Raw genomic sequence first — 48,312 nt, forward strand, 5'->3', positions numbered from 1 at the left:
ACCGACGATGTCACGGCCCAAATGCGCTGTCGGCGATGCTGTTTGGCGAACCCTGTCGCCATATGCGCAATTCCCTGCTCATTACATCCCTGCATCACCTTCAGATGCCCGGCATCCTGCTCCAGCGCCTGGCCGATTCCGAGCACATTACCGTGACCAAAGATGGTCGCCACGCCCTCCACGAAGGGCGTTTCATGCCCATCAACGCAGACATATTGTTGATTGAGGAATTTGACCAGCGCCTGGGCCATGGTCATACGTTCGGTTTGCATAGCTCCTCCTGTCAGCCCAGCGTCGGCATGGAGAACGCCGCGCCCGTGTCCTGCTGCATTTCCGGCCAGCGTGCGGTAACGGTTTTCATTCGGGTGTAGAAACGCACGCCGTCGTTGCCGTGAACGTTAAGCGCACCAAAGATAGAGCGTTTCCAGCCGCCAAAGCTGTGGAACGCCATCGGCACCGGGATCGGGACGTTTACCCCAACCATCCCGGCCTGAACCTCTTCGCAGAAACGACGCGCGCAGCCGCCGTCACGGGTGAAGATAGCCGTGCCATTACCATATTCATGACGGTTAATCAGTTCCACCGCACTGGCGTAATCTGCTACCCGCACCACAGAAAGTACCGGTCCAAAAATCTCTTCTTTATAGATGGTCATCTCTGGCGTGACCTTGTCGAACAACGTCGGCCCGACAAAGTAGCCCTGCTCATGACCTTTGACGCTAAAGCCACGACCGTCAACGCGCAAACGGGCACCCTGAGATTCACCGCTATCAATATAGCCGAGTACTTTACTGCGGTGCACCGAGGAGATCAGCGGTCCCATTTCATTTTCCGGCGTCTGGTCAAGGCCCGGCCCGACGCGCAGCGCCGCAATCTGTTGTTCCAGTCGGGCACAGAGTTCATCTGCCGTTTTATCGCCGACGGCCAAGACGACGGAAAGCGCCATGCAGCGTTCCCCTGCCGCGCCATAAGCTGCGCCCATAATGGCGCTGGTGGCCATCTCCATGTCGGCATCCGGCATTAAAATACAGTGGTTTTTTGCCCCACCGAGCGCCTGACAGCGTTTACCGTGAGCCGATGCAGTTTGATAAATGTATTCGGCTATGGGGGTTGAACCGACAAAGCTTACGGCCTGAACCCGCGGGTCGGTCAGCAGCACGTCTACCGACGCTTTATCGCCCTGAACCACGTTGAACACACCGTCCGGCAGCCCCGCCTGTTGCAGCAGTTTTGCCAGTTCGAGCACCAGAGAAGGATCTTTTTCCGACGGCTTCAGCACAAAGGTGTTGCCGGTCGCCAGCGCGATGGGGAACATCCACATCGGCACCATCGCCGGGAAGTTAAACGGCGTGATCCCTACGCACACACCGAGCGGTTGCATCAGCGAGTGGCTATCGACGCCCGTTCCCACGTTGGCTGAGTGCTCACCTTTTTGCAGGTGAGGAATGCCACAGGCAAACTCCACCACTTCCAGACCTCGGGTGATTTCGCCGACGGCATCAGAGAACACTTTGCCATGCTCTTCGCTGATTAAGCGGGCAAGTCGCGTCATGTTCTCTTCCAGCAAAGCCTTAAAGCGGAACATCACTCGCGCACGCTTTAGCGGAGAATAGCGCGCCCATGCAGGAAAGGCTTCATGCGCCGCCGCAACGGCCTGCTCGGTTTCCTGTACCGTACTCATCACCACCTGGCGGATTTGTTCGCCGGTGGCTGGGTTGAAGATTGCCTGCACACGCTGGCCTGAACCGGTGACACATTCGCCGTGAATAAAATTCGCTACCGTCTCCATCCTTAACCTCTCGCTGTTGATACGTGACTGTTACCTGAACACTGTTCTCTGTGTACTATATATGAAACAAATATTCCATTTTAAGTTGAAATAAAACAAATATTGATTAATGTGATCAAGGATGGATTTTTATGTTAACGAGCAGCATTGCCAGAATAATCTGGCTATCCGTGTATTTCACGCGAAGAGAGGATTGAAGCTTTTGTTTCATTTTTAACAGCAATTGAATCATCAACATTTAAAAGACGCGGCTTTGCGTTTAGAATCATAAAACGATGTAACAGGAGGTAAAATGACGACAGCAACCAGCCTGAACGAGCTGCAGCAGCAAATCCGCGATCGCTACGATAGCCTGAGCAAGAGGCTGCAGCAGGTGTCCCGCTATGTGCTGGATAATACCAATAGCGTGGCCTTCGATACGGTTGCCGTCATTGCCGAGCGTGCCGGAGTACCGCCATCGACGCTGATCCGCTTTGCTAATGCCTTTGACTTCTCCGGTTTCAACGAAATGAAACAGCTGTTTCGTATGAACCTGGTGGAAGAGACCGCCAGCTACAGCGACCGCGCACGACTGTTTCGTGAAATGGAAAGTGAAGCGGTGCCGGAAACCCCGCTGGACATCCTGCAGGAATTTGCCCGTTCGAATGCGCAGGCCTTACAGCAGCTGGCGGCCCGCGCTGAACCCGAAATGCTGGTACGTGCAGTACAACTGTTGGCAGATGCCGACACGATTTACATCGCCGGTTTGCGCCGCTCATTTAGCGTAGCCGCCTATCTTACTTATGCCCTGAGCCATCTTGAGTGCCGCCCTATTCTGCTCGACGGGATGGGGGGAATGCTGCGCGAACAGATAAACCGCATTAAAGCGAACGATATCGTAGTGTCGATTAGCTTCTCGCCTTACGCAGAAGAGACCGTCATGGTCAGTGAAACGGCAGCGAATGCCGGTGCTCGCCAAATTGTGATTACCGACAGCCAGATCAGCCCGCTGGCAACGTTCAGCGATCTCTGCTTTGTGGTGAAAGAGGCGCAGGTCGACGCCTTTCGATCGCAGTCTGCCACGCTGTGTCTGGTGCAATCGTTAGTGGTAGCGCTGGCATACAAATTAGGTGATGGCAGCAACGAAAAAAGCCGTTCTGCTGGGTAAGTATGGCAACCAGGCCATTGAAAGGACGAACCCATCGCGACGAATGCCGGATAGCATGTTGTCCAATAAACAGGTATCTGGCACGCCGCGAGCGCAATCATCTTACGCGCAGATCTAATCCTTGCAATGCTTGCAAAGAGCGTTCGGCATAGCGTAATAGGCCAGTGCCTTATCTCTTCCATCGTTCAACATGATCCGAGTCAGACTGCGGTTCTCTCACAGGGCCGCAGAATGCGAGACCGCGCCGCTGGGTAACCAGAGCCGTTAAGCGCCTTATCCGCACGAGAAAACGACATATTCCTATATATTATAAGATTTATAATGCAAACAAATATTATTTTTCAATATGTTGCCAATGTTTGATTTTTTATGAATTTTATTTCCATGACAAACTATCCTACACTTGTTTTTACGCATATATATAGCAGGAATATCCCATGAACGAACCGCCTGGACACCATCGTTCGTTGTGCAGAAAACAGATCAGCAATATGCTTTTTCATACTTTCGGGTGATAACAATTTCGATCAGGCATTTTTTCATCATTTAAGGAGAGAAACAGGATACCAGAATTGCAACGCATGTTGCCTTGCTGGTAGTAAACGAAGCAATTGATTGATGGTGTAGAGTAAAATGAATCAAATACGAGAATCATTAAACAATGTTATATTCCCGGATAACATGCCTGACTCCTGGCCTTATCAATCCTGGTGTTCCCCGGCAGATATTGACACCGATATTACCTGGTATTCTTTTACTGAGCTTGATTTAACACTCAACGCCTGGCTAGGACAAAACGCCTTAATCCCTGTGCGAACATCTGTTTGGGGGTTTGTTTATGAGAATGAACCATTAGTCCAGATAAATATCAAAGATGATACTGCATTTATTGCAATTAACCGGAGATTCTACTCTTGGGTAATTATTGTTGCAGGAACCTACAACTTAAATATCAGCCTCGATTTATCCACGATCTTTAAGCACACGGCATTAGCAGATACGGCTCTATGTATGATTGCCAATAGAGTTGATACTCAATCAGTAGACGTCGCACTGAACACAGCAAAATCTTTTATGAACTTTGTTTTTTTTCATGAACTGGTTCATCTAATATGCAGTCATCATGCGTTTTTTCAGCACAATGGACATCAACCGTCCTACATCAGAACTATGGCATTTATTGCTGATTTTTTAGCTTTCGAAAACTCGCTTATGCCCTTAAGCGGTAATGACACCACACACAAACGAAATAGAGATCTGGAAATCGGTACCGCCCGTTGTCTTGGTTTTATAATAGCTTCCTATTTCATCATCAAAACTAAACAAATGAACACCGTAAACGTCTACCCTACGGTAAATGAAAGAACTATCTTGTTACTGAGCTATATATTATCACCCTATTTAAAAAGAGGTGAATGGGCAAATATGTTGTTGAAACATGAAGCCAGAGGAATAATGGATGCCTATACTCGACGAAGGAAATTAGGATTTAACCTAGACAATGATGATTGTATCATCTCTACTGATTATGCCACATGTCATTGCAACTGTAGTCAATGCAATGCTTTCGCCACAGAGATATACACAAAGGCCAGACCATTAAATACTGAAGTGTTAAACCATATGGATGTCTATACTGCATGTTTTTCTAAAAATAGAAACGGCATGACCTATCCAAACCTGGAGAAAATAAACAACGCTACGTCTTATTTTTGTGGTTTAAAACACCCTGTGTTATTTTCATTAGAGAATTCAATTAAGAGATTGATTTAGGACACTTGAACACATTAACTCATGCGCAAACTACAAAAAATTCTCCACACGGAAAGAAAGGATGTTAGCCCTTACTCCCAACTGTCTGCGGAATCGATTTCACGCATCGCCGCACAGTGTGGCCGCGATGAAGTCGCGGATGCGCATATACTGATAAAGCAGTTACAAGCCGAACGGGTCACTGTTCCTGACTGGGATGGTGACACCGAGGACGACATCTGGCGGGCTATCGCGTTATTCCGGGCGATTCTTGCCAGCGTTCAACGCTAACCCGCTTCAATACAAAACGCACTACTGCAACAGTTTCGCAAGCCCCTGCTCCAGCACCGGGATTGCGGCTCCATAGACACCGAGATCGCGACTCACCCGACTGACCGAGAGTTCCTCAATAGTCTGCCCAAAAAAGCTATTCTGCTGTTGAAAGCCCTCACTGAACGCTTGCCAAATACCCGCGTTTTTTACGAAGGGGCCAGAAACGATCAGTTTTTTCGGGAAAAACACGCGACAAACGTTTGAGACTGCGGTGGTCATCTGTTCTACCGCTTGCTGCACGGCGGGATTATCCATCAGGTTCCTTGATTCAAGGAGAGTGGCAATATTCTCTTCATCATCTCCGGTCTGAAAGTCCTCAGCCAAAACCTGACGACCAATCGACCACAGTGCTGCGACCGTCTCCAGGCACCCTTTTTGCCCACAATGGCAAAGGGCATTATGCCCTGCAATATGCCAATGACCAATTTCGCCGAAAGCATAGCCACCCTCAACAATTTTGTCCCCGGACTGGCCAAACGCAAAACCAACGCCATATCCCCAGTGCACCAATAATGTGCTTTCATCCTTCTGAAGCAGATGAATCAACAGCTCATTGTCCAGCGTACGGGACAACGTGATGGAGTGGTTCTCATCCGGAAAAACATTTCTGATATCCAGGTTATGCATCCGGGGCCAGCGAGATGTATGAATCCAGCGGTTAGTCGTACGATCAAAAACACCGCCAAGAGAAAAAACGATACCTGCTAACTCAGCATCTTTTGGTAGTTTCTCAAAAATGCTGTTATAGAGATTGCGAAAGATGACTGCCAGTGCAGCATTGTCACTATCCGGGGGCGCTTCGGTATGCTCATGGGCAATAATCTGTGCCGACAGGTTGACCATAAATGTATGTACCGACTGACTGATGACCTGAAAAACAATCGTCACTACCCGGTTGGCATTGACGCCAAGCGTCAGCGACGGCCGGCCTCGCCCGACATGCTCGCTGGGTTCTTCGGTTAACAGTCGACTTTCCAGCAATTCCGCAACATATTCGGAGATCGTGGTTGAACGAATCGACAGTCGTTTGGTCGCTTCGCTTCGGGTTTTAACCTCTCCCTTCAGAACGGCAAGAAAAACGCGTTCTTTATCATTGAGTAAGGCACGGGTAATCGGCAAATGGGTTAAAAAATCTATAGTGCGTTTATTATTCATGCTCTTTTTAATAACGTTCGGGTTCAGGGCCGAAAAGTTGGCGGCAATCCTCATAATGACGCAGAAGAGGTGCATTTTTTCATTAGGGTTACCTGACGAAGTATCCTGAAAGGTCGAGCATCAATCAACCCTGATTTACCTTTTCACAACAGCAGGAACAAAGCATTACAACACAGAAAGACAATCTTAATGGGGAAGGGATAACACAAACGTGGTGGGGGCATTATTGCCCCCGGGCTTTTAGGGGTAGCGTCGGCTTATCTCTGTACCGATGTAACATTCAGTGATGATATTATTTTCATCCCAAACCACCCTGGTATCAGGGCTGGCACACTGATGATATACCATGGCCGGTTGCATAAATTGGATTGGGTGAGCGCTTGCCATTGCCGCGGCGTCATCAAAACTGGCAATGTCCCAGTTCACCAGATTACGCACGGCCTGATCAAGCGTCAGACTAGAACCCGCCAGGTTGCTGGCACCAGGTTGGCGTACCTTTCCATCTTGCGCACGCTCCACGTTGATTCCCGCAAAAGGATATTGTCCCGGGAGGTCACAAGCGGCAGCGCTCATTGCATCCGTGACTAAAATTGAGCGGGAAAGCGTTTTTGCTCGCAGAAGGTTTTTGAGCGCAAATGGCGGAATATGTAATCCATCGGCAATAAAGCTGGCATGCAATGCGTCGCAACTCAACTGCGCCTGTAACGTGTTATCCAGCTTAGGCAATATCTGAGGTATACCATTACCCAGATGCGTGCACAGGCTGGCTCCAGCCTCAACCGCAGCCTGAAGCGAGGCGTACCCCGCACTGGAGTGCCCAACGGCGACACATTTCCCCCTTTTCACTAACGCCCTTACGAACCCTCCACCTTCATCAAACTCCGGTGCACAAGTGACCAGCAAAATCGGTCGTATCAGTTCCCTCTCCAGCTCATCAATCAACCGAACATCCGGTGACGTCATATCTTGTGCAGGATGACAACCGGCATATCCCTCTGCCGGATTCAGAAAAGGCCCTTCCAGATGATATCCCGGAACCATAAACGCACCGAGTTTACTCTCTGCCACCGCCTTATCGAGCGCCCGAAAGCGTCTGGTCAGCACGCTTTTTGACGCGGTGATCAACGTTGGCAGACAGCAAGTCACGCCGGTTTTCAGCATAGCCTCCAGAGCGGAGTCCAGCCTGTCAGCATCAATATTTTCATCATTGAAATCAACGCCGGCAAATCCATTCACCTGTATATCAAACAAACCTAGAGTGACTTTCATCTTTCATCCCTTACTGTTCAGTCATTAACGAGGCGGATTCACTATCCAGAAAAACCTGACAGGCAGGATGACGTTGTACAATTGAAGCCGGAACGCTATTCACTACGGGTCCCTGCAATGCCTGTTTTACCGCCAGCGCTTTACGCGTATCCGGAATACTCAGGATCAGTACTCTGGAGAGCATAATTTGATTAATGCTCATCGAAATAGCTTGGGTCGGAACCTCTTCCAGGCAACTGAACCATTTTTCGCCCAGTTGCTGCCGGCGGCAGGCCTCATCCAGTTCAACCGTCAGATAGGGGACCGTCGTTGTAAAGTCTGCTGGCGGATCGTTAAAGGCCAGATGGCCGTTTTCACCAATCCCGGCAAAACAAACGTCAATCTCTTGTGCGCTAATCAACCGGTTGAGACGGTCAATCTCCTCGACAATATTCTCAGCAGAACCATTCACCCCCACAAACTGGCCCACTGCCGGGAGTTTCTCGATAACACGTTCACGCAAATAACGGCGAAAACTGGCGGGATGATCGTCACTTAGGCCAATATATTCATCCAGATGGAATATCGTCACTCGCGACCAGTCAATATCGGCCTTAATAAGATTTTCCAGCATTTGAAATTGACTGGCTCCAGTTGCAAGGATAATAGCAACATGGTCTTTCTGATCTAGTGCATCTTTTATGGCAATAATACCGGCTTGTGCCGCGCCCACACCCAATAGAGCTTTGTTTTCTAAAATCGTAATATTCATATTTACCTCATTTGTTAATTTTCAATACTGTACCTGAATACGTATTAATGATGTTCTTTAAGTCCTTTCGCCATTTGCACCGCCACTAAGGTCAGCAGGCTACAAAACATCAGGTAATAGATCAGGTAGGTGGGGTCACCATCACCAAAAGTGATAAGTGCAGCGGCAATCACCGGTGTGGAACCCGCAAAAATAACGCTATTGAGTTCACGCGATAATGCAATACCGGAATAACGGTATTGTGTTGGGAACAGGTTTGCCAGAAATGCGCCCTGTGCCCCCGATGTCGCACCATGACCAATACCGTAGGCAATACACATGCCGAGAGTTGCCAACACAATATTGCCGCTATCAAGGAACCAGAATAAAGGGAAAGCGAAAGCTCCGAGGAAAATAGCGCCAAATGAGAAGACCACGGTGGTGCCATATTTATCAGCCATTTTTCCCATGATTGGGGTCATGATGGTATTCACCGTTACAGCAACCATCAGCGCTATAAGCCCTTCTGATTTTTCCATCCCTAAGGTATTAGTCAAATAACTGATACTGAAAACACTGAGTAAATATCCATTAGCCTGATGACCAGCCAGACTGAAGAAACCACAAATAAGGTTTTTCGGGCTGTTCATAATCAATGCCTTAAGCGGAACTGCATGCGTTTTCTTATTACTCTCGGCCTTTTCCATTGATTTAACATATTCAGGTGTTTCATCCAGATGTTTACGGATGTAAATAGCCACAATAAACAGCACAATGGAGAACAAGAACGGAACACGCCATCCCCAACTCATAAAGGCTTCATCCGGTAACTGGGTTACCAGAAAAAAGGCCAGCGATGAAAGTAGAATAGCGACCCCAGTAGAGGCATTGATCAGTGAAGTATAAAAACCTCGCTGTTTAATAGGGACATATTCAGCCACAAAGGTCTGGGCACCCGCCAATTCTGCGCCAGAGCCAAACCCCTGCATTAAGCGGATAACCACCAGGGCGATTGTCGCCCAAATACCAATGTGGTGATAAGTTGGCAACAGTCCCAATGCCAGCGTCGCAATCCCCATCAAAACCACCGCAAATATCAGTGCGGGTTTACGCCCATAACGGTCACCAATATGCGCGATAATCACGCCCCCTAGCGGACGAGAGACAAAGCCGACCGCAAAGGTTAAAAAAGCGGCTAAGGTGGCTATGGTGGGCGAAAGATTGGGGAAATAGAGTTTATTAATCACCAACCCTGCTGCAGCGCCGTATAGCGAATAGTCATACCATTCAATAACGGTTCCCGAGATGCTGGCAAACATGACTTTACGGATCGTCTTCTTACTGGCGCCCTGCTCTTGCGGGACCTCCAGTTGGCTTACTCTGTCTAAATTGGCTTCACTCATTGCACCCCCTGAATTTCATTAACTATTTGTTTTAAAGCAATAAAAAACATTGCATGGTTTGGGTAACAAGCGGACATCAACCTCGCGTACGATGACGGTATCACTACTCTATTTATTTTTGAACATGATCGTTCATAATTCAGATCGTAAATGTGACAGCTGTCATGACAATACTGATTTATGAATAAAGACGGAGAAGGAAATGAGGATTCAGGGGGGGTAATTAAGCGCAGGAAAGGTGGTTGAACATGGTATCAAAATGCCTGTGACTCTGGCACACCAGAGCCACAGGAGACAAACATTAATCAGGCTTGACTGGGTAATGCACCAATAGCGTGGGAGTTTTTCACGGTCAGCGTCACCACTGCCGAACAAATCAATGCCGCAATCATAAAGATAAATGCGCTGTTGTAGCTGCCGCCGCTGCTTTGGATTAACCAACCAATGACCGGTGCGGAAACCACCCCTGCCATTTGTCCACCAAAGTTAACGATGCCGGATGCGCGACCCATGATGTTGCTGGGAATAGTGTCCATCAAAATCCCCCAGAATGTCGCCATGGCGAAGAACATAAACAATGCTGAAATACACTGGTAAACCACCGCCATATCCGCGCTGCTTACGCTAAAGGTCAAATACAGGAAACCTGCGGCAATAACGGATGTCACAACGTAGAACATCTTACGCAACGACTTGTATTTGTCGGAGCAATATCCACCGATCAATGTGCCACATGCGCCAAACAGGAATGGAATCGCCGCCATCACACCGGTCTTCGCCAGTGAGAACTCACGGACGGTGATCAAATAGCTTGGCAGCCAGGTAGAGAAGCCCCAGAAGGTGATATCAAACAAGAACCAGATAGCCGCCATCTGCCATAGCACGGGCATTCTGAGCACGTCTTTGAACGCAACGGCCCGGGTATTTTGCTGACTACCTTGATCGTCAGCCGCCAGTTCCGCCAGATCCTGCTGCGTAATAGCCAGGTGATCTTTCGGGTTGTCCCGGGTAAAGAAATAGATACCCGCCGCAATAAACAGACCGGGAATGCCGAGCACGATAAAGACCATGTGCCAGCCAAATGCCCCGATGATGCTCGCCGCAACCACCACCGCCAGCGCCGGGCCTAAGGTATTCACCGTCGACTGAATCGCCGTTGCACGACCACGCTCTTTTGACGGGAAGTAGGTCGAGATCATCTTCCAGGACGCAGACGGGAAGCACCCTTCACCGATGCCAAATAAGAAGCGGACGGCCAGCATCAGAGGAAGCGTCAGTACCGCACCGGTTAAGCTGGTGAAAATTGACCACCAGGCAATGCCAATGGCCATAATTTTACGCGAGCCAAATTTATCCGCCAATAAACCGCCGGGAATTTGAAATGCCGCGTAACCAATAAAGAAGGCGCTAATAATTAAACCTTGTTGCGTGGTATCAAGATTTAAATCTTTACCGATATACGGTAATGAAACGCTCATCACCATACGGTCGAGAAAAGAAAGCAGCCATGCCAGCCAGATTAATGACAGGACGGTATATCTTGCTTTCCAGGTCTTTGGTTTACCTGAAGGTAAAGATGCTTGTTGGTTCATTGTGATGTCCTTGGGGTGTAGTGATCTCTCGCGGCTATAAATGGTCGCGAGAGATCAACGCGTGTTGCGCGTTATTTATTAGTATTGTTTTCTAATAACAGTACCGCTACAGGCATAGCTCTCTATGCCATTAATTAAAGCAATACGTCCATTGACCATCACCAGTTCGATCCCTTCAGGATACTGATTAGGTTCAACAAATGTGCCTTTATCGGTAATGGTGTACGGATCGAACATCACAATATCCGCAGCATAACCGATCTTAATCAGCCCTCGATCCTGCAAGCCCAACACCTCGGCAGGTTTTCCGGTCATTTTACGGATTGCCGCTTCCCAGGTCAGACAGCCCTCTTCCCGCACATATTTACCCAGTACACGAGGGAAAGCACCGAACACGCGCGGATGCGGCTTACCTGCGCCCATCAGGCCATCGGTACAGACGTTCTGTTCCGGGCGGCAGAGGAACTTAATTACGTGTTCTTCCGTGCCGTAGAAATCGACCATCCCAACGGCATTTTCTTCTTCAAACAGCAGATCAAAGGTGGCGTTGTACGGATCTTTACCACGCAGTTCACCCAACTCGACGAGGTTCAGGCCAACGGCATCCTGATTTTTTTCTGTCTTCACGCTGGTAACAAAAATCTGATCCAGACCGGCGAAATCAATAAAGTTATCCCAGCCCGGAATGCCCTGTTGAATATCAGCGATCATCTTCTCCCGCAGTTCAGGCGAGGCCAGACGTTCAAGCAGCTTGTCGGTTCCACCCGAATGGACCCACGGTGGCAGGATCACACCAAGCATGGTGCTGCCCGCAACGTAAGGATACTGATCGAAAGAGATGCGGATCCCCTCTTCCTGCGCCTGCTCCAGCATGCCCAGCATCCGATAAATCAGCGTCCAGTTTTTCTTGCCGCAAACTTTCATATGCGAAATGTGCAGCCAGACGCCGGTTGCTTTAGCGATATCGATCAGTTCCTGGGTGGAGTTGATGATGTCGTCGGCTTCACTGCGCTGATGCACCACGAAGATCCCGTTGTATTTCGCCGTGACCTTGCACAGCGCAATCATCTCAGCGGTATCGCCAAAAGCGCACGGCATATAGATAAGCCCGGTGGACAGGCCAAATGCTCCAGCCTTTAACTCCCGCTCGAGGACCTCGCACATCTTGGCCACGTCTTCACGGGTGGAAGGTCGCCCATCCAGCCCCATCGCTTCCATACGCACATTGCCATGCGGGACCAGATACGCAAGGTTAGTGGCCGGGTGACGAGAGGCCAATAAATTGAGATAACCGTCCGTATTCTTGTATTTCCAGTCAATTTTGTCGGTATCGCCATCCAGTCCGGCAATATTTTTACGCCAGGCCGGAATATATTCCTCAGGCAGCGGCGCAAGTGCCACGCCATCCTGTCCGAGTAATTCCGTGGTAATACCCTGACGAATTTTTGCCGACAGCGCGGGATTAATAATTGCCGACAAATCAGAATGTGTGTGGGTATCAATAAAGCCAGGACAAATTACTTTTCCTGTTGCATCAATAACCTGTTCATTTATACCAGCATCAATTTGGCCGATCGCCACAATACGACCGTCATCAACCATCACATCGGCAATCCTGCCTTCGCTGCCCGTCCCATCGATCACATTTCCGTTTTTGAAAATGGTCTTCATCGTAATTCTCCATTGCGGTGCAGATAAACTGCACCGCCTGTAGGGTAAGAGGGTTTTATCTTTATTTTTTTAATGGCGATACAATGTCTGGATAATGCTGTAATACCCGCTGGCCGAACCGGTTAGCTGATCGATTTCAATAAACTCATCGATGGTGTGCGCCAGGTTTTCACGCGATGGGCCAAAACCGATGGTTTTGATGCCCGCTTCGCCCGCATAGTGGCTACCGTTCGTGCAAAAGGAATACTGGGTGATGGTCGGTTCAAACCCTGCCGCACGCACGCCGGCCAGCGCGGCCTGCACAAACTCGTCGGACTCTTCGTAAACCCACCCAGGGAAGAAACGCTCGCCCTCAATGGTCGCGCCGGTATAGCAGGACTCCTGGCCTACAGCGTAGGAAACGCTGGCCTTAAATTGTGGATCCTGAGCGACCAGCTCGGCCAATGCGCTTTCCAGTGGCGCAATGACGCTTTCTTTGGTTTCGCCCACCAGCAGACGGCGATCGTAGGTCGCACGGCAGTAATCTGGCACCACAGATGCACCCGGATACGGCGACGATTTAATGTCCGTCAGTTCCAGAATGCCAGGCCCTAACACCGGATGCGTTGGCGGAGTAATGGTGCGGATTTTGTCAATCAGCTGCGCCATTTTGTACACCGCGTTAATACCTGCCTGCGGATTAGCGGAGTGCGCCGGTTTGCCAAACGTTTCAACCACAATTTCAGCGCGGCCACGCTGACCAATTTTCAGGTTTAATTCGGATGCTTCGCCGATAATCACATAGTCAGGTTTATAGCGTTCGCTGACCAGACGAGCGGCGATCCCTTCAAAACACTCTTCATGTACGATGCAGGCCACATAGATTTTACCGGCAAACTCACGCTGATTATCCTGGCCGAAAAATCCGACGGCAGAGATCATCGCCGCCACGGCGCCTTTCATGTCCGTCGTGCCTCGGCCATAAATTTTACCGTCCTCAATGTCGCCGCCGTACGGATTGTGGGTCCACTTTTCCGGATTCACGGGCACAGTATCAATGTGTCCATCCAGCACCAGCGTTTTTCCTGGTTTATTGCCGACAATACCGCCAACAATATTTCCGTATTTATCGACGTGAATGTCATCGAACTGGTAATGCTCCATCATTGTTTTTATTGCATTTACCACTTCCCCTTCCTGACCGGAATAACTTTTCTGCTGGATCAGTGCCTGGCAATTCTTAATCACTTCTTCAATACGGTTTGCAGATAACATGGTTTTCTCCGTTATAACTACAATCAGGAATGGATTAATTAATGCCGGGGTACTGACCGCCCCAGACAATATCCAGATATTGTTGCGGGTCGGTATCACCTTCTGTGCTTATCAACAGCACGCGAGAATGCGCATCCAGCCCCAGTTGTTCACGCGTCTGTGCCAGTGCTGGCGAGGTCATCAGCAGTGCCAGCAGACCGGTAGTCACAGCACCGGATTCACCGGATGTAATTTGCGGATCGCCCGCTAACGGGTTGCCCAGCATACGCATCCCCAGCGCGGCCACTTCATCAGGGCACGAGGCAAATGCGTCGGCATAGTCACGCAGCAGTTTCCAGCCGATGCTGTTGGCTTCCCCGCAGGCAAGCCCGGCCATCACGGTCTGCAAATCCCCCCCAACGGCCACCGCCTCGCCCTCTTTAGCCAGCGCAGAACGGTAGAGGCAGTCGGCGATTAACGCCTCAGCGACAATCACTTTCGGACGATTTTCCCCCCAGGCCGCCGTCACCATTCCCTGCACCATTCCGGCAAAAGAGCCCACGCCCGCCTGAACGAACACGTGTGTTGGCGCAACCTGGTGAAGCTGATCTATCGCTTCCAGCATCAGCGTGCCGTAGCCTTGCATAATCCACAGCGGGATCTTTTCATAGCCTTCCCAGGCCGTATCCTGCACCACGATCCAGCCATGCTCTTCAGCTTGTTCGGCGGTCATACGCACGGCATCGTCGTAGTTCATATCGACAATCTCCGCCGTCGCGCCTTCATTGCGAATTGCGGTCAGACGCTGCTCAGATGAGCCTTTCGGCATGTAAACCACCGCATTCTGCTTGAGCTGCCGCGCCATCCATGCCACTCCTCGTCCGTGGTTGCCGTCGGTCGTTGTAGCAAACGTCACGGTCTTCAGGTCGCGGCGCACTTCGTCGCTGGTCATCACATCAAAAGGTAATTCGCTGATATCCTTACCCACTAATTCCGCGATATGGCATGCCATCGCATAGGCACCTCCCAGCGCTTTAAAGGCTTTGAGACCAAAACGCTGAGACTCATCCTTCAGATAAATATTTTTAACGCCCAGTTTTTGCGAAAGAACCGGTAACGAATACAGCGGCGTCGGCGCATAACCCGGAATAGAGCGATGAAAATTCAGCGCTTTTACCAATTCCTGGCGACTAAACGGCGCCAGCGGCGCATTGGGGTGTTCAGTAAACGGCGTCTGGTTGATAAAAAACGATAAGTTTTCCTGCATCATAGAACCTCATTGTCCTGATATTTCATTCCCTGTAATCGGTGCCATACAGAGAGCGTTAAGCGAGCGGTATTCCCTAAAAGCAAAATGCTTACCAGTTTTTTATAAAACGACAAAATCATGACGAGAAAATTAATAATTACTTTAACTTCAATGAATTAAAAAATAGCGAGCGGATTAATGTCGTAAAAACAGCGTGCTGAGTTTATCGCGTTATTTTGATAAATTATCACCAATGATAAATAGTGTGATCGCGGAAGATAAAACAAAAAATATATCTAAAAACAACGTAATAGATTGATTATGCGCAAGCCGAGCTGGTCATATTTCGCATATTTATCATTCTCCTTGATAAATTCGCTGCCCAACCGGAGAAGGATCATGATTTCAGTACTCAGTAATATTCAGGATGATATCTGCAATTATGCTGACGCCATTTCCGGTATTACCGGGACCGATGTTGAAATCATTGATGAATCTTTAATGCGCATTGCGGGCACCGGAAAATACCGGCACATGCTCAATGAGAATGTGGCAAAAAATGGCTATATCTATCGCCATGTTCTGCAGGTGCGCGAAACGGTGCTGATCAAAAATCCCGGTGAACATCCGCTGTGCCAGATGTGTGAAAAACATCGCTATTGTTCAGAAATGCTGGATTTGAACGCGCCCATCTTTCTTAATAATCGCGTCATTGGGGTGATCGGGATTATTTGTTCAACCCAGGCACAGCGAGAAACGCTGCTCAGTCAGATTGATAAATTCGTTACCTTCATTGAACAAATCTCCGTCATGATCTCAAGCAAGGTCTTTGAGTGCCTGGAACGCTTACGCGCCCAGGAGACGCTGGGCGCATTCCGTCGCCTGATCGATGCGATGGATCGCGGCGTCGTGGCGATCGATGGTCATGGCCGTATCTGGCATGCCAACCACTCCGCCGATCGTATTCTCAACCGGGAGGTTCAGGGACTCCCCCTCACCATTGAAACCACCGGTGACAGTTTGTATGGCGATGAAGAAGCGTGGCTGACGCTCGAAGGTCAGAAACATCATGTATTGTGCAAACAGATTTCACTCTCGTCACAAGATAACGATCGTTTAACCATGGTTATTTTTCGCGATGCTCATGACTACCTGAGCAGCATGACGATGCCGCCTTATGAGTCCGATACTCAGGTGCGGTTAATTGGTCATTCCCCGTCAATGGAGCAGCTTAGAAGTACCGTAGGGAAAATCGCTAACAGCTACGCCAGCGTGCTGATTACCGGGGAGAGCGGATCGGGGAAAGAAGTGGTGGCATTTGCGATTCACCAGAGCAGTCCGCGTAAAACCGCGCCTTTTGTGACGATCAACTGCGCAGCCATCCCCGAGCAGTTACTGGAAAGTGAACTGTTCGGCTACGTCCGTGGAGCGTTCAGCGGTGCGGACCCCAAAGGACGAATGGGCAAATTTGAACTGGCCAACGGCGGCAGCTTGTTCCTCGATGAAATAGGCGATATGCCGCTGCACCTGCAGGCTAAGTTACTCAGGGTACTGCAGGAAAAAGCGATTACTCGGGTAGGCTCGAATAACACCATCGAAATTGATGTCCGCATTATCGCAGCGACCAACAAAAATATTCACACGATGGTTGAGAATCATCAGTTTCGCGAAGATCTTTTTTATCGTCTGAACGTGGTTCCGCTGGTACTCCCTTCCCTGCGGGAACGACGTGCGGATATCGCCGTCCTCGCCCAGTATTTTGCCGATGAGTTCTCAGCAAGCTACCAACGGCCACCACAAAAACTGCCCGATGATGTGATCAACCGCCTGTATACCTGGCACTGGCCCGGAAACGTCCGCGAACTGCGTAACGTCATCGAATATATTTTTGTCATGCGTGGGGAAGCGACCGGGATCAACGCCAGCCACCTGCCTCCATACCTGCTCACCGCGGCGGACAGCAGAAAACCCGCTATATCGGCACAACCACGTCAGCTTGCCAGTCAGGGAAAACAAGCCGAAAGAGAAGCCATTGAGCGTGTTTTACAGCGTTTTGGCACAAGCGTAGAGGGCAAGAAACAGGCGGCGGCAGAGCTAGGGATCGGCATCGCCACGCTCTACCGAAAAATTAAGCTGTACGGAATGTAAGCCATCTGTCCATGCTCTAAAAAAGAAGAAGCCCGCATAACGCATAACGCGGGCTACATTGTGCATCAGATTTGCGGTTTATATCGATACTGTTCAAAGTATTTCCGCGCCCTGCCATCGGCTTCTTCTAAAGCGGCAGGAGAGAGGTTTTCCCGCGAAGCATCTAGCCCGGCCTGAGCATCAAAGTTTCCGTTAGCAACGGCCACGGCATTCCAGATATAGGCTTGCGCATAGTCCTTATCTACTCCTTTCCCTTCCAGGTACATCCTGCCCAACAATCTCTGGGCTTCCGGACTACCCATTTTGGCTGCGCGCTCAATATGTTCGACGGCTTTCTTGTCATCCTGAGCGACCCCTTTGCCCTCGAGGTACATCAATCCCAGGTCAGTGTGAGATCCCGCATCGCCTTGTGCGGCAGCCTTCTGATACCATTCGAAGGCCTTTTTATCGTTCTGCGCGGTTCCCTCACCTTTTGAGTACATCATGCCGAGCATCCCTTGTGCCAGCACATCCCCCTGGGCTGCCGCCTGCTGAAATAACTCAAATGCTTTCTTGTGATCCTGCGTGACGCCGACGCTTTCTCCCAGGTAATACATCACGCCCAGCACGCCCTGAGACAGCGCATCACCCTGGCTGACGCCCTTACTTAACAGCGCAAAGGCTTTGTTGCGATCCATACCGACGCCATGCCCTTCAAAGTAGCGCCGACCCAGCAGCCCCTGCGCTTTTGCATCTCCCTGTTCAGCGGCTTTACTCAATGCTTTAACTGTGTTGTAACCCTCGGACAGCGACTTTTTACTGTTGAGAGCACGCTGTGCTTCGGGATTCCCCTTATCAACCGCCTGGTGTAACCACTCTATCGCCAGATAGTTTCCGCGCTCGGCAGCGAGGGTGAGCCAGTTGATCGCTTGCTGATTACCCTGTTCGGCTTGATGGTTAAACCACTCAATCACCTTGCCGTCATTCCACCGTGCTCCTTCACCATCAAAATAGACTAAGGCGAGGACGTAACGTGCGTCGGGATTTCCCTGCTCAGCCGCGCGGGTCAACCACTCAACGGCCTTCGTATCATCACGCGCAACACCTTTTCCTTCGCAATACAGGGTTCCAAGGTAGTACTGCGCCTTTACATCCCCCGCCTCGGCCCCTTGCTGTAAAACAGCCATCGGCTCTTTGTTCCACTCTTTTGCATATCCTTGCGATATTCCCGCGCCCCATAATAAGCCAATGAAAGTGAAGGCGAGGAGAGGCCGAATGTTCATAAAACAGAATCCTTGTTAAGAAAAATACACATGATGGAGAAGACGCTTCAACAATCCAACGTATTTGGCTGGCATTGCGATCTACATCAGAATTATTAACTATATACTGCATAAGGATGAGAAATACCCCCCTTAAATTAAGTTGATTCTCACTCACTTATCCACGAAGGAAATCAGGACGGGTCAAAGATAATAAAAAAGCCACGACTTATCGTGGCTTTTTGCGTTCACACCGCATCTACAATTAGTCAAACACCCCGTTAATCACCGAGGTCACAATCGCGGTGCTCAGCGCAATCAGCACCAGATTGTCGCCCACCACCTGCCATTCGTAGCCGGGGTAATAGGGCAATTGATTGAGCATCGAGGCCGGAACGTTCTTCTTCGCAATACCCGGAGGCAGCGGCTTGCCACGCGCCAGATTTTTGGCGATGCCAGGAGGAAGCGATTTATACCCGGTCAAACCGTATCTGACCGCATACTGTCTTGCCACATTAAAGCTAATATCGCTATCAACATGATCCGGCTTGCCATAATTTTTACGTTGTTCAGATTGCTGATTGTTTTTTGAACCTGAATTGCCTTTCTGACTATTACCGCTATTACCCTTGTTACCATGATTACCGCTGTTACCGTTCCCGTTTCCGTTACCCGGGTTAGCGAATGCAGGCATGGCGCACATCGTCATCGCAGCAACCGCGACCAAAGCGGTTGCTAAAGTACGAAACCTGGACATGATGATTCCTTAATATGGAGGTACCTTTAAAAGGTACGATACTTCGTAAATGCCAGCCATCTCTATAGTTCCGATTTATGTGCAAAAAAAGCGGTCCCTGCCTTGAGTTAGAACAGTGCCGCCTGATCGAGTAAGAGTAAGGCTGTTACCGGTTCATCAGGCATAGATATGCCCTGACCGGCTATAAATACTTCCTCTTCTCTGCGCGAGTGTTAAACTGGAAAGTGTGATCTTCATCATAACCTGCTTAAACAGAGAAAAGAGACACTGCTATGCAACATATCATTGAGGGCTTCCTCAACTTCCAAAAAGAGATTTTCCCTCAACGTAAGGAACTCTTTCGCAGCCTGGCCTCCAGCCAGAATCCTAAAGCACTTTTCATCTCCTGCTCAGACAGTCGTCTGGTGCCAGAACTGGTTACGCAGCAAGAGCCAGGACAGCTTTTCGTTATCCGCAACGCGGGCAATATCGTCCCTTCTTTTGGCCCGGAACCGGGCGGTGTATCTGCCACCATCGAATACGCGGTCTTGGCGTTAGGCGTGACGGATATCGTTATCTGTGGGCACTCCAACTGTGGTGCGATGAAAGCGATTGCTGAAAGCCAGAGTCTGGATCCGATGCCTGCGGTCGCCCACTGGTTGCACTACGCCGATGCGGCGAAAGCGGTAGTCGAGAAGAAAACCTGGGATAACGCAATCGACAAAGTGAATGCCATGGTGGAAGAGAACGTTATCGCTCAACTGAATAATATTAAAACGCATCCGTCTGTCGCTGTCGGACTGCGTAATAATGCGCTGCGTCTGCACGGTTGGGTGTACGACATTGAAAGCGGTGAGATCCGTACGTTGGATAAAGACAGCAAAACGTACGTTTCACTGGCAGACAATCCGCAGGTGCATTTCGAGTAAAATCTTTATCTGGAGCAAGGATGCTCTGGCAACGTCACGCCGCCCCTTCCCCCCGCCACTCGTTCCGTAAGTGGACAAAAAACGCGCTTGCGACTAGCTTTTAAACTAACCGTTAATGTTGCTGTATGGCACCCGGTGAATTGAAGCGACAAAAGGAACTCGTGCGAATGCAGGCCAAATATAAAAAAATAATAAATATGCTTTTTTATCATGAGTCGTGGGACATCATGATTATCAAGGATAATGGTTCGCATACCTTTCCTACTAACACGTTGGATATACTGAAGCGTACCCCTGCGCAGCAACTTAAAAAGAAACACACCTTTCAGGCCGATCCTTTCATCATTGAAAGAGATAATAAAGTTTATATTTTTTATGAGGCTTTACGCTTCCGTAATTCGAAGGGGATCCTACGCTGCCGTATACTCGATGCCGACTTAGCGGAACTCGATGATGTGAAGCTCGACGGTTTCGATTATCTAAAATGCCATTTATCCTTTCCTTTTGTATTTGAGAACAATGGCCAGCTCTTTATGATCCCTGAGTCTTCAGAAAGAAAAGAGGTTATTTTATTTCAGTGCGTAGATTTCCCGCAACGCTGGAAGGCGATAAACGTTTTAATCTCGGACGAAGCATTAACCGATAACGTATTTTTTGCACTACACGGTGCCTGTTATCTGTTATCGACGACAATGAATAATGAGCTGATGATCCATACTGCCGAGAGCGTGAGCGGTCCGTGGCAGAAAATCACGCCCACCATGCAGTTGAGCAACCTGCATCAGCGAGGCGCCGGGGCGCCCCATAACATCGGCAATACACTGTACTTCCTCACTCAGGAATGCACGCCTGAAACCTATGGAAAATCAATTTACATCAAAGCATTAGTTACGCTAAACGCATTTTCTTTTGATGAAAAACTAATTGCACAGGTCAATGCCACCATCAACCAAAGCGACGGTGTACATACCTTAAACTTCACGAATAACTATCTTGTCTACGATAGTAAAATAAACACCTTTAGTTTTTTATCGATACTCAAAAAAATATCTTATAAGTGCATGGTGAAATTCAGAAATTTATCTCTTACCCGACGCCACTCATAGCCCTGTATTTATAGCCGTGGCCTTGGTGAGTCAATAATCTTTTTCATAAGATTTCCTCTGGAGGCTGTATGGCAATACTTGTCACAGGTGGCGCAGGTTATATTGGTTCACATACCGTGTTGACGCTTCTCGAAAGAGGTGATGAAGTTGTGATCATCGATAATCTCACGAATGCCTCACAAACATCATTACATCGGGTCGCAGAACTCACCGGAAAAGAACCCACAGTTTACATTGCCGACGTTCTGGACAGAGAGGCATTAAAAACGATTTTTTCACACCATGACATTAGTGATGTCATTCATTTTGCTGGGTTAAAATCAGTTTCAGCATCCATAAAAGAACCCCTCGCGTATTATAATAACAATGTCACCGGAACGCTGGTTTTACTGAGTGAGATGCTGACTGCGGGTGTTCACAGCCTAATCTTCAGCTCTTCCGCAACGGTCTACGGAGATCCGGAAAGCGTGCCGCTCAGCGAACAATCGCGCACCGGGGGAACAACGAATCCGTATGGCACCTCTAAATTAATGGTCGAACAGATTCTGGCGGATTTTTCCCACGCACACCCTGAGTTTCGCCTCACCTGCCTGCGCTATTTTAACCCCGTCGGTGCCCATTCCTCAGGCCGAATTGGTGAGGATCCAAATGGTATCCCCAACAACCTGGTTCCCTATATTTCTCAGGTCGCGATTGGCAAGCTTGAAACCGTGTCGGTGTTTGGCAATGACTACCCAACCCCGGATGGCACTGGGGTACGTGATTATATTCACGTGATGGATCTGGCAACCGGCCATTTAGCGGCTTTGGATTGCCAGAATAAAGGTCCAGCCTATAAGGTGATAAACCTCGGTACCGGCATCGGCTATTCGGTGATGGATCTTATTGCCGCTTTTGAAAAAGCGGCTCAACGAAAAATTAATTATCAGATAGTTGCACGAAGACCCGGGGACATCGCCGAATGTTGGTCTGACCCGTCACTGGCGCGCGAAGTACTGGGCTGGCAGGCTACCTATACGCTTGATGACATGATGCGCGACACCTGGAACTGGCAGAAAAATAATCCTGATGGTTATCACGCTTAACACCCATCAACAATGAGCCTGCGGGTAGGCTCATTGTTGCTAATGGTTAACGCGCCGTGATCGTCGACACACGATACCATCCGCTGCTCTGCTTCCCTTCATTGGCAAAGTTAATTCTCGCGGCGCCCGACTTATCCACGATCGCCACTTCAATGGCGTATTTTCCTCTCGGTAACGCACCGGGCATAGGGAGTTGATAATTCAGCTGATGTTGACCCGGCAGCCAGCGACGAATGTCTTCCGGTGAATTCCCCTGAACAACAACATTGTTAGCATCATTAATAATACGAAATGACAGGGTGTAAGGAAGGTAAATCGGCGCAACGCCGTCATTATACCAGGTACTGATCAGCGCCAGGCTGCGACCATTTTCCCATACTGACTCATGGCTCAGAGAGGCCAGACGAAAGCGATAGCCCAACCTGGTCAGTGCATCATCGACAATCGGCCGATACTCACTGGGCACCGTTCGCGATTTCAGGTTGATGGTATTGGCATGATGCTTCACCGCCCAGTCAAAAATCCCCTGTACCTCTGCGCGCGTATAATGAAAAAGGTTCTTCCAATCCAGCATATACGAGCAAATTTCCAGACTCACCGGCGATCGTTTCCAGGCATCGTTTAATCCCGAATAGCTGCGCTGTGCGGCCAGCAATCGTTGCGGGTAATCATCTGCCATGTGATTCCAGTCATTGGAAAACACACGCAGGTCGCCCCAGCAGTCCGCGCGCCATCCAGCCCCTCGCGCCACCGCATTGGCCAGGCTTTGCCCACCACTCATCAACATAATTTTTGGCGTTACGGGAAATGCAGCAAAGTGCATAGCGACGTAGCGATCTAGCTGCTCGGTGGTATATCGTTCCAGCAAGGGTTGCAGCACATCTTTCGGGAAGTTGCTGTTATGCCATTCTCCCCACGATCCCACCATGCCAATATCGACAAACGCCAGGTTCTGATTACCATCGTAGCGCTTGCCAAAAGCGTTCAGCAGACGTTGGCTGTAGGCTATAAACAGGGGATCGTCGAGATCCGGGATAAAGGTTTTATGATCGGGCGTCCATTTTCCTTTCACCCCTTTTTTAATCAGCCAGTCGGGGATCTGCGAGCCGCTTTCAGGCTCCGCAAGGGCCATAAACCGCAGCCCCACGTTCATCGCGGGCCGATGCGCCGCCGCATATTTGAAGGCATCATCAACCAGCGCAAAATTGTATTGGCCTTCCACTGGCTCCAGTTCCCGCCAGTAGAAGCGTTCATATTCAAACCCGGTATTAGGGTAATCCGCCAGGCCCAGCGTTTCACCATAACCCTGATGAAAACTGGCCACCCCAATCCCGGGGTTCGTTAGCGGACCGGTTACGGCTTTGGGAGTGACGGTGGTTAATGCAGCCATGGCCGTCAGCGGAAAGAACACACTCAATAGCGCCAAACCCCATTGACTCTTCATCGCCGTAACGCCTCCAACCGTTGGTTAACGCTAGTGGTTTTTCAGGCTTAGCCACCAGTCCCAAATACCCACATGAAAATTCTGGAACACATCAATACCCAACGCGGATTTGATCATATACAGCGTCAGCAATACGCAGCAGGTAACGAACAACACAACAAACAGCAGTAACAATGCGATCAGGATATTGGATAGCGTCGATTCCCGACGATGCCAGTGACGTAAATCCCTGCCAAACAAAAAGACCAGGTAAAAACGTTTACCGAAAAAGGGAAAGCTTCTACGAATATCAACCTGGTGTCTCGATCCCAGGGTAATAGCAAGGACCGCTTTTTCGACTCCGTCTTTTTGTTCGGCGGTCAACCCCTGCGAGATCTTCTCATCCAGTTGAGCATAAAATCGTTCAATGACGGGCGGTCGGTTCTGAGAGTTGGGCAAAATTAACCTATATCTTTATCAATAGCGTGATAGACGGTGACTGTTTGTCTGGCGATTTCATGCCAGTTATAGTTTTGCAAATATACACTATAGTCAACGCTATTTGCTGTCGCCCATCTCGCCATTTTCCCGGCCAGACTCGCCAGATTACCCACCTGAAAATACGCCTCTGCGGGTAACTTGACCTCCAGATTCGCCGGAATATCGCTCACCACCGCAGGCAGAGAAAATGACATTGCCTCCAGTAGCGCTATCGGCAACCCCTCATGATACGACGGCATGACAAACAGTTTTGCCTGCGAAAACACCGCCTGAAGTTCATCGCCGCGTAAAAATCCGGTCATCACCACACCTGGCGTATCAGCGGCCTGCTGTTTGAGACGAATACTGTATTCGGTCGGGTGATCCGCATCGCCAATTAACACTAATGGCATCGTCAAACCACTTTGTTGGTAGGCTGAAATGGCATCATGCATGCCTTTTTCTTCCACGAATCGCCCCACCACCACAAGATAGTTTTTCGGCTGGAGACCATAACGCGACAGCGTCTGGTGAAGGGTATGTTCTGATAATGTTCGCGGTGCGTTCACGCCATTGTGAATTAAATGCGCATCATAGCGGCGATGCTTATTCTGGATAAGCTGATTAATAACTTCAGATATTACAATCACTTCATTGGCATATCTCACTGCCCAGCGTTCACCGAGCAATAATATTTTCTTTGCCACATACCCCCATTTCTGGCGGTCATAGTCAGGTCCATGATGGGTGAAAACGACCTTCTTGCCCAGTAACCGCAATACCGGAACCACTAATCCCGGACCAATAGCGTGGACGTGCACGATAGTCGAGTGGTCAAAAAAGGTGCTGAACGCGGCTAAAACGGAATGAACAATCGCTTCCAGCGAGCGTTTTTTAGGTGCCCACAGCGCATGGGTTTCGACATTCTTATACGATGAACGGGTGTAATTCACGTACGGCGAGCGGGCGATAACACAAATATCAACATCGCATAGCCGTTTAATTTCCGGATAAAGATGTTGGCAGTGCGTTTCCACCCCACCCAATACATCGGGAATACCGCGCGTGCCAAATACCGTTATTTTTTTACGCATATTATGGCCTGCCCAGCAGTTCTTTATACAGTGCCTGCAACGTTTCCATATGACCACTGAGCGCATATTTATCACTCAGCCGTTGACGTCCATTGATGCCCATTACCCGTGCTTTCTCCGGGTCTTCGACCAGCGTATCCATCGCCTCTGCCAACGCCTGCGCATTACCCGGCGTAAATAATATCCCTTCAATACCATCGCGAATTTGTTCAGGGATCCCGCCAATACGTGAGCCAATGACCGGCTTACCTAATGACATTGCCTCTAACACCGCCATCGAACAGTTTTCATAACATTCCGAAGGCAGGATCACCGCCCGGGCATGTTTAATCAGTTGGTCCAGGGCTTCCCCTTGTTGTACATAGCCTAAAAAATCCACGTCCGGATATTGGGCAATCAACTCGTCATGTAACGGGCCATGACCGACAATTTTCAGCGGCGCCGGGTTACGCATTTTCTGGTGAGCGGCCAGCAACGTAGCCACCCCTTTTTCCCGGCTCAGGCGGCCTAAGTACAGCATATAACCTTCATCACCAGTCGTCTCCACGGGCCGGCTGTCATCTACGCCATTGACGATGACATCGATACGCGAATGCGGCAGCACACGTAGCAAAATGCCGCGTAAAAATGCGCTGGGGGACACGATCACATCCAGCGCCTGATAATTTTGTGCAATGTATTGCCAGGTAGCCTCTAAAGAGAGCAGTAAACTCCTGGCGGCAGACCCTTCCTGACAGCGGTATCTGAAGGCATTGAAGACGGTCCCGGTAATACAGGCATCGCACACTTTCCCGTCGCGTAGCATTGAGTATGAAGGACAGACAATTTTATAGTCGTGGGCGGTCAGTACCGTTTTACAGCCAAAATTGCGTGCGACTTTAATTAGCGCTGGCGTTAGCTGATGATAGATATTATGAAAGTGAACGATATCCGGGCGTTCTTTTTGCAGCAAGACCTGCATTTTTCGACAGGCTTCGGCGTTATGAATAAAGTTAACCGCCGTTTTAATACCGCCTAACAGGTTACTGTCTGTATGGTAATCAACATTTTTGACAAAAAAATCCGCATACTCCGAGGGGAAATTTTTCTCATGCTGCATCGAAAAATCAATCACCTGCACGCCGGCCTTTTTCAGCATCTCGCGTTCCTGAAAATAAACCGTTTCCGCCCCGCCCTTTATAAAGAAAAACTTGTTAACCAATAAAATTTTCATTTCATCCGCTCTTTTTATTGTTGAATGATTTTACTGTTGGGCGGCGTCAGCGGATCGCGCACAGGATGAAGACACCCTTTCAGCAATCCCACGGAACGGACAATCATATTAATGACGCTTTGAACCCCATCGCTGAGAGAACGATTTTGCACAATTTTCCACAGTGTGAACGCCAGTAATGGCAGCAACACCAGGGTAATAATGCTGCCGTTGACGGTGACCAGTGCGGCAAGCAAGATCAACAGATACAGCGCAAATACCGCCTCATTTTTGACCATCTTGAGGGCGCGGGTGAAATACGGTGTTCCAAAACTACAGCGCAACAGCTCTCCCGGCGCCTGGTAATAGCCGCTCAACCACCGATGTTTCAGCATCTTGAAGGTCGGCAGGGTGTGTGACGTATGGCTAAAATAAGGGATATCCAGACGACGCAGTTTGTAGCCAGCATCGGTTAATCGCAGCCCCAGCTCGGCCTCTTCATAGGCGTGCAAATTCCGGTTGGTCAGATAGCCAATCTTTTCAATCGCCGCGCGACGATACAGCCCGCCGCCGCCTAAATGGTCACAATCGCCCACGGGATAGATCTGGTTAATGCGCTGTTTACGGGATTTGAACTCATAGTTCACGGCATCATCCATTTCGACGGTTCCCGCCACGCCGGCATACTCTTCATGCGCCTGTAAAAAGGCGACGGCCCGATCGACAAATCCCTCTTCCAGCGCCATATCGCCATCCATCAGCAGCAGATATTCGCCTTCGCTATAAAGGTAGCCCAGCTGGTGTCCGACACCGCAGCAGCGATCGCCCGGCTCCGTTAATGACACCACCGTCACCCCTTTATTCACCGCCAGTTGCTGGGTGCTATCTGTCGACAGGCTATCAGCCACAATAATTTTATGCGGATATCCCACCAGCTGTCGGCGGATGCTGTCGATGGTTTTCTCAATACCTTTCGCTTCGTTGAGCGTTTTAATACTCACCGAGATAAACGGGATATTATCCATACCCTCCTCCTGTGCTGCGAAGAACGGTGCGACGAATCACTAAGCTTGAACCGAGCGATAAATAAAACAGGAACTGTAGCATCGGCGTTATCATCAGGATTTGGCTATAAGGTAAGCTCACTAAACACGCGATCGCAAAAGCGTTATACGCTGGCGCAAAGCTCAACAGTTGCAGATCCTGCGCGTCCAGTTGTTCAAGCGCCAGTACCGGTTTCGGCTGACACACTTTTAGAATATAAATAAACAGACCGATAAACAGCAGCGTGCCAATCACGCCAATTTCCCACAGCAGCATACTCAGCGACGTGGAGTCCAGGATCAGGTTATAAACAATATTCAAAAACCCAGGTGATACCGAACTTCCGCTGTTCGTCGCATTCAGGCCGTAGCCAAATAGCGTACCGGACAGTCCCCACAGATCGTTATTTTTAAGCCAGAACAGAAACGTCGTGAAGCGGCCCAGTTCACCGGTCGACATGATGTAGTTGGGATCAAAGATATAGCTGAGTGAATCGATAAAAACGCTAAAGGCGCTTTTGGTCGGATCGCCGCCAAAAGCAGACGAATAGTACCAGGCCAGAATCATCACCGACAGGCCGATGAGTACCAGCATGCCAATAACAATCAGCAATAACGTTTTGAGATTGATTTTACTGACGTCTTTAACATAGCTCGGCGAAATCCACACCCAGGCCAGGAACAGCGGTGAAAGCAGGATGACAAACTTCACTTCACCAATAATACACAGCCCAAATCCAAGAATAATATGTAGCGCCATCGATTTAAACGTCGTCAGCCCGTGTTTATATTCCGAGAGCTTAAGCAACATAATCAGCAGGCAAAATAACCCCATTGCCGCCGTATTACCGCCGCCCATTGGGTCGCCGCCGAAGGTCCCGACCACCGAGTCCCATTTTTCCTCTTCGCCGCGCTGCGCCACGCGCTGGGGAACCACCAGTAATACCTGATAAATCATCACCGGGACCTGGGCGTAAAACACCCAATACAGATAGCGTGTAGCCCGATAAATCTGTGATTCCCGGCAGAATCCCAGCAGTAAACAGATCATCACCAGCGACAGTGCTATCTCGTTTTTAAAGGCCACAATCGCGACGGTTACCCCGCCCTGCAGCAGGGTTGAAGCCCCAGCCAACAGCAGAAAAGAGAAATACAGCGCAAGAATAATGGTCTCCTGGGCATCCAGATACAGCGGGCTCTCACGCGTTTGCATCACCATTAATCCGACCATGAGCAGCGTCAGGAAAAACGGGATCCACAGCACCGACTGCATACCGGTAAAATATTGCACCAGTCCACACAGGATCAGCGTGATAAAGGTATAGGCCTGTAAATAATATCCGGTATTCAGGGTCATAATATCACCGGCTTGTCTTTCAGCAGATTGGCGCGCTGGTTCATTTTGAAATAAATAAACCCATAGCGAATAAATGTCAGCGCAGAGAACAAGATGACTGACGTGGCATAGTCTTTATAAAAATAGGGCACCACCACAAAAGCGACTAACACAATCGCCAGCTGTTCGAGCTGAATACGCAAAAAATAGCGATGGGAGCCAAAAATAAGTTCAATTACCGTGAGTGGGCTGATTGCCAGCGCTGGGAACAAATAGGGCAGCATATAGCGGGATGTCTCAATGGAGTTAATCCAGTCCTCGCTAAACCCCAGCCGCATCACGATGGGATAGAAAATAAACACCCCGAGCGTACAAACCACCCCAAGCACTAACAGCAGCAAACGCACCTTTGTATATTCCTGATAATTAAAGGTGTTATTTCTGAAATCAATAGACCACTTGGAGAAAATGGTATTGCGCACCGCATTGCCGATGATCACCACAGGTGCCAGACAGAACCGACTGACGACGGAAAAATAGCCCGCCGTCAGCGCCGAGAACCAGAAGTTAATCAGCATAATCGGTAAGTTGCTGCTGGCCATCGCCAGCACCTCAGCGCTGCCGACCTTGCTGATGTGATGAATGTTTTGCTTAAAAAATCTCCAGTTATTCAATGGATGCAGATGCCCAGACGTCACCGAGCGGATATCAAACGAATGCAAAATACAGCTCGATGTCAGTAGGATCATCGCGCACGCCCACGACCAGTAAAAGGTCTGTACCTGATGCGTGAGCAGTACCGAGAGCACCACCACTACCGAAACCGAAATACGCTGAAAAATCAGAAAATAAAAATTGGCCGTGCGCAGCGATAAGTTTTCTGAGATTAACGCCCACGCCGTAGAGAGCGTCAATAAATAGAGAAACAGGATATTCTGGTGAAACAACCACGCAGTCAGTACAGCGTAGGGCAACGCAATCAGCGTGCTTTGCAGCAGGCAAAACACCACATTTTGCGCGAGACTGTCGTCCTGCTGCTTAGGAATTAACAGCTGTGAGGCAAAGGTGCAAACCTGCGCCCCCACCACGGCAATACTGTAGTTAAGCGCATAAAGCCCAACTTCGGCCATGTCATACTTATGTGAGATCAACCAGATAGACAGCGCACCAATCAACTGCGAGATGATTGATGAGCCAGCTATCGTGGATGCGCTCTTCAGTAGACTCATACGCGGCCTGGTGTCGTCAACAGTTGGTCAGTGCTGAAGTTCAGTGAACGCAGCCCTTCTTGCGTTTCGAGGTTTTTTTCTTCCACCCCGTTCAACACCGCGCCAATTACCACGCCCTGATTATCCTCAATCTTATCCAGCGCGCTGGCGATCGTCTGTGCCGTCCCCACACCGGCTTTCACGATGAAAATAACCCCGTCGGCAGCGCGCTTAATCAGCTGAATATCCTGGCTCTGATTCACCGCCGCCACATCAATAATAATGCGCTGATAGCGCGACTTCAGCTCGCGCATCAAAGGCTCTACATTTTCCGACGACAGCATCAGTAAAGAGGAGATAGTGGACTTACCTCGCGGGATAAAATCAAGATTCTCATGTATCGTCATCCGCGCGTTCTCCAGCACGATTTCGCCCCGTAGCAGCTCCGCCATGCCCGCAGATGCCGGCGTGGCGAGTTCATTCGTCAGGCCATCGTTATTAAAGAAGTCTGCATCAATGAGTAGCGTTTTCTGATCGAAACTAAAGGAGCTTGCCAGCAAATTGGCCAGCAGGGAACGCCCTTCACCGTGCCCGGCAGACGCCACCGCAACCGTCTGTAATGGCCGGCTATCCAGCATTATCCGGGTACGAATACCGTGAATAATGTCGGCATTCAGCGGGTTCTTCAAAATCATATCCCGTACCTGCGCGCGCCCGGTTGTGCCGCTAAACCGGCGGATTTCACCCAGCGGGGTGACGTTAAGGCGTTGACTCATACGGCTCAGGGTGCGAATGGAATTGTCCATTGCTGCTTTGACGATGAAGTACATGATGCTAAACACCACCGCCATCAGGACCACCATCACCAACAGCAATGACTTATTCGGTTTTACCGGTTTTAACGGCGGCACCGCTGGATCGTACAGCACGGCATCTGCATTGACACCGGACAACGACAGTTCCTGAGTGCGCTGATACAGCGATTTATACAGGTCCTCCATTTTGTCTAACGACAGTTTCTGGCTGTTATAGCCATCTCGTTTGGACGCCATTTGCTGGAAGATCTCTTTCTGCTGCGCCACCTGCTGCTGATAATTCTTTTCATCCGCCAGCGCGGCCAGATATTGCTGACGTAAGCCAACTTTCAGTTCGCCCAGCACCCGCCCGGTTTGACTTTGGATCGACTGAACGTCGGCTTCCGCTTTTAAAATCGTCGCGTGTTTCGGCCCATACAGTTTTCGCTGTTCCGACAGCGCGCGCTGCGCCTGAATCAACGCGATACGTAAGTCCTGAATCTGGGCGTGGTCAGAAACCGAGGGCAAAGAAATGATGCTCTCAAGGGTTCTCCCCCGGCCATTCACTTCGTTATAGACCGACTCCGCCGCAACCCGACGCTGGGTCGCATCGGCCAGACGATTAGTCACAATACTAAGCTGCTCGGTTTCAAAACCGTCAATACCGCGAAAGGTCAGCAGCCCGGCATTTTTCAGGTAGCCATCCATCGTCTCTTTTTGCTTCACGATCGCAGCCTGTAGCTCTGCCATCTTTTCCGCATTCAGCGCCTTCGCGTTCTCCACTTTCTGCCGTTTTTGCTCAACCGTATAGTTGATGAAAGCCTGCGCGACGCCGTTGGCTATCTCAGCCGATTGCTGTGCTGAGGGTGACTCATAGGAAATAGAGGCCAGATTGGTCGTGCGAATGCCGATGACCTTCAGATGTTGAGATAATGTCTTCAGCGCCTGATCGACTCTCTGTTGTTGATTATCCCCGCTATTAGCCCCCGCTGCGGCCAATTTATTGCCAGTAAAATCGGGATTTTCATCCAACTTCAGGTCGCGTACCGCCTGCTCGAGGATAATGCGTGACTGCATCAGCGCATATTGCGTTTCGTAATATCCGCTGCGCGTTGAATCAAAACCATCCACCTGTGGAAACGGCGAAACGTTATCGGCTTGTGCCTTAATCAGCACCGTCGCCGTCGAGACATACTTTGCTGACATCATGCTGATCAAGGGATACGCCACCACTCCGGCGATAATTCCGGTTAGCGCAATTTTCCAGGCGTTCTTTTTAAGTTCTTTGGCAAAGCGGGAGAGTTCGACTGCGTTTTCTCGCTTTTTGCCGTTTTCCACTATAGAGAGTTTCATCATTAGAAGAACCCCATGCCAATGATCACAACGTCACCTGGACGCACCGAGTGCGTTAAATCCACATTCTCCAGCAGCTGATGACTGCCCGCCTGGCGAATATTGATATCTTTACGGTCAGCGCGATCGGTAAATCCGCCCGCCTGAGCGATCGCTTTCTCCACGGTAAGCCCCGGCTCATACGCGAAAGCATTAGGGCTTTTCACTTCGCCTGATACGTAGTATTTACGAAATTCAGCGACGCTAACCGTCACCATGGGATTAACCATATATCCATTACGCAAGCGTTGCGTTAATTCCGCAGTCACCTGGTCCGGCGTTTTCTCTTTTAATGCGAGCGTGCCAATATAAGGGAAATTGATGGTTCCACTTTTATCGACGATAAATTTCATGGTCATCTCGGGTTCGCCGTAAACCACAATATTGACCGTATCCCCCGCACCAAGACGGTAATCCTCTGCGCTTGCTGCAGGGTCGTCCGTTAATGGTGGCCTGGACGTTGCGCATCCGACCAACAGGATACTGAATAGAAAAAACGCGCACAGTTCTATTATTTTCATTTTAGATCTGAACCTTAGCTGTAAGCATAATCATAGAATTATCATAACCTAGCGTTCTGATGACTTCCTGATTGTCGTTGGGACCGATATAAAACGAGTCAGTATCCTTATTAGAATTCAATGTATCTAACTGATATTTAATTGCAAAATTCACTGACGGCGTGTAGTCATAGCTCATAGTTACGCTAAATACACCCCTTTTATCATGGCGATCCTTGTTCTGTTTTTTATAGTCCTCCATGGTGTATGCATAGTCGAGGAGGGTAGAAAAGCGATTACCCAACCAAAAATGCTGGTAAGAAATCCCATATTCAGTAACTAAAATATAGCCACCAACTTCCGACGGGTCTTTAATACTTTGCGACGAACGCGCGGTGAAAACAGACTGCTGTAACGGTTTCCACTCCCCTTTTATATCCCAGTTTAGACCATTAAAATCATGCGAATTTGGATCGTTTTCAAATGTTTTGTACAACCATGAAATATTCATGTCGACATTCGTTTTACCCGTCAACTGCGATTTCAGGCCGTAAAGCAAATAGTATTCATTACTGTCTTTTTCTGAGTTGTTATCGTAATGACGCTGGTTAGTAATAAAGCTATAGCGAAAACGTGTTCTCGACGTGTACTGGTCAAATATCTCCGCAACCAGGCTATTTTCATGCCATTCCTGCTGCTGAATGTAAGTGTAAAAATCTTCACTGGTATCCTGAACATCCGACGTATTACCGAACGTCAGCTTTTTGTATAACAACGCCAGTTCCGCTTTACCGCGCCCATCCGGCGCGCCGTAGCTGTAACGCAGTTCACTGTTGATAAAATTGGTCGTCAGTGGAGATTTAATCCCATACTGGCGAAACTGGCTTGGCAAAAAACCCTCAGTAATATCGCGACCACGATCTTCATGCCCAAGCGAATCTTCCAGATTCAGGGTTAGGCCGTGCATTTGTCCGTAACGCCAGGCACCGTTAAAACGGAAAAAATGATCGTTGTAGTTATCCGCAGAATCGCTGGAGTAGTGGCGATAATCCCCCGAATACATCAGCAAATACGTATCCTGACCGCGCTCGCCGATCATACTCAGCACGGGCGCAGCACTCTGAAAGGCGGAACCTTTCGCATCGCGGTTATGTGGCTGATATGTCACGTTATCATCATAACCATAATCCGCAGCAACCTTGCCCTGGAAGTCGATCCCCGCAAAGCCAATGTGTGATTTCGGTGTCAGATCAGCCCATGCGGACTGCGATATCACGATCCCGGTAATAACGAGTATTTTAGTATGCATTCTTACCGACAAATCCTTTGAAAATAGTTTTAATAATAATTTTTATATCCAACCATAATGACCAGTTTTGAATATATTCAATGTCATACTGGACACGTTTTTCCATCTTATAGAGCGCATCGATTTCCCCACGAAACCCGTTAATCTGCGCGAGACCGGTGATCCCTGGCTTCACTTTATGGCGGATCATGTAATTTTCGACCTGCTTACGGTACTGCTCGTTATGCGTAACCGCATGCGGTCTGGGACCGACAATCGACATACTGCCCTGCAACACATTAATAAATTGCGGCAGTTCATCGAGCGAGGTGCGACGTAAAAAACTACCGAATTTCGTCACCCGTGGATCGTTCTTCGTAGCCTGAATAACGGTGTCAGAATTCTCCATCACCCGCATTGAGCGAAACTTCCAGACCTTAATTTTTTGCCCACTCAGACCATAGCGGTCTTGTTTGAAAAATACCGGGCCGCGCGAGGTGAGTTTGATCCCAATGGCGATGACTAACATCAGTGAGGAGATCATCACCATAATGAGACTCCCGAGTACCAGATCTTCAGTCCGCTTAATAAACGATCCTGCACCTTCAAACGGCGAGCTAAAAATGCCGATGGTTTGCAGGTTGTGGATCGAGCGCAGCTTGGACATATTGTTACTGTAGGTATAAAAGTCAGGCACAATATAGGTATCGACCGTGGTATCAGACATCATCGCCAAAAAATGACGAATGCGCTGTAACGCCACCATCGGTAGCGCAATATAGATCTCATCTATATTCCCATTTTTGGCTTCTTCAACTAAATTAATGACCGAGCCGCGAAAGGGGCTTTTTATTTTATCAACCACATCGCCACAACGATCTGGACTGCGCTCATCATAAAATGCCAGGTCTAACTTGATGTTGGCGTATTCCGTAGTCAACGCATTTTCCGCCGCCAGACCATTCTCAGTCAGGCCAATAACGGCAACACGCACATATTTTTTTGTTGAATATTTAAAAAGAAAAAAACGAATAGAATAGAGAAAAGGCAGTGGAATAAAATACCAGTAGATGATGGCAGAGCAAAAAGGAGGTGCCAGAGGCTCGAGGTATCCCAGTGACTCAGGTTCAGCTACCGTCATGCTCAGCAGTTCGTTAAAAAAAATAGCCAGCAGCGTGCACGAAATCAGCCGTTTCTGATTACGTAAACCAATGGTTTTTATCTTTTGCTGATACATTTTAGTGTATTCAGCAAACAACAAAAACATCAGCGAGAAGATCACACTGAGGATAACAATCGTCGAAAACGGCACTATGCCTAGCAGATGCGCGCTAAAAATTAACGTAATATTGATGACAAGGAAATCGACCAGTTTTAAAAAGACTGGATATCCTTGACTGCTAATCTTTAGCGAATTCTTAAGCATATCTCAGCCTATTATCGGTTGATCTTTAATTGTTTTTTTCTCATTTCATATTGTTAATTATATCACAAGCTTAAAAATCGCAATGTTGGACTGTCAGTAAATGTAAAAATAAATATTACAAAATGTGACGATGATCGCAAGTGAAATTTACATCATTATGATTTTATTGCGTATTAAATTTTATAACATTTATTTTTTATTATTAGAAAAGATGATTACCTGCGAAAAATATATTATTGACAGTTAACCATTCATCGACTAGCAAAATAGGTTATACCTGATTATTTTTAGCTGCTTTAACCCGCGACGCATAAAAACCGCACCCGTACGCTTAACCCTCCCAGAGTTTCACTGCGCGACAGTTGTGGGTGCGTGCGGTGCAGGCGAGCAATATCATTGACCAGCGCCAGCCCAATCCCCGCCCCGGGAACATTGTCCACATTATCCAGGCGATGAAACGGTAACAGCGCCTGATGCACCCGATCGTCATCAATACCGGGGCCACTGTCTTCAACCACCAGCACCACGCTTTCTCCCTCGCGCAGCAGGCGGGCGGTGACCATTCCCTGTGCAGGCGTGTATTTCAGCGCATTATCCAGCAGATTTCCGCACAGTTCGCCGAGCAAAACATCATCCCCTTCAATCCACACCGCCTCTTGTTCCCCTTCATAGCCGAGATCGATGGCTTTGCTGCGCGCCTGCGCCAGGCGGGTAAAACAGCTGGTTTGCACCACCTCAAACAGATTGACCGGTGAAAAGTGTCTTTCTCCCTGCTCTTTGCGCTTCACGGCAGAAAGCTGTAACAATCGCTCCGTCAATTGAATGGTGCTGTCGAGCGTAGTGCTCATGGCCTGTAAACTCTCATACCACTGCTGCGGCTGCGGGCTAGCAAGGGCTACCGCAGCCTGCGTTTTTAGCACCGCCAGCGGGGTTTTTAACTGATGAGAAGCATCTGCGCTGAACCGCTCCTGGCGCGATATCAGTGCGCGTAGCCGGTCAATGTAGCGATTGAAGGCCACGATCAGCAAACGAGTTTCCGACCACGGCAGCAACTCCGGCAGTGGCGTCAGCAGCCCCGGCTCGCGGCGTACCATCAATGATGACAGCTGGCGCATCGGGCGTAATACCCGTCGCAGCAGCCAGCCGACCAGCACCAGCGTCAGCAGTACCAGCAACCCCTGGGATACCCAGGATGAGAACAGCAGCTGTCGCGCCAGATAGCGTCGTGATTGCAGCGTTTCGGCGACATAAATCTCCGCCATACCGACAATCCCGCCTTCATTCACCGGCTGGAGCAGGCGTGCCACGCGAATAGCCTCCCCACGATATTCAGTATGATAAAACCACGCCAGCGCCGGGTATAGCCGGGTGCGCGAGGTGGAAGGCGGCATCGCCGGCAAATCGTCATAGCCGGAAATGACCTTCCCCGTCGGATCCACCACTTTGTAGTACAGCCGATCGTTCATGTTCAGCTCAAAGCTGTCCAGTACCACCCACGGTACGTTGACTTCCAGGCGTTTATTGCGCACCACCAGCCGCTCGGATACCGTTCTCGCCGATGAGAGCAGCGTCCGGTCATACGCCTGAGTCGCCGCCTGCAGGGCACTGACATAGCTGTTAAACGCCGACAGCCCCCACAGCAGTAGCAGCGGTAAGCCAAGGAACATCAGCAGTTGCAGATACAGCGACTGCGGCTTAACCCACTTCATCACTGCGCTCCAGCACATAGCCCAGGCCGCGCAGGGTCGCGATACGCACGTCGCTGCCGTTCAGTTTTTTACGCAAACGGTGGATGTAAAGCTCAATACTTTCGGGGCTGACCTCATCGCTCAGGCTGAAGACCTGTTCAAACAACTGCTGGCGCGAGACCGGACGCAACCGTCGATACATCAGCACCGTCAGCAGCGCCTGTTCGCGCGGCGTCAGCGCCAGCGGTTGTCCCTGCAGCAGAAAATAACCCTCATCATGAAACGCCAGCTCACCGAGTTGCTGTATACCCTGCACTTGCCCCGCGCTACGCCTCAGCAGCGCCCGCAGCCTGGCATCCAGCTCTTCAAGCTCAAACGGTTTTGCCAGGTAATCATCCGCACCGGCGTTAAGCCCTTTTACCCGATCCGCCACCGCACTACGTGCTGTCAGCAGCAAAACGGGAAGTGTTTGCCCGCGCTTACGCAGCCGCTGAACCACCTCAAGACCGTCCAGCCCAGGCATATTGATGTCCAGCACCGCCAGCGCATAGGTTTCACTGTGTAACAGGTGATCGGCCGCCAGACCATCAAACACGCAGTCAACGGCAAAACCGTTTTGCACCAGCGCTTTCTCCAGCCAGTGAGCGAGCTCACGGTTATCTTCCGCTAATAAGAGACGCATATCACATCCTGTAAAGTTTCTGCCGCATTGAAAGGGAATTGAAAGGTTAATGTTTTAACAATCACGCAACCGAACTGCTACACATCGGCTCACATAATCACAAAAATAATCTTCCGTACCCGAAATCCGGTCATCCGGCGTGAGGATAAATAATGAAAAAACAATTACTTCGTACCCTTACTGCAAGCATGTTACTGATGAGTACCTCTGTTCTGGCGGAACAAGCGCCTTCACGCACCGAATGTATCGCCCCGGCAAAACCCGGCGGCGGTTTTGACCTCACCTGTAAGCTGATTCAGGTGAGCATGATGGAAACCGGCGCCATCGAAAAACCGATGCGCGTGACCTATATGCCTGGCGGCGTCGGGGCGGTCGCTTATAACGCCATCGTCGCCCAACGTCCTGCCGAAGCCGGCACCGTGGTGGCCTTCTCCGGCGGGTCGCTGCTGAACCTGTCGCAGGGTAAATTTGGCCGTTACGGCGTCGACGATGTGCGCTGGCTGGCAAGCGTCGGCACCGACTACGGCATGATTGCCGTGCGCAACGATGCCCCATGGAAAACGCTGAAAGACCTGCTGACGGCCATGGAGAAAGATCCCAACAGCGTAGTGATTGGCGCCGGTGCCTCTATTGGCAGTCAGGACTGGATGAAGTCGGCGCTGCTGGCGCAAAAAGCCAACGTCGATCCGCATAAGATGCGTTACGTGGCGTTTGAGGGCGGCGGTGAACCGGTCACGGCGCTGATGGGCAATCACGTGCAGGTGGTCTCCGGCGATCTCAGCGAGATGGTGCCCTACCTCAACGGCGACAAAATCCGCGTCCTGGCGGTGTTCTCCGACCAGCGTTTACCGGGTCAGTTAGCCAATGTGCCCACCGCCAAAGAGCAGGGATATGACCTCGTGTGGCCGATTATCCGCGGCTTCTACGTCGGACCCAAAGTCAGCGACGCCGAGTATCAATGGTGGGTTGACGCCTTTGCCAAACTCCAGCAAACCGATGAATTTAAAAAGCAACGCGATCTTCGCGGTCTGTTTGAATTCAACATGAGTGGGCAACAACTCGACGCCTACGTGAAGAAGCAAGTCACCGATTATCGTGAGCAGGCAAAAGCCTTCGGTCTGGCTAAATAAGCGCAGGGGCAACAATGATGAGCGATCGTATTTTTGCGGGTATCTGGCTGTTGCTCTGTATAGCCGGGCTGTTCGTGGCCTGGCAAATAACCAGCGAATACAGCTATGAGCCGGTCGGCCCGCGTCCCTTTCCGCTGGGCATTATCGGCCTGATGTTGCTGTGCGCCGTGGCGTTACTCCTGCGCCACCCGGACACCATCAGTTGGCCTCGTCGCCACGTACTGCAAAAGCTGCTGACGATGGTGATTATTCTGTTTATGTACGCCTGGGGATTCGAGTGGCTGGGCTTTCCCATTGCCACCGCCATTCTCACCGTGGTGATTGGCCTGCTGTTCGGAGCCACCATCCCGGCGGCGGGTATTTCCGGGTCGGTTCTTGGCATTCTGCTGTGGTATGCCTTCGATCGGCTGCTTGACGTCACCTTACCTCTCGGCGCCTGGCTGAGTTAACGGAGAAACGATGGATACCTGGATATATCTTTCTCAGGGTTTTGCGGTGGCGATGACGCCTGAAAACCTGGTCATTGCGCTGATCGGCTGTTTTGTTGGCACCATTGTCGGGCTGTTGCCGGGGCTAGGCCCCATTAACGGCGTGGCGATCCTGCTGCCGCTGGCTTTTGCGTTGCACCTGCCCGCAGAATCCGCGCTGATCCTGCTGGCGACCGTTTACATCGGCTGCGAATACGGCGGGCGAATCTCGTCGATTTTGCTGAACGTGCCCGGCGATGCCGCCGCTATTATGACCGCCCTCGACGGCTACCCGATGGCGCAGCAAGGACGCGGCGGCGTGGCACTCTCTATCTCGGCGGTCAGCTCTTTCTTTGGCTCGCTGATCGCCATCGGCGGCATCATTCTGTTTGCTCCGGCACTGGCTCAATGGTCGCTGGCCTTCGGTCCGGCAGAATACTTTGCCTTAATGGTCTTCGCCATTGCTTGCCTCGGCAGCATGATGGCGCAAAACCCGCTGAAATCCTTTCTGGCAGCGCTGATCGGTCTTGGCCTTGCGACCGTCGGCGTAGACGCCAACACCGGGGTATATCGCTTCACCTTTGACAGTGTCCATCTCTCCGACGGCGTGCAGTTTATCGTGGTGGTGATTGGGCTGTTCTCTGTCTCAGAAATCCTGTTAATGCTGGAACATACCAGCAGCGGTCAGGCGCTGGTACGTAAAACCGGCCGCATGATGTTCAACGCCAAAGAAGGTGCGCAATGCGTGGGCGCGACGCTGCGCTCGTCGGTGATAGGCTTTTTTGTCGGCGTGTTGCCTGGCGCCGGGGCGACCATCGCCAGCGCCATCACCTACATGACCGAGAAAAAGCTCAGCGGTAACAGCGACAGCTTCGGTAAAGGGGATATTCGCGGCGTTGCCGCACCGGAGGCTGCAAATAACGCCTCGGCCTGCGGCTCGTTTATTCCGATGCTGACGCTCGGCGTGCCTGGCTCCGGCACCACGGCGGTGATGATGGGCGCGCTTACGCTGTACAACATCACCCCGGGCCCGGCAATGTTTACCGAGCAACCGGACATCGTCTGGGGATTGATTGCGGCACTGCTGATTGCCAACGTGATGCTGCTGGTGATGAACATCCCGCTGATCGGTCTGTTTACCCGCATGTTGACCATCCCGCTGTGGTTTTTGGTGCCGGCCATCGCTGCGGTCTCCGCTGTCGGTGTGTACGCGGTACACAGTACGACGTTCGATCTGGTGCTGATGGTCGGGCTCGGCGTCTTCGGCTACATTTTGCGTAAAATGCACTTCCCGATGTCGCCGTTGATTTTAGGCTTTGTACTGGGCGAAATGCTGGAGCAGAACCTGCGCCGCGCGCTGTCAATCAGCAACGGCAGTATGGATATTCTGTGGGCCAGCGGCGTGGCAAAAGTCCTGCTGGCGATGGCGGTGATGGTTATCGTGATCCCACCGGTGCTGCGCCTGATCCGCAAGCGCAACCGCAAACCGCAGGTGGATATCGGCTAATAATAGGCCGGATGGGGCGCTGACGCGTCTAGTCCGGCCTACAATAGCTACCTCCCGTAGGCCGGATTAGCGCAGCGCCATCCGGCATTTTTATTTTCAGCGTAACCCCTGCGTGCCTTCCAGCATATGCTCGACAAACTGCGTCAGTTTCGGCAAGGGGCGTAAATCCTGACGCCACAGCAGATGAATCGGTCGCGGCTGTGGCGTAAAGCCCTCCAGCACTCGAACCAGTTTGCCGCTGGCAAGCTCGTCCGCCAGCAACACTTCCGGCTGCAACAGCAACCCCGCGCCCGCCACCGCCGCCATGCGCAGACCGTGACCATCGTTACAGCGCAGGATCGCATCGCGTTTCCATCTGACTTCACCTTCCATACCCGGCAACGTCCATTCGTTACGCGCCGTCCACACCGTGTGGGACAAGCACAGATGGTCTACCAGATCTGCAGGCGTCCGGGGCGTACCGTAACGCGCCAGATAGTCAGCTGACGCGCAGATCGCCATACGGTACGGGCACAGATATTTCGCCACCACATCCGTCTGGTGAATATCACCAATGCGGATCGCCAGATCGACCCCCTCGTTCACCAAATCCACCATCCGGTTAGTCAGATCCAGTTCAATACGCACCTCGGGCCAGCGTTGTAAAAAAGCCGCGGCCAGCGGCGAAACGACACAGGCGCCAAAAGACGTGGGCGCGCTGATGCGCAGCGTCCCCACCGGTGCCAACCGCAGTCGTTCCACCGAGCGTTCGGCTATCGACACCTGTTCCAGCACCCGCCGGGCTTCCTCAACATAGACGCGCCCGGCGTCGGTCAGACTTTGCCGACGGGTGTTGCGCTCCAGTAACCGTGTACCGAGCTGCGCTTCCAGCAGTGCGATATATTTCCCTACCATCACCGCCGACATTTCCAACCGCGTTGCCGCCCCGGTAAAGCTGCCGCTTTCCACCACGGCGATAAACGTTTCCATGCCGCGAAGCTTATCCATATTACAAACCCCTGGTTAGCAATCATCTAACTTTTAGCCAGTTTATCCGATTTCATTTTCATTAAAGAATAGCGGTTCACACAATTGCGGAGGTGGTTATGAAAATCGTCATTATTGGTGCCAGCGGTACCGTCGGCCGCGCAGTCGCAGAAGAACTGGGTCGCAAACATGAGATTGTTCGCGTGGGCCGCACGCAGGGTGATTACCAGGTCGATATCACCTCACAGCACAGCGTGCAGGCGCTGTTTGAAAAAATCGGTCGGGTAGATGCCATCGTTTCCGCCACCGGTAGCCTGTTCTTTGGCCCCCTTTCGACCATGACCGACGGCGAGTTTAATCAGGGGTTGCAGGATAAGTTGCTAGGCCAGGTGCGGCTGGCATTGACCGGGCAGCATTACCTCAACGAGGGCGGCTCGATTACGCTGATTAGCGGCATTATCGCCCATGAGCCGATTGCGCAAGGGGCCAGCGCGGCAACGGTCAACGCCGGACTGGAAGGGTTTGTACGCGCCGCAGCCTGCGAATTAGGGCGCGGCATACGCATTAACCTGATAAGCCCTACCGTGCTGAGTGAATCCGCTGCGGCGTATGACGGTTTCTTCCCTGGCTTTGAAAGCGTCCCCGCCGCCACGGTCGCTAACGCCTATCGCCGCAGCGTCGAAGGCATTCAAACCGGTCGTATTTACAAAGTCGGCTACTGATATTGTGGCTGTCGCGGCGCTCCGCCAGCGGCAGCCTGATTAACCCTCTGTTTTAAAAGATCCTTCTCCGTATTCCCTCCCGCTCCGCGTAATTACCCTCACCTTTTATAATGTTAAATATTTGTTGTTTTTGATCACAAATAATAAACAAACAAGTTCATTCTGTGCGCGTTTTCCAAAAATGTAGATATTTTTAGTTTATGGCTACGAAACGAGCAGCGCCATGTCTCCCTGACAATCTACTGAGAGGATCGATTCTGATGAACGCACTGACTGCCGTACAACCGAACGCTGAAGATCCAGCCCAGCACTACCGTGGCTTCACGCTGAAACCGTCAGCCCAGTCACCACGCCTGCTGGAGCTGACGTTTTCTGCCCAAACCGCTGAGCAATTTCTGCAGGCCGTGGCGCAATGGCCGGTGCAGGCGCTGGAATACAAATCCTTCCTGCGCTTCAAAGTGGCAAACATCCTCGACGACTTGTGCGGCAATCAGCTGCAACCGTTGCTGCTAAAAACGTTGCTGGATCGCGCCGAAGGTGCATTGCTGATCAACGCGGAAGGTGTCGATGACGTGGCGCAGGCAGAGGAGATGGTCAAACTGGCAACGGCAGTGGCGCATCTGATCGGCCGCTCCAACTTTGATGCGATGAGCGGTCAGTACTACGCGCGTTTCGTGGTGAAAAACGTCGATAACTCCGACAGCTACCTGCGCCAGCCACACCGCGTGATGGAGCTGCATAACGACGGCACCTACCTCGAAGAGATCACCGACTACGTGCTGATGATGAAAATCGATGAGCAGAACATGACCGGCGGTAACTCGCTGCTGCTGCACCTCGACGACTGGGAACATCTGGAGAACTACTTCACCCATCCGCTGGCCCGCCGCCCAATGCGTTTTGCCGCGCCGCCAAGCAAAAACGTCAGCCAGGACGTGTTTCATCCGGTGTTTGACGTCGACCAGCAGGGTCGCCCGGTAATGCGCTACATCGACCAGTTCGTCCAGCCAAAAGATTATGAAGAGGGTGTCTGGCTAAGCGCGCTCTCCGATGCGCTGGAGACCAGCAAAAGCATCCTGTCCGTTCCGGTTTCGGTCGGTAAATTCCTGCTGATCAACAACCTGTTCTGGCTGCACGGGCGCGATCGCTTCACGTCGCATCCGGACCTGCGCCGCGAACTGATGCGCCAGCGTGGTTACTTTGCCTACGCTACAAACCACTACCAGACGCATCAGTAAGCGCGAAGGAATTAAGCGGATGTATGATTTTGTGATTATTGGCGGCGGCATTATCGGCATGTCGACCGCCATGCAGCTGATTGATGTCTACCCGGACGCCAGAATTGCGCTGCTGGAAAAAGAGTCCGGTCCGGCCTGTCATCAGACGGGCCACAACAGCGGAGTGATCCATGCCGGGGTCTATTACACCCCCGGCAGCCTGAAGGCGAAGTTTTGTCTGGCCGGCAATCTCGCCACCAAAGCCTTTTGCGATCAAAACGGCATCCGCTATGACGTCTGTGGAAAGATGCTGGTCGCCACCTCAACGCTTGAAATGGAGCGTATGCGCGCCCTGTGGGATCGCACCGCCGCCAACGGTCTTGAGCGCGAATGGCTCAATGCCGAAGAACTGCACGAGCGCGAGCCTAACATCACCGGGCTGGGCGGGATTTTTGTGCCATCAAGCGGGATCGTCAGCTACCGCGACGTCACCGCCGCGATGGCGAGAATTTTCCAGGCCAAAGGCGGTGAGATTGTTTACAACGCCGAAGTCAGCGGCCTGAAAGAACACGCTGCGGGCGTTATCGTACACACCCGCCAGGGCCAGGAGTATGAGGGTGCTACGCTGATTAGCTGCTCCGGGTTGATGGCTGACCGACTGGTGAAAATGCTCGGCGTTGAGCCGGGCTTTATCATCTGTCCGTTTCGCGGGGAATACTTCCGTCTGGCGCCGGAACATAACCACATCGTCAACCACCTGATCTACCCGATCCCCGATCCGGCAATGCCGTTTCTCGGCGTACATCTCACCCGCATGATTGACGGCAGCGTCACGGTCGGCCCCAACGCGGTGCTGGCGTTTAAGCGTGAAGGCTATCGTAAACGTGATATTTCGTTGAGTGACACGCTGGAAATCCTCGGCTCTTCCGGCGTCCGTCGGGTGCTGCAAAACAATTTACGTTCCGGCTTAAGCGAGATGAAAAACTCGCTGTGCAAAAGCGGCTACCTGCGCCGGGTACAAAAATACTGCCCGAGCCTGACGCTAAAAGACCTGCAACCCTGGCCTGCGGGCGTGCGGGCACAGGCGGTATCGCCGGATGGCAAACTGATTGACGACTTCCTGTTTGTCACCACGCCGCGTTCGATTCACACCTGCAACGCGCCTTCTCCGGCGGCGACGTCGGCCCTCCCCATCGGGGCGCATATCGTCAGCAAAGTTCATGCGCTACTGGAAAACCAGAGCAATCCCGGACGCACGCTGCGTGCGGCACGTAGCGTGGAGACATTACACGCCGCCTTTACCCGTTAACCCTTTTACGACAGGACGCTATTATGCAACTTAACGATCCCACCTTATTTCGCCAGCAGGCGCTGATTGACGGCCACTGGCGCGACGCCAACGGCGGCGAAACTATCGCGGTGACCAATCCCGCCAACGGTCAGCAATTGGGTAGCGTACCGAAAATGGGCGCGGATGAAACCCGTGAAGCCATTGAGGCAGCTAACCGTGCACTGCCTGCCTGGCGTGCGCTAACCGCCAAAGAGCGGGCGACGATTCTGCGCCGCTGGTTCAACCTGATGATTGAGCACCAGGACGATCTCGCCCGCCTGATGACCCTCGAACAAGGTAAGCCGCTGGCGGAAGCCAAAGGCGAAATCACCTATGCCGCCTCCTTTATTGAATGGTTTGCCGAGGAAGGTAAACGCATTTATGGCGACACCATTCCCGGCCATCAGGCCGATAAACGCCTGATCGTCATTAAGCAGCCCATTGGTGTCACCGCCGCAATTACGCCGTGGAACTTCCCGTCGGCAATGATCACCCGCAAAGCCGGTCCGGCGCTGGCCGCAGGCTGCACCATGGTGCTTAAACCCGCCAGCCAGACGCCGTTCTCCGCGCTGGCGCTGGCAGAACTGGCTAACCGCGCCGGGATCCCGGCAGGCGTCTTCAGCGTGGTCACCGGTTCGGCGGGCGCGGTCGGCAATGAGCTCACCAGCAACCCGCTGGTGCGCAAGCTGTCGTTTACCGGCTCCACTGAAATTGGTCGTCAGCTCATGCAACAGTGTGCCAAAGACATCAAAAAAGTGTCGCTGGAACTGGGCGGCAACGCGCCGTTTATCGTTTTTGACGATGCCGATCTCGACAAAGCGGTCGAAGGCGCGCTGGCCTCGAAGTTCCGCAATGCCGGGCAGACCTGCGTCTGCGCCAACCGTCTGTACGTCCAGGATGGCGTGTATGAACGCTTTGCCGAAAAACTTCAGCAAGCCGTAAGCAAGCTGCACCTCGGCGACGGCCTGCAACCTGACGTCACCACCGGACCGCTGATCGATGAAAAGGCCGTCGCCAAAGTAGAGGAACACATCGCCGACGCGCTGGATAAAGGCGCCCGGATTATCAGCGGCGGTAAGGCTCACGCGCTGGGCGGTAATTTCTTCCAGCCAACCATCCTGGTCGACGTGCCCAACCATGCCAAAGTTGCCAAAGAAGAGACGTTCGGCCCGCTGGCACCGCTGTTCCGCTTTAAAGACGAAGCTGACGTCATCGCGCAGGCCAACGATACCGAGTTCGGCCTTGCCGCCTATTTCTACGCCCGTGATTTGAGCCGCGTCTTCCGCGTCGGTGAAGAGCTGGAGTACGGCATTGTCGGCATTAACACCGGCATTATCTCCAACGAAGTCGCTCCCTTTGGTGGCATCAAAGCCTCCGGTCTTGGCCGTGAAGGATCGAAATACGGCATCGAAGACTATTTAGAAATCAAATACATGTGTATCGGACTTTAATAAAACAATACTGGAGAACACCTGATGAGCACCAATAAAGAACTCATGCAACGTCGTAGCAACGCAGTTCCACGTGGCGTAGGACAGATCCACCCGATTTTTGCCGAACGCGCAGAAAACTGCCGAGTCTGGGACGTTGAAGGGCGTGAATTCCTTGATTTTGCTGGCGGCATCGCGGTGCTGAACACCGGCCACCTGCACCCACAGATTGTCTCTGCGGTAGAAGCGCAGTTGAAAAAGCTGTCGCATACCTGCTTCCAGGTGCTGGCCTACGAGCCGTACCTCGAACTGTGTGAAATCATGAACCAAAAGGTGCCGGGCGATTTCGCCAAGAAAACCCTGCTGGTGACCACCGGCTCCGAAGCGGTGGAGAACGCGGTAAAAATTGCCCGCGCCGCCACCAAACGCAGCGGTACCATTGCCTTTAGCGGCGCTTACCATGGCCGAACTCACTACACCCTGTCGCTAACCGGAAAAGTAAACCCTTACTCTGCCGGTATGGGGCTGATGCCGGGCCATGTTTATCGCGCCCTGTATCCTTGTGCGCTGCATGACATCAGCGAAGACGATGCCATCGCCAGTATCAACCGCATCTTCAAAAACGATGCCGCACCGGAAGACATTGCCGCCATCGTCATTGAACCTATCCAGGGCGAAGGCGGTTTCTATGCCGCCTCCCCTGCCTTTATGCAGCGCCTGCGCGCCATTTGTGACGAGCATGGGATCATGCTGATTGCCGATGAAGTCCAGAGCGGCGCGGGCCGTACCGGCACACTGTTCGCGATGGAACAAATGAGCGTCGCACCGGATATCACCACGTTCGCCAAATCAATTGCCGGCGGCTTCCCGCTGGCGGGCGTAACCGGACGCGCCGAGGTGATGGACGCGATTCCACCGGGCGGTCTGGGCGGCACCTATGCCGGGAACCCGATTGCCTGTGCCGCCGCGCTGGCGGTGCTGAACATCTTCGAGCAGGAAAATCTGCTGCAAAAAGCCAATGACCTCGGCAACACCCTGCGCAACGGCCTGCTGGCGATTGCCGAAACCCACCGTGAGATTGGTGACGTACGTGGCCTGGGGGCGATGATTGCGATTGAACTGTTCGAAGACGGCGATCGCCATAAGCCTAATGCGAAATTGACCGCCGAAATTGTCGCCCGCGCCCGTGATAAAGGGCTGATCCTGCTCTCCTGCGGACCGTACTACAACGTGCTGCGCATCCTCGTTCCACTGACCATTGAAGACGGGCAAATCCGCCAGGGGCTGGACATCATCGCCGAGTGTTTTGCCGAGGCGAAGCAAGGCTAAACCCCGTATCTGAGCAGGGATTGTAGGCCGGATAAAGCGCATGCGCCGCCTCCGGCAATATTGTGATGCCCGGTAGCGCTCCGCTTACCGGGCCTACGGG

40 protein-coding genes and 1 pseudogene are annotated in these 48,312 nt (G+C 51.2%); 15 read left to right on the forward strand and 26 right to left on the reverse strand.

The window, feature by feature from the left end; all coding sequences use genetic code 11:
• Together FDW95_RS23765 and FDW95_RS11450 are read right to left on the reverse strand one after the other, a co-directional pair.
• Positions 1 to 272 (reverse strand): annotated as a pseudogene (locus tag FDW95_RS23765) (thiamine pyrophosphate-binding protein); the annotation flags it as partial.
• Positions 273 to 283: 11 nt separating this feature from the next.
• Entirely contained in the window at positions 284 to 1,789 is a 1,506-nt protein-coding gene (locus FDW95_RS11450; RefSeq protein WP_115257691.1) for a CoA-acylating methylmalonate-semialdehyde dehydrogenase, read from the reverse strand.
• Positions 1,790 to 2,081: 292 nt separating this feature from the next.
• Here FDW95_RS11450 and FDW95_RS11455 point away from each other — a divergent pair, with 292 nt between their 5' ends.
• The 3 genes from FDW95_RS11455 to FDW95_RS11465 all read left to right on the forward strand — a co-directional run bounded on the left by FDW95_RS11455 (position 2,082) and on the right by FDW95_RS11465 (position 4,979).
• Entirely contained in the window at positions 2,082 to 2,936 is an 855-nt protein-coding gene (locus FDW95_RS11455; RefSeq protein ID WP_096756047.1) for a MurR/RpiR family transcriptional regulator, read from the forward strand.
• A 633-nt stretch (positions 2,937 to 3,569) separates the two neighbouring features.
• Positions 3,570 to 4,709, forward strand: coding sequence for a hypothetical protein (locus FDW95_RS11460; RefSeq protein ID WP_115257690.1), 1,140 nt, complete (start codon positions 3,570 to 3,572; stop codon positions 4,707 to 4,709).
• A gap of 21 nt (positions 4,710 to 4,730) precedes the next feature.
• Positions 4,731 to 4,979: a hypothetical protein gene (locus FDW95_RS11465; protein ID WP_115257689.1), complete on the forward strand. Its 249-nt coding sequence runs from the start codon at positions 4,731 to 4,733 to the stop codon at positions 4,977 to 4,979.
• 21 nt (positions 4,980 to 5,000) lie between these two features.
• Here FDW95_RS11465 and FDW95_RS11470 read toward each other — a convergent pair whose 3' ends face one another.
• The 8 genes from FDW95_RS11470 to dpaL all read right to left on the reverse strand — a co-directional run bounded on the left by FDW95_RS11470 (position 5,001) and on the right by dpaL (position 15,341).
• Positions 5,001 to 6,251, reverse strand: coding sequence for an ROK family transcriptional regulator (locus FDW95_RS11470; RefSeq protein WP_115257688.1), 1,251 nt, complete (start codon positions 6,249 to 6,251; stop codon positions 5,001 to 5,003).
• 165 nt (positions 6,252 to 6,416) lie between these two features.
• A complete protein-coding gene (locus FDW95_RS11475; protein ID WP_115257687.1) occupies positions 6,417 to 7,445 on the reverse strand; it encodes an N-acetylglucosamine-6-phosphate deacetylase in 1,029 nt (342 codons plus the stop codon).
• 10 nt (positions 7,446 to 7,455) lie between these two features.
• Positions 7,456 to 8,196, reverse strand: coding sequence for a glucosamine-6-phosphate deaminase (locus FDW95_RS11480; protein WP_115257686.1), 741 nt, complete (start codon positions 8,194 to 8,196; stop codon positions 7,456 to 7,458).
• Positions 8,197 to 8,240: 44 nt separating this feature from the next.
• Complete coding sequence (locus tag FDW95_RS11485) at positions 8,241 to 9,578, reverse strand: MFS transporter (RefSeq protein ID WP_115257685.1); 1,338 nt, start codon at positions 9,576 to 9,578, stop codon at positions 8,241 to 8,243.
• A 305-nt stretch (positions 9,579 to 9,883) separates the two neighbouring features.
• Positions 9,884 to 11,170, reverse strand: coding sequence for an MFS transporter (locus FDW95_RS11490; protein WP_137363506.1), 1,287 nt, complete (start codon positions 11,168 to 11,170; stop codon positions 9,884 to 9,886).
• Positions 11,171 to 11,248: 78 nt separating this feature from the next.
• Entirely contained in the window at positions 11,249 to 12,841 is a 1,593-nt protein-coding gene (locus FDW95_RS11495) for a D-aminoacylase (protein ID WP_115257683.1), read from the reverse strand.
• A 69-nt stretch (positions 12,842 to 12,910) separates the two neighbouring features.
• Positions 12,911 to 14,095 carry a YgeY family selenium metabolism-linked hydrolase gene (locus FDW95_RS11500; RefSeq protein WP_115257682.1) on the reverse strand — a complete coding sequence of 395 codons (1,185 nt, stop codon included), beginning with the start codon at positions 14,093 to 14,095 and terminating at the stop codon, positions 12,911 to 12,913.
• A gap of 34 nt (positions 14,096 to 14,129) precedes the next feature.
• Positions 14,130 to 15,341 carry a diaminopropionate ammonia-lyase gene (gene dpaL, locus FDW95_RS11505; RefSeq protein WP_115259906.1) on the reverse strand — a complete coding sequence of 404 codons (1,212 nt, stop codon included), beginning with the start codon at positions 15,339 to 15,341 and terminating at the stop codon, positions 14,130 to 14,132.
• A 381-nt stretch (positions 15,342 to 15,722) separates the two neighbouring features.
• Here dpaL and FDW95_RS11510 point away from each other — a divergent pair, with 381 nt between their 5' ends.
• Positions 15,723 to 17,471 (forward strand): sigma 54-interacting transcriptional regulator, encoded by a 1,749-nt coding sequence (locus tag FDW95_RS11510; RefSeq protein WP_115257681.1) that lies wholly within the window; start codon positions 15,723 to 15,725, stop codon positions 17,469 to 17,471.
• A 65-nt stretch (positions 17,472 to 17,536) separates the two neighbouring features.
• On the opposite strand, the gene FDW95_RS11515 is transcribed toward FDW95_RS11510, so the two are convergent.
• A complete protein-coding gene (locus FDW95_RS11515; RefSeq protein WP_115257680.1) occupies positions 17,537 to 18,733 on the reverse strand; it encodes a tetratricopeptide repeat protein in 1,197 nt (398 codons plus the stop codon).
• Between the two features lie 244 nt (positions 18,734 to 18,977).
• Positions 18,978 to 19,469: an anti-virulence regulator CigR family protein gene (locus FDW95_RS11520; protein WP_115257679.1), complete on the reverse strand. Its 492-nt coding sequence runs from the start codon at positions 19,467 to 19,469 to the stop codon at positions 18,978 to 18,980.
• A 272-nt stretch (positions 19,470 to 19,741) separates the two neighbouring features.
• Between FDW95_RS11520 and FDW95_RS11525 the strand changes: the two genes are divergently transcribed.
• From FDW95_RS11525 to galE, 3 genes are all read left to right on the forward strand, one after another.
• Entirely contained in the window at positions 19,742 to 20,377 is a 636-nt protein-coding gene (locus tag FDW95_RS11525; protein WP_115257678.1) for a carbonic anhydrase, read from the forward strand.
• A 167-nt stretch (positions 20,378 to 20,544) separates the two neighbouring features.
• On the forward strand, positions 20,545 to 21,483 hold the full coding sequence (locus tag FDW95_RS11530) for a hypothetical protein (RefSeq protein WP_115257677.1): 939 nt from the start codon (positions 20,545 to 20,547) through the stop codon (positions 21,481 to 21,483).
• A 68-nt stretch (positions 21,484 to 21,551) separates the two neighbouring features.
• On the forward strand, positions 21,552 to 22,568 hold the full coding sequence (gene galE / locus FDW95_RS11535; protein WP_115257676.1) for a UDP-glucose 4-epimerase GalE: 1,017 nt from the start codon (positions 21,552 to 21,554) through the stop codon (positions 22,566 to 22,568).
• Positions 22,569 to 22,614: 46 nt separating this feature from the next.
• Here the strand turns inward: galE and FDW95_RS11540 are convergent, their stop codons facing one another.
• The 13 genes from FDW95_RS11540 to tctD all read right to left on the reverse strand — a co-directional run bounded on the left by FDW95_RS11540 (position 22,615) and on the right by tctD (position 38,114).
• Positions 22,615 to 24,012 carry a DUF4832 domain-containing protein gene (locus FDW95_RS11540; protein ID WP_115257675.1) on the reverse strand — a complete coding sequence of 466 codons (1,398 nt, stop codon included), beginning with the start codon at positions 24,010 to 24,012 and terminating at the stop codon, positions 22,615 to 22,617.
• A gap of 30 nt (positions 24,013 to 24,042) precedes the next feature.
• Positions 24,043 to 24,450, reverse strand: a complete 408-nt coding sequence (locus FDW95_RS11545; protein WP_115257674.1) for a hypothetical protein — start codon at positions 24,448 to 24,450, stop codon at positions 24,043 to 24,045.
• Between the two features lie 2 nt (positions 24,451 to 24,452).
• Positions 24,453 to 25,565 carry a glycosyltransferase family 4 protein gene (locus FDW95_RS11550; protein WP_115257673.1) on the reverse strand — a complete coding sequence of 371 codons (1,113 nt, stop codon included), beginning with the start codon at positions 25,563 to 25,565 and terminating at the stop codon, positions 24,453 to 24,455.
• 1 nt (position 25,566) lies between these two features.
• Positions 25,567 to 26,778 carry a glycosyltransferase family 4 protein gene (locus FDW95_RS11555; RefSeq protein WP_115257672.1) on the reverse strand — a complete coding sequence of 404 codons (1,212 nt, stop codon included), beginning with the start codon at positions 26,776 to 26,778 and terminating at the stop codon, positions 25,567 to 25,569.
• A 14-nt stretch (positions 26,779 to 26,792) separates the two neighbouring features.
• Positions 26,793 to 27,782 (reverse strand): glycosyltransferase, encoded by a 990-nt coding sequence (locus FDW95_RS11560; RefSeq protein WP_115257671.1) that lies wholly within the window; start codon positions 27,780 to 27,782, stop codon positions 26,793 to 26,795.
• Complete coding sequence (locus FDW95_RS11565) at positions 27,775 to 29,157, reverse strand: capsular biosynthesis protein (RefSeq protein ID WP_115257670.1); 1,383 nt, start codon at positions 29,155 to 29,157, stop codon at positions 27,775 to 27,777. Before FDW95_RS11565 ends, FDW95_RS11560 begins: the two co-directional genes overlap by 8 nt.
• Positions 29,154 to 30,365, reverse strand: a complete 1,212-nt coding sequence (locus FDW95_RS11570) for a capsular biosynthesis protein (protein WP_115257669.1) — start codon at positions 30,363 to 30,365, stop codon at positions 29,154 to 29,156. Before FDW95_RS11570 ends, FDW95_RS11565 begins: the two co-directional genes overlap by 4 nt.
• Entirely contained in the window at positions 30,362 to 32,491 is a 2,130-nt protein-coding gene (locus FDW95_RS11575) for a tyrosine-protein kinase domain-containing protein (protein ID WP_115259905.1), read from the reverse strand. Before FDW95_RS11575 ends, FDW95_RS11570 begins: the two co-directional genes overlap by 4 nt.
• Before the next feature lie 2 nt (positions 32,492 to 32,493).
• A complete protein-coding gene (locus tag FDW95_RS11580; protein ID WP_096756031.1) occupies positions 32,494 to 33,051 on the reverse strand; it encodes a polysaccharide biosynthesis/export family protein in 558 nt (185 codons plus the stop codon).
• A 1-nt stretch (position 33,052) separates the two neighbouring features.
• Positions 33,053 to 34,339, reverse strand: a complete 1,287-nt coding sequence (locus FDW95_RS11585; protein WP_115257668.1) for an outer membrane beta-barrel protein — start codon at positions 34,337 to 34,339, stop codon at positions 33,053 to 33,055.
• Entirely contained in the window at positions 34,329 to 35,744 is a 1,416-nt protein-coding gene (locus FDW95_RS11590; protein ID WP_115257667.1) for an undecaprenyl-phosphate glucose phosphotransferase, read from the reverse strand. Before FDW95_RS11590 ends, FDW95_RS11585 begins: the two co-directional genes overlap by 11 nt.
• Positions 35,745 to 36,040: 296 nt before the next feature.
• Positions 36,041 to 37,453 carry a sensor histidine kinase gene (locus tag FDW95_RS11595; protein ID WP_096756028.1) on the reverse strand — a complete coding sequence of 471 codons (1,413 nt, stop codon included), beginning with the start codon at positions 37,451 to 37,453 and terminating at the stop codon, positions 36,041 to 36,043.
• Positions 37,440 to 38,114 (reverse strand): transcriptional regulator TctD, encoded by a 675-nt coding sequence (gene tctD, locus FDW95_RS11600; RefSeq protein ID WP_115257666.1) that lies wholly within the window; start codon positions 38,112 to 38,114, stop codon positions 37,440 to 37,442. Before tctD ends, FDW95_RS11595 begins: the two co-directional genes overlap by 14 nt.
• A 152-nt stretch (positions 38,115 to 38,266) precedes the next feature.
• On the opposite strand from tctD, the gene FDW95_RS11605 reads away from it, so the two are divergent.
• The 3 genes from FDW95_RS11605 to FDW95_RS11615 are packed head-to-tail and all read left to right on the forward strand — an operon-like array spanning position 38,267 to position 41,218.
• Entirely contained in the window at positions 38,267 to 39,244 is a 978-nt protein-coding gene (locus FDW95_RS11605) for a tripartite tricarboxylate transporter substrate binding protein (RefSeq protein ID WP_096756026.1), read from the forward strand.
• Between the two features lie 14 nt (positions 39,245 to 39,258).
• On the forward strand, positions 39,259 to 39,693 hold the full coding sequence (locus FDW95_RS11610) for a tripartite tricarboxylate transporter TctB family protein (RefSeq protein WP_096756025.1): 435 nt from the start codon (positions 39,259 to 39,261) through the stop codon (positions 39,691 to 39,693).
• Between the two features lie 10 nt (positions 39,694 to 39,703).
• A complete protein-coding gene (locus FDW95_RS11615) occupies positions 39,704 to 41,218 on the forward strand; it encodes a tripartite tricarboxylate transporter permease (protein ID WP_096756024.1) in 1,515 nt (504 codons plus the stop codon).
• A 96-nt stretch (positions 41,219 to 41,314) separates the two neighbouring features.
• Here the strand turns inward: FDW95_RS11615 and FDW95_RS11620 are convergent, their stop codons facing one another.
• Positions 41,315 to 42,205: a LysR family transcriptional regulator gene (locus tag FDW95_RS11620; protein WP_115257665.1), complete on the reverse strand. Its 891-nt coding sequence runs from the start codon at positions 42,203 to 42,205 to the stop codon at positions 41,315 to 41,317.
• 98 nt (positions 42,206 to 42,303) lie between these two features.
• Here FDW95_RS11620 and FDW95_RS11625 point away from each other — a divergent pair, with 98 nt between their 5' ends.
• The 5 genes from FDW95_RS11625 (at position 42,304) to gabT (ending at position 48,212) form a co-directional block, all read left to right on the forward strand.
• The gene (locus FDW95_RS11625) at positions 42,304 to 42,906 is read left to right on the forward strand and encodes a short chain dehydrogenase (RefSeq protein ID WP_115257664.1); all 603 of its coding nucleotides are present in this window, start codon (positions 42,304 to 42,306) and stop codon (positions 42,904 to 42,906) included.
• 260 nt (positions 42,907 to 43,166) lie between these two features.
• The gene (gene glaH, locus FDW95_RS11630; protein ID WP_096756021.1) at positions 43,167 to 44,144 is read left to right on the forward strand and encodes a glutarate dioxygenase GlaH; all 978 of its coding nucleotides are present in this window, start codon (positions 43,167 to 43,169) and stop codon (positions 44,142 to 44,144) included.
• Positions 44,145 to 44,163: 19 nt separating this feature from the next.
• Entirely contained in the window at positions 44,164 to 45,432 is a 1,269-nt protein-coding gene (lhgO, locus tag FDW95_RS11635) for an L-2-hydroxyglutarate oxidase (protein ID WP_115257663.1), read from the forward strand.
• Between the two features lie 23 nt (positions 45,433 to 45,455).
• Entirely contained in the window at positions 45,456 to 46,904 is a 1,449-nt protein-coding gene (gene gabD / locus FDW95_RS11640; protein WP_115257662.1) for an NADP-dependent succinate-semialdehyde dehydrogenase, read from the forward strand.
• A gap of 24 nt (positions 46,905 to 46,928) precedes the next feature.
• On the forward strand, positions 46,929 to 48,212 hold the full coding sequence (gabT, locus tag FDW95_RS11645; protein ID WP_115257661.1) for a 4-aminobutyrate--2-oxoglutarate transaminase: 1,284 nt from the start codon (positions 46,929 to 46,931) through the stop codon (positions 48,210 to 48,212).
• Positions 48,213 to 48,312: the final 100 nt, after the last annotated feature.

The sequence above is a fragment of the Citrobacter sp. wls718 genome (assembly GCF_005280945.1).
Taxonomy (GTDB): domain Bacteria; phylum Pseudomonadota; class Gammaproteobacteria; order Enterobacterales; family Enterobacteriaceae; genus Citrobacter; species Citrobacter gillenii.

Bases quoted from the DNA above. Each gene is read 5' to 3' on its own strand.
- gabT (WP_115257661.1), top strand. From the start codon at position 46,929: ATGAGCACCAATAAAGAACTCATGCAACGTCGTAGCAACGCAGTTCCA.
- FDW95_RS11610 (WP_096756025.1), top strand. From the start codon at position 39,259: ATGATGAGCGATCGTATTTTTGCGGGTATCTGGCTGTTGCTCTGTATA.
- FDW95_RS11550 (WP_115257673.1), bottom strand. From the start codon at position 25,565: ATGCGTAAAAAAATAACGGTATTTGGCACGCGCGGTATTCCCGATGTA.
- FDW95_RS11530 (WP_115257677.1), top strand. From the start codon at position 20,545: ATGCAGGCCAAATATAAAAAAATAATAAATATGCTTTTTTATCATGAG.
- FDW95_RS11495 (WP_115257683.1), bottom strand. From the start codon at position 12,841: ATGAAGACCATTTTCAAAAACGGAAATGTGATCGATGGGACGGGCAGC.
- FDW95_RS11515 (WP_115257680.1), bottom strand. From the start codon at position 18,733: ATGAACATTCGGCCTCTCCTCGCCTTCACTTTCATTGGCTTATTATGG.
- FDW95_RS11485 (WP_115257685.1), bottom strand. From the start codon at position 9,578: ATGAGTGAAGCCAATTTAGACAGAGTAAGCCAACTGGAGGTCCCGCAA.
- FDW95_RS11580 (WP_096756031.1), bottom strand. From the start codon at position 33,051: ATGAAAATAATAGAACTGTGCGCGTTTTTTCTATTCAGTATCCTGTTG.
- FDW95_RS11465 (WP_115257689.1), top strand. From the start codon at position 4,731: ATGCGCAAACTACAAAAAATTCTCCACACGGAAAGAAAGGATGTTAGC.
- glaH (WP_096756021.1), top strand. From the start codon at position 43,167: ATGAACGCACTGACTGCCGTACAACCGAACGCTGAAGATCCAGCCCAG.
- FDW95_RS11590 (WP_115257667.1), bottom strand. From the start codon at position 35,744: ATGCTTAAGAATTCGCTAAAGATTAGCAGTCAAGGATATCCAGTCTTT.
- FDW95_RS11480 (WP_115257686.1), bottom strand. From the start codon at position 8,196: ATGAATATTACGATTTTAGAAAACAAAGCTCTATTGGGTGTGGGCGCG.
- galE (WP_115257676.1), top strand. From the start codon at position 21,552: ATGGCAATACTTGTCACAGGTGGCGCAGGTTATATTGGTTCACATACC.
- FDW95_RS11475 (WP_115257687.1), bottom strand. From the start codon at position 7,445: ATGAAAGTCACTCTAGGTTTGTTTGATATACAGGTGAATGGATTTGCC.
- lhgO (WP_115257663.1), top strand. From the start codon at position 44,164: ATGTATGATTTTGTGATTATTGGCGGCGGCATTATCGGCATGTCGACC.
- FDW95_RS11595 (WP_096756028.1), bottom strand. From the start codon at position 37,453: ATGAAGTGGGTTAAGCCGCAGTCGCTGTATCTGCAACTGCTGATGTTC.
- FDW95_RS11525 (WP_115257678.1), top strand. From the start codon at position 19,742: ATGCAACATATCATTGAGGGCTTCCTCAACTTCCAAAAAGAGATTTTC.
- FDW95_RS11510 (WP_115257681.1), top strand. From the start codon at position 15,723: ATGATTTCAGTACTCAGTAATATTCAGGATGATATCTGCAATTATGCT.
- FDW95_RS11455 (WP_096756047.1), top strand. From the start codon at position 2,082: ATGACGACAGCAACCAGCCTGAACGAGCTGCAGCAGCAAATCCGCGAT.
- FDW95_RS11615 (WP_096756024.1), top strand. From the start codon at position 39,704: ATGGATACCTGGATATATCTTTCTCAGGGTTTTGCGGTGGCGATGACG.
- FDW95_RS11570 (WP_115257669.1), bottom strand. From the start codon at position 30,365: ATGAGTCTACTGAAGAGCGCATCCACGATAGCTGGCTCATCAATCATC.
- FDW95_RS11500 (WP_115257682.1), bottom strand. From the start codon at position 14,095: ATGTTATCTGCAAACCGTATTGAAGAAGTGATTAAGAATTGCCAGGCA.
- FDW95_RS11520 (WP_115257679.1), bottom strand. From the start codon at position 19,469: ATGTCCAGGTTTCGTACTTTAGCAACCGCTTTGGTCGCGGTTGCTGCG.
- FDW95_RS11460 (WP_115257690.1), top strand. From the start codon at position 3,570: ATGAATCAAATACGAGAATCATTAAACAATGTTATATTCCCGGATAAC.
- dpaL (WP_115259906.1), bottom strand. From the start codon at position 15,341: ATGCAGGAAAACTTATCGTTTTTTATCAACCAGACGCCGTTTACTGAA.
- FDW95_RS11625 (WP_115257664.1), top strand. From the start codon at position 42,304: ATGAAAATCGTCATTATTGGTGCCAGCGGTACCGTCGGCCGCGCAGTC.
- FDW95_RS11585 (WP_115257668.1), bottom strand. From the start codon at position 34,339: ATGCATACTAAAATACTCGTTATTACCGGGATCGTGATATCGCAGTCC.
- FDW95_RS11555 (WP_115257672.1), bottom strand. From the start codon at position 26,778: ATGAAAATTTTATTGGTTAACAAGTTTTTCTTTATAAAGGGCGGGGCG.
- FDW95_RS11565 (WP_115257670.1), bottom strand. From the start codon at position 29,157: ATGACCCTGAATACCGGATATTATTTACAGGCCTATACCTTTATCACG.
- FDW95_RS11470 (WP_115257688.1), bottom strand. From the start codon at position 6,251: ATGCACCTCTTCTGCGTCATTATGAGGATTGCCGCCAACTTTTCGGCC.
- tctD (WP_115257666.1), bottom strand. From the start codon at position 38,114: ATGCGTCTCTTATTAGCGGAAGATAACCGTGAGCTCGCTCACTGGCTG.
- FDW95_RS11450 (WP_115257691.1), bottom strand. From the start codon at position 1,789: ATGGAGACGGTAGCGAATTTTATTCACGGCGAATGTGTCACCGGTTCA.
- FDW95_RS11575 (WP_115259905.1), bottom strand. From the start codon at position 32,491: ATGAAACTCTCTATAGTGGAAAACGGCAAAAAGCGAGAAAACGCAGTC.
- FDW95_RS11540 (WP_115257675.1), bottom strand. From the start codon at position 24,012: ATGAAGAGTCAATGGGGTTTGGCGCTATTGAGTGTGTTCTTTCCGCTG.
- FDW95_RS11620 (WP_115257665.1), bottom strand. From the start codon at position 42,205: ATGGATAAGCTTCGCGGCATGGAAACGTTTATCGCCGTGGTGGAAAGC.
- FDW95_RS11490 (WP_137363506.1), bottom strand. From the start codon at position 11,170: ATGAACCAACAAGCATCTTTACCTTCAGGTAAACCAAAGACCTGGAAA.
- FDW95_RS11560 (WP_115257671.1), bottom strand. From the start codon at position 27,782: ATGGATAATATCCCGTTTATCTCGGTGAGTATTAAAACGCTCAACGAA.
- FDW95_RS11605 (WP_096756026.1), top strand. From the start codon at position 38,267: ATGAAAAAACAATTACTTCGTACCCTTACTGCAAGCATGTTACTGATG.
- gabD (WP_115257662.1), top strand. From the start codon at position 45,456: ATGCAACTTAACGATCCCACCTTATTTCGCCAGCAGGCGCTGATTGAC.